The 47,596-nt window shown below is 52.7% G+C and carries 40 protein-coding genes (1 of these 40 cut by a window edge); 27 read left to right on the forward strand and 13 right to left on the reverse strand.

Features of this window, described 5'->3' with window-relative positions:
- The 5 genes in view from J4650_RS10450 to J4650_RS10470 are tightly spaced (at most 55 nt apart) and all read left to right on the forward strand, a layout consistent with a single transcriptional unit that may run on beyond the window.
- Nucleotides 1-161, forward strand: the 3' portion of a protein-coding gene (locus tag J4650_RS10450; RefSeq protein ID WP_000894170.1) for an IclR family transcriptional regulator. Its footprint begins 622 nt before the window's first position; the window shows 161 of its 783 coding nt (coding positions 623-783); its start codon lies off the left edge, out of view; the stop codon is at nucleotides 159-161.
- A gap of 13 nt (nucleotides 162-174) precedes the next feature.
- Nucleotides 175-1,380, forward strand: coding sequence for an L-rhamnonate dehydratase (gene rhmD / locus J4650_RS10455; RefSeq protein WP_023993404.1), 1,206 nt, complete (start codon nucleotides 175-177; stop codon nucleotides 1,378-1,380).
- A gap of 55 nt (nucleotides 1,381-1,435) precedes the next feature.
- Nucleotides 1,436-2,725: an MFS transporter gene (locus J4650_RS10460; RefSeq protein ID WP_000028931.1), complete on the forward strand. Its 1,290-nt coding sequence runs from the start codon at nucleotides 1,436-1,438 to the stop codon at nucleotides 2,723-2,725.
- A 25-nt stretch (nucleotides 2,726-2,750) separates the two neighbouring features.
- A complete protein-coding gene (gene yfaU / locus J4650_RS10465; RefSeq protein WP_000992941.1) occupies nucleotides 2,751-3,554 on the forward strand; it encodes a 2-keto-3-deoxy-L-rhamnonate aldolase in 804 nt (267 codons plus the stop codon).
- Nucleotides 3,555-3,559: 5 nt separating this feature from the next.
- Nucleotides 3,560-3,736: a competence damage-inducible protein A gene (locus J4650_RS10470; protein WP_023993403.1), complete on the forward strand. Its 177-nt coding sequence runs from the start codon at nucleotides 3,560-3,562 to the stop codon at nucleotides 3,734-3,736.
- An 86-nt stretch (nucleotides 3,737-3,822) separates the two neighbouring features.
- Here the strand turns inward: J4650_RS10470 and sseL are convergent, their stop codons facing one another.
- From sseL to glpA, 4 genes are all read right to left on the reverse strand, one after another.
- Nucleotides 3,823-4,845: an SPI-2 type III secretion system effector deubiquitinase SseL gene (gene sseL, locus J4650_RS10475; protein ID WP_023993402.1), complete on the reverse strand. Its 1,023-nt coding sequence runs from the start codon at nucleotides 4,843-4,845 to the stop codon at nucleotides 3,823-3,825.
- Between the two features lie 424 nt (nucleotides 4,846-5,269).
- Nucleotides 5,270-6,460, reverse strand: a complete 1,191-nt coding sequence (gene glpC / locus J4650_RS10480) for an anaerobic glycerol-3-phosphate dehydrogenase subunit GlpC (protein ID WP_001285726.1) — start codon at nucleotides 6,458-6,460, stop codon at nucleotides 5,270-5,272.
- Entirely contained in the window at nucleotides 6,457-7,716 is a 1,260-nt protein-coding gene (gene glpB, locus J4650_RS10485; RefSeq protein ID WP_000667152.1) for a glycerol-3-phosphate dehydrogenase subunit GlpB, read from the reverse strand. The genes glpC and glpB overlap by 4 nt, the downstream gene beginning before the upstream one ends.
- Nucleotides 7,706-9,334: an anaerobic glycerol-3-phosphate dehydrogenase subunit A gene (gene glpA / locus J4650_RS10490; RefSeq protein ID WP_000857207.1), complete on the reverse strand. Its 1,629-nt coding sequence runs from the start codon at nucleotides 9,332-9,334 to the stop codon at nucleotides 7,706-7,708. Before glpA ends, glpB begins: the two co-directional genes overlap by 11 nt.
- Before the next feature lie 272 nt (nucleotides 9,335-9,606).
- Here glpA and glpT point away from each other — a divergent pair, with 272 nt between their 5' ends.
- Both glpT and glpQ read left to right on the forward strand, forming a co-directional pair.
- Nucleotides 9,607-10,965 (forward strand): glycerol-3-phosphate transporter, encoded by a 1,359-nt coding sequence (gene glpT, locus J4650_RS10495; RefSeq protein WP_000948739.1) that lies wholly within the window; start codon nucleotides 9,607-9,609, stop codon nucleotides 10,963-10,965.
- Between the two features lie 4 nt (nucleotides 10,966-10,969).
- A complete protein-coding gene (glpQ, locus tag J4650_RS10500; RefSeq protein ID WP_000858952.1) occupies nucleotides 10,970-12,040 on the forward strand; it encodes a glycerophosphodiester phosphodiesterase in 1,071 nt (356 codons plus the stop codon).
- 115 nt (nucleotides 12,041-12,155) lie between these two features.
- On the opposite strand, the gene J4650_RS10505 is transcribed toward glpQ, so the two are convergent.
- A complete protein-coding gene (locus J4650_RS10505) occupies nucleotides 12,156-13,034 on the reverse strand; it encodes a LysR substrate-binding domain-containing protein (protein ID WP_000176719.1) in 879 nt (292 codons plus the stop codon).
- Nucleotides 13,035-13,195: 161 nt separating this feature from the next.
- On the opposite strand from J4650_RS10505, the gene J4650_RS10510 reads away from it, so the two are divergent.
- A complete protein-coding gene (locus J4650_RS10510) occupies nucleotides 13,196-14,386 on the forward strand; it encodes an MFS transporter (RefSeq protein WP_000660247.1) in 1,191 nt (396 codons plus the stop codon).
- A 1-nt stretch (nucleotide 14,387) separates the two neighbouring features.
- Here J4650_RS10510 and yfaE read toward each other — a convergent pair whose 3' ends face one another.
- From yfaE to J4650_RS10535, 5 genes are all read right to left on the reverse strand, one after another.
- The gene (gene yfaE / locus J4650_RS10515) at nucleotides 14,388-14,642 is read right to left on the reverse strand and encodes a ferredoxin-like diferric-tyrosyl radical cofactor maintenance protein YfaE (protein ID WP_000533921.1); all 255 of its coding nucleotides are present in this window, start codon (nucleotides 14,640-14,642) and stop codon (nucleotides 14,388-14,390) included.
- Nucleotides 14,642-15,772: a class Ia ribonucleoside-diphosphate reductase subunit beta gene (gene nrdB, locus J4650_RS10520; RefSeq protein ID WP_000332026.1), complete on the reverse strand. Its 1,131-nt coding sequence runs from the start codon at nucleotides 15,770-15,772 to the stop codon at nucleotides 14,642-14,644. The genes yfaE and nrdB overlap by 1 nt, the downstream gene beginning before the upstream one ends.
- Nucleotides 15,773-15,884: 112 nt before the next feature.
- Nucleotides 15,885-18,170, reverse strand: a complete 2,286-nt coding sequence (gene nrdA, locus J4650_RS10525) for a class 1a ribonucleoside-diphosphate reductase subunit alpha (protein WP_001076495.1) — start codon at nucleotides 18,168-18,170, stop codon at nucleotides 15,885-15,887.
- Between the two features lie 355 nt (nucleotides 18,171-18,525).
- Nucleotides 18,526-19,254, reverse strand: a complete 729-nt coding sequence (ubiG, locus tag J4650_RS10530) for a bifunctional 2-polyprenyl-6-hydroxyphenol methylase/3-demethylubiquinol 3-O-methyltransferase UbiG (RefSeq protein ID WP_001091009.1) — start codon at nucleotides 19,252-19,254, stop codon at nucleotides 18,526-18,528.
- Nucleotides 19,255-19,336: 82 nt separating this feature from the next.
- Nucleotides 19,337-20,221, reverse strand: coding sequence for a GntR family transcriptional regulator (locus J4650_RS10535; RefSeq protein ID WP_000944714.1), 885 nt, complete (start codon nucleotides 20,219-20,221; stop codon nucleotides 19,337-19,339).
- A 49-nt stretch (nucleotides 20,222-20,270) separates the two neighbouring features.
- Between J4650_RS10535 and J4650_RS10540 the strand changes: the two genes are divergently transcribed.
- The 4 genes from J4650_RS10540 to rcsC all read left to right on the forward strand — a co-directional run bounded on the left by J4650_RS10540 (nucleotide 20,271) and on the right by rcsC (nucleotide 28,823).
- Complete coding sequence (locus J4650_RS10540) at nucleotides 20,271-21,596, forward strand: MFS transporter (RefSeq protein WP_000098078.1); 1,326 nt, start codon at nucleotides 20,271-20,273, stop codon at nucleotides 21,594-21,596.
- A gap of 14 nt (nucleotides 21,597-21,610) precedes the next feature.
- Nucleotides 21,611-22,813, forward strand: a complete 1,203-nt coding sequence (locus tag J4650_RS10545; protein ID WP_124234974.1) for a mandelate racemase/muconate lactonizing enzyme family protein — start codon at nucleotides 21,611-21,613, stop codon at nucleotides 22,811-22,813.
- A 409-nt stretch (nucleotides 22,814-23,222) separates the two neighbouring features.
- The gene (gene gyrA, locus J4650_RS10550) at nucleotides 23,223-25,859 is read left to right on the forward strand and encodes a DNA topoisomerase (ATP-hydrolyzing) subunit A (protein ID WP_038993193.1); all 2,637 of its coding nucleotides are present in this window, start codon (nucleotides 23,223-23,225) and stop codon (nucleotides 25,857-25,859) included.
- A 117-nt stretch (nucleotides 25,860-25,976) separates the two neighbouring features.
- The gene (gene rcsC / locus J4650_RS10555; protein ID WP_000876084.1) at nucleotides 25,977-28,823 is read left to right on the forward strand and encodes a two-component system sensor histidine kinase RcsC; all 2,847 of its coding nucleotides are present in this window, start codon (nucleotides 25,977-25,979) and stop codon (nucleotides 28,821-28,823) included.
- Nucleotides 28,824-28,925: 102 nt separating this feature from the next.
- On the opposite strand, the gene rcsB is transcribed toward rcsC, so the two are convergent.
- Both rcsB and rcsD read right to left on the reverse strand, forming a co-directional pair.
- Nucleotides 28,926-29,576 carry a response regulator transcription factor RcsB gene (gene rcsB, locus J4650_RS10560; protein ID WP_001061919.1) on the reverse strand — a complete coding sequence of 217 codons (651 nt, stop codon included), beginning with the start codon at nucleotides 29,574-29,576 and terminating at the stop codon, nucleotides 28,926-28,928.
- Between the two features lie 16 nt (nucleotides 29,577-29,592).
- A complete protein-coding gene (rcsD, locus tag J4650_RS10565; protein ID WP_001749050.1) occupies nucleotides 29,593-32,262 on the reverse strand; it encodes a phosphotransferase RcsD in 2,670 nt (889 codons plus the stop codon).
- Nucleotides 32,263-32,990: 728 nt separating this feature from the next.
- Here rcsD and J4650_RS10570 point away from each other — a divergent pair.
- The 5 genes from J4650_RS10570 (at nucleotide 32,991) to J4650_RS10590 (ending at nucleotide 38,808) form a co-directional block, all read left to right on the forward strand.
- Nucleotides 32,991-34,127 (forward strand): porin OmpC, encoded by a 1,137-nt coding sequence (locus J4650_RS10570; RefSeq protein ID WP_000865526.1) that lies wholly within the window; start codon nucleotides 32,991-32,993, stop codon nucleotides 34,125-34,127.
- 114 nt (nucleotides 34,128-34,241) lie between these two features.
- A complete protein-coding gene (apbE, locus tag J4650_RS10575; protein ID WP_017466150.1) occupies nucleotides 34,242-35,294 on the forward strand; it encodes an FAD:protein FMN transferase ApbE in 1,053 nt (350 codons plus the stop codon).
- 80 nt (nucleotides 35,295-35,374) lie between these two features.
- Nucleotides 35,375-36,436 carry a bifunctional DNA-binding transcriptional regulator/O6-methylguanine-DNA methyltransferase Ada gene (ada, locus tag J4650_RS10580; RefSeq protein WP_023994399.1) on the forward strand — a complete coding sequence of 354 codons (1,062 nt, stop codon included), beginning with the start codon at nucleotides 35,375-35,377 and terminating at the stop codon, nucleotides 36,434-36,436.
- Between the two features lie 2 nt (nucleotides 36,437-36,438).
- The gene (gene alkB / locus J4650_RS10585) at nucleotides 36,439-37,089 is read left to right on the forward strand and encodes a DNA oxidative demethylase AlkB (RefSeq protein ID WP_000885002.1); all 651 of its coding nucleotides are present in this window, start codon (nucleotides 36,439-36,441) and stop codon (nucleotides 37,087-37,089) included.
- A gap of 75 nt (nucleotides 37,090-37,164) precedes the next feature.
- Nucleotides 37,165-38,808, forward strand: coding sequence for a multidrug ABC transporter permease/ATP-binding protein (locus tag J4650_RS10590; protein ID WP_000421589.1), 1,644 nt, complete (start codon nucleotides 37,165-37,167; stop codon nucleotides 38,806-38,808).
- A 208-nt stretch (nucleotides 38,809-39,016) separates the two neighbouring features.
- On the opposite strand, the gene eco is transcribed toward J4650_RS10590, so the two are convergent.
- Nucleotides 39,017-39,511, reverse strand: a complete 495-nt coding sequence (gene eco, locus J4650_RS10595) for a serine protease inhibitor ecotin (RefSeq protein WP_023193162.1) — start codon at nucleotides 39,509-39,511, stop codon at nucleotides 39,017-39,019.
- A 413-nt stretch (nucleotides 39,512-39,924) separates the two neighbouring features.
- Here eco and napF point away from each other — a divergent pair, with 413 nt between their 5' ends.
- The 10 genes from napF to ccsA form a co-directional block, all read left to right on the forward strand.
- A complete protein-coding gene (napF, locus tag J4650_RS10600) occupies nucleotides 39,925-40,416 on the forward strand; it encodes a ferredoxin-type protein NapF (RefSeq protein WP_023993399.1) in 492 nt (163 codons plus the stop codon).
- Nucleotides 40,406-40,669 carry a chaperone NapD gene (gene napD, locus J4650_RS10605; protein WP_001260058.1) on the forward strand — a complete coding sequence of 88 codons (264 nt, stop codon included), beginning with the start codon at nucleotides 40,406-40,408 and terminating at the stop codon, nucleotides 40,667-40,669. The genes napF and napD overlap by 11 nt, the downstream gene beginning before the upstream one ends.
- Complete coding sequence (gene napA / locus J4650_RS10610) at nucleotides 40,666-43,152, forward strand: nitrate reductase catalytic subunit NapA (protein ID WP_000778090.1); 2,487 nt, start codon at nucleotides 40,666-40,668, stop codon at nucleotides 43,150-43,152. The genes napD and napA overlap by 4 nt, the downstream gene beginning before the upstream one ends.
- Before the next feature lie 6 nt (nucleotides 43,153-43,158).
- On the forward strand, nucleotides 43,159-43,854 hold the full coding sequence (napG, locus tag J4650_RS10615; RefSeq protein ID WP_000091679.1) for a ferredoxin-type protein NapG: 696 nt from the start codon (nucleotides 43,159-43,161) through the stop codon (nucleotides 43,852-43,854).
- Nucleotides 43,841-44,710, forward strand: a complete 870-nt coding sequence (napH, locus tag J4650_RS10620; RefSeq protein ID WP_000013529.1) for a quinol dehydrogenase ferredoxin subunit NapH — start codon at nucleotides 43,841-43,843, stop codon at nucleotides 44,708-44,710. The genes napG and napH overlap by 14 nt, the downstream gene beginning before the upstream one ends.
- 115 nt (nucleotides 44,711-44,825) lie before the next feature.
- Nucleotides 44,826-45,275 carry a nitrate reductase cytochrome c-type subunit gene (gene napB / locus J4650_RS10625; RefSeq protein WP_000835182.1) on the forward strand — a complete coding sequence of 150 codons (450 nt, stop codon included), beginning with the start codon at nucleotides 44,826-44,828 and terminating at the stop codon, nucleotides 45,273-45,275.
- A gap of 9 nt (nucleotides 45,276-45,284) precedes the next feature.
- Nucleotides 45,285-45,887 (forward strand): cytochrome c-type protein NapC, encoded by a 603-nt coding sequence (napC, locus tag J4650_RS10630; RefSeq protein WP_000431778.1) that lies wholly within the window; start codon nucleotides 45,285-45,287, stop codon nucleotides 45,885-45,887.
- A gap of 20 nt (nucleotides 45,888-45,907) precedes the next feature.
- Entirely contained in the window at nucleotides 45,908-46,525 is a 618-nt protein-coding gene (ccmA, locus tag J4650_RS10635; protein WP_001535401.1) for a cytochrome c biogenesis heme-transporting ATPase CcmA, read from the forward strand.
- Nucleotides 46,522-47,181: a heme exporter protein CcmB gene (ccmB, locus tag J4650_RS10640; protein ID WP_000990033.1), complete on the forward strand. Its 660-nt coding sequence runs from the start codon at nucleotides 46,522-46,524 to the stop codon at nucleotides 47,179-47,181. The genes ccmA and ccmB overlap by 4 nt, the downstream gene beginning before the upstream one ends.
- A 51-nt stretch (nucleotides 47,182-47,232) precedes the next feature.
- A partial coding sequence (gene ccsA / locus J4650_RS10645; RefSeq protein ID WP_165418611.1) for a cytochrome c biogenesis protein CcsA occupies nucleotides 47,233-47,596 on the forward strand: 364 nt, incomplete at its 3' end.

Consider the following 47,596-nt stretch of genomic DNA (forward strand, 5'->3'; position numbering starts at 1 on the left):
ATGCCAGAAACGAACTGACCGCGGCAATTTCAGTGGTCGGCACGCGCCTGCAAATCAACGAAGAGAATCTAGATTATTTGGCCGGTAAAGCTATTGCCTGTGCCAAAGATATTTCACGCCTGTTGGGATGGAAAAGTCCCTTCGACTCACTCGCATCTTAAAATGGAGAATATTATGACTCTTCCTAAAATTAAACACGTTCGAGCCTGGTTTATTGGGGGCGCTACCGCAGAGAAAGGGGCTGGCGGCGGGGATTATCACGACCAGGGAGGAAATCACTGGATTGATGACCATATCGCCACTCCCATGAGCAAATATCGCGACTATGAGCAGTCTCGTCAGTCTTTTGGGATCAACGTGTTAGGGACGCTGATTGTCGAAGTAGAGGCGGAAAATGGGCAGACGGGGTTCGCCGTTTCGACAGCAGGGGAGATGGGCTGTTTTATCGTAGAAAAACATCTTAACCGGTTTATTGAAGGCAAATGCGTAAGCGATATCAAACTTATTCACGATCAGATGCTCGGCGCGACCATGTACTACTCCGGTTCCGGCGGTCTGGTGATGAACACGATTTCCTGTGTGGATCTGGCGTTGTGGGATTTGTTTGGCAAGGTGGTTGGGCTGCCGATTTATAAATTGCTGGGCGGAGCGGTGCGCGATGAAATTCAGTTTTACGCCACCGGCGCACGCCCGGATCTGGCTAAAGAAATGGGCTTTATCGGCGGTAAAATGCCGACTCACTGGGGACCGCACGATGGTGATGCGGGGATCCGTAAAGATGCCGCGATGGTGGCGGATATGCGTGAAAAGTGCGGGCCGGATTTCTGGCTGATGCTCGACTGCTGGATGAGTCAGGATGTGAACTATGCGACTAAACTGGCTCACGCCTGTGCGCCATTTAATCTCAAATGGATTGAAGAGTGTCTGCCGCCGCAGCAGTATGAAGGCTATCGCGAATTAAAACGCAACGCGCCTGCAGGGATGATGGTTACCAGCGGCGAACACCATGGTACGCTGCAATCCTTCCGCACTCTGGCAGAAACCGGCATTGATATTATGCAGCCGGATGTTGGCTGGTGCGGCGGATTAACCACGCTGGTTGAGATCGCCGCGCTTGCCAAATCGCGCGGGCAACTGGTGGTGCCGCACGGTTCGTCTGTCTATTCGCACCATGCAGTTATTACTTTCACTAATACCCCTTTCAGCGAGTTCCTGATGACCAGCCCGGACTGCTCCACCCTGCGTCCGCAATTTGACCCGATTCTCCTGGATGAGCCGGTGCCGGTGAATGGACGCATCCATAAATCAGTGCTGGATAAGCCGGGCTTCGGCGTCGAGCTTAACCGTGACTGTCACTTGAAACGCCCTTATAGCCACTAATAACTCGTGCGTTGCCTTTGTACGGCAACGCCCTCATCCTGTTGAGGATATTGCTATGAGCATCACTTTACTTGACGGCGTAGTGAAGAAAAACCGCGCACGTTTAATTCCTTTTATGTTGGCACTGTATGTACTGGCGTTTCTGGATCGTTCAAATATTGGTTTTGCCAAAGAGACCTATCAGATAGATACCGGGCTAAGTAATGAAGCCTACGCGCTAGGGGCCGGTATTTTCTTTGTGGTTTACGCTTTCCTTGGCGTACCGGCTAACCTGCTGATGCGCAAATTTGGCGCAAGAACCTGGATCGGCACGACTACCCTGCTGTGGGGCTTTCTCTCTGCTGCGATGGCCTGGGCGGATAGTGAAGCAAAATTTCTGATAATCCGCACGCTATTGGGCGCGGCGGAGGCTGGATTTTTCCCCGGCATGATCTATCTAACTTCACAATGGTTCCCGCAGCGTAACCGTGCCAGCATTATGGGGCTATTTTATATGGGCGCGCCGCTGGCGTTAACGTTGGGTTCGCCGCTCTCCGGCGCTCTGCTGGAGATGCATGGTTTTATGGGGCACCCGGGATGGTTCTGGATGTTCGTTATCGAAGGCCTACTGGCGATTGGCGCAGGGATATTCACCTTTTTCTGGCTTGATGACACTCCGCAGCAGGCGCGTTTTCTTAGCCTGGAAGAAAAGAACGCGCTTATCAGGCAACTGGCGAGCGAAGAAGAGAAAAAGGTCACGTCAAGGCTTGCGGATGCGCTGCGTAATGGACGCGTCTGGCAACTGGCTATTATTTATCTGACGATTCAGGTGGCGGTATACGGACTCATCTTTTTCCTGCCGACCCAGGTTGCCGCGCTATTGGGCACTAAAGTGGGCTTTACCGCTTCGGTGGTAACAGCGGTTCCCTGGGTGGCGGCTTTGCTTGGCACATGGCTTATTCCTCGCTACTCCGACCGTACCGGCGATCGCCGTAACGTTGCGGCAGTGACGTTACTGGCTGCGGGTATTGGCATTGGCCTGTCAGGTCTGGTTTCTCCGGTGCTCGCTATTCTGGCGCTCTGTGTTGCAGCAGTAGGATTTATTGCCGTTCAGCCCGTATTCTGGACCATGCCGACGCAGCTACTTTCCGGTACGGCTCTGGCGGCAGGAATTGGTTTCGTTAATCTGTTTGGCGCTGTGGGCGGTTTTATTGCCCCAATTCTGCGCGTAAAAGCGGAAACGTTGTTTGCCAGCGATGCGGCGGGCCTGCTGACGCTGGCCGGAGTCGCCATCATTGGCTCATTAATTATCTTCACGCTGAGCGTTAATCGTCCGGTGGCGCAATCCGGCGCTGCGCATCATTAATCTTATCTACGTTGTAAGGATCGCTATGAACGCATTGTTATCAAATCCTTTTAAAGAAGGATTACGTAAAGGGGATACGCAAATTGGTTTGTGGCTCAGTTCAACCACCTCTTATATGGCGGAGATTGCGGCGACGTCGGGTTATGACTGGTTGTTAATAGATGGCGAGCACGCGCCTAATACGGTGCAGGACTTGTATCATCAGTTACAGGCCATCGCCCCATACGCCAGCCAGCCGGTGATTCGCCCGATCGAGGGAAGTAAAGCGCTCATTAAACAGGTACTGGACATCGGGGCGCAAACGCTACTGATCCCGATGGTTGACACCGCAGAACAGGCGCGCCAGGTCGTTTCCGCTACCCGATACCCGCCGTTGGGGCAACGAGGCGTTGGCGCGAGCGTGGCGCGTGCGGCGCGCTGGGGGAGAATCGACAACTATATGGCACAGGCCAATGAGTCGCTCTGCCTGTTGGTGCAGGTTGAAAGCAAAGTGGCGCTGGAAAACCTTGACGCGATTCTGGAGGTTGAAGGCATTGATGGCGTCTTTATCGGTCCGGCAGATCTCTCTGCTTCATTGGGTTACCCCGATAATGCCGGACACCCGGAAGTGCAGCGGATCATTGAAGCGTGTATTTATCGTATTCGCGCCGCCGGAAAAGCGGCGGGTTTTTTGGCGGTCGATCCGGCAATGGCGCAGAAATGTCTGGCGTGGGGCGCGAATTTTGTCGCGGTCGGGGTAGATACGATGCTCTACACCGAGGCGCTGGACAGCAGGTTGGCGATGTTTAAATCTGTTCAGTCAGTAAGCACGGCAAAACGTAGTTATTGAGAAAAATGCCGGATGGCACGTATGCCTTACGCGTGCGTTTTAGCGCCAATCGGTATAGTCTGACAATACGTCAGGAGGTCTGCGCGATGATGGCGCTAAATATGCTGCGCCGCTGGCTTAATGGCGAGGACATTACCAGCGAGCATGGCTGGATAGACGTGGTTGAATCATTGACGGCATAGAACTTTTAGTGGGAAGGCCTGGCCTTCCCACCCTTATATACTTATAAATTCTTCGCAGGGCATCATTTCAGGATAAGTACTCACCATTACTGGAGACTGTATTCATATATTTGTCGCCGGGTTTGGGTGTTAAATAGTGTTTGTTCCTCTACTGAAAGCGTTAAGAACTTTTCCGCAAACTCTCGTAGTGTGGTAGCAGGATCGTTTTGCCCGGCATTCGATAAGAGTTGAATTGTATGGTAACAAAATAGACCACAGCCGTTGGGTACATTATTTTGTAAATTAGTTTCAATAAAATCAATATCTTCGTTTTCTGATATGCCTGCAATTTTTGCTGCTTCTATAATCTCTTGCTTAGTATTTTCATTTAAATCATAATAAGTATTAAATATAAAGCATTTTATTTTTTCTGCAAGTTTATAAAATAAACATATAAGCCAGTGATCTCCTGTATTTATCAGAAAGACTTCATTTTCAGATAATCCTGATTGAGCCATCTTTTCAAGTAGCTGAGTGCGTAATATATTTTCTTTGGTGGTAGGATGAATAAGCCCAATAGGATAGTTTACCGAGAGAAAAGGTGATTCTTGAACCAGACCTTGCGTTGCAGCTGCCAGCTCATCTGACGACAACATTCGCGCACTACACCAAAGATTTTCAACTCCTACCTGTTCTTGATCTGTCTGAGCGAACTGGTCGCCCATAATTTTATGTGCTATTCCTATTTTTTTAGAAAGGTCGGTTGTCGCGGAACCGGCCATATAAAGTAATCTGGAAGGGGCATGTAGCTTTTTCCACTCAGTGTTATTTTTTGTTATATCGTTATTGGCGATTTGATGTAATACAAGGCAAGCCTGATTGATTTTTTTGTCTATATCTGGTGATCCCGATCTTTTTCCGCTAAAGAGATCAAAAAGAAATTTCTCAACTCTATGTCCCAGGTCATCGTTGCGTAACGCAAGATTGCATAACAGATCAATACAATTCTGATCACCGTTCTCTACGGCGCTAAACAACAACGCAAGCGTCTCATCGCTCACCTCTTCTGCATATAAGCTGTGAAATTGCGGTATGCTCAATCGGTAAAGTGAATTTACACATATATTCATTTTGCTCTGTTTCCTGGTAGGTGAAAGTAGCGAATATGATGTAATTTATAATTATTTGTAAAAATATTATTGTTAGTGGGGGATATATTAAATCAGGCATAGACCTGATTTTATTATTATTCACATAACACTCAATTATTATGGAGATATTCAGTTATCCCCCTCTTTAAAGGAGGCTGGTAACGCGTCGGTACAAGAGATATTGCTCTATAAACAGTAACGTCGTTATCTGTCATGCCACCGTGGGTTAGCGGTCATGGTTAACCAAATAGGGCAGGTTATTGCAAAGAGACATCCGCGTTTATACCCAAAATAATCCGTAGCCAACACATAAGCAACTTGAAGTATGAAGGGTATATGTCTGATGGAAAATCGGTCCCGGTTAGTAGGGTAATGGCGCCGGAGGGGCTCCGGCGCTTTTTACTTAGCCGAGCGCCTGGGCGAGTAGCGTAATGGGGTGTTCGCAGCGCTTGCTTGTAGACATCTCAATTTGCCACTTACAGGTTTCACAATCGGTGACGACAATGTCGGCGCCGCTCTCTTCAATCTGGCGGAACAGCGGCGCGCCGATGGACTGTGATGTCGGATAGTTTTCCTTTTTAAATCCATACGTACCGGCAATGCCGCAGCACTGTGAATCAAGTACCGTCAATTCAAGCCCCGGAATTTGCCGCAATAATTCAAGCGTGTAAAGCGTCCAGCCCATTTTTTCCATATGACACGGCGTATGGTAGACCACTTTCAGCGGCAAAGGATTAAGCGGCAGCGTTTTCCCGGCATCCAGTTTGCGCCATAGCCAGCGGGTGGCCAGCTCGATATGTTCGCGCAGCCCGGCGTTGTCCACGTCCAGCACTTCAGGATATTCATCGCGCAACGCAAACGTACAGGTGGATGACGTGGCGATGACCGGAATACCTTTGACGGCAATCGCCTCGCGTAGCGACTCCACATTGCTGATAGCCTGTTTGCGAGCTTTATCCGTAAAACCGTTAGCGATCAGCGGTACGCCGCAACACTTCTCTTTACTCAGTAACTGTACGCCAGTACCCATTGCGTTCAGCACCTTAATCAGATCTTTTCCGAGCTGCGGATGGTTGTAATTCACAAAACAGCCATGGAAAAAGGCGACCTGATCTTTGTATTTAGCCTGCTGCGCCGCCACGCTACGATACCAGCGGCGGAAGGTGCCGAAAGAGTATTTTGGTAAGGTGCGGCGATGATCGATTTTGAGCGCGTAATCAAGCAACTGGCGCACTGGCTTTAATGCGGTGGCGGTATTGACCACCGGCGCGAACGGCGTTGAAACGCTGCCCATCAGATCGGTATGGCTGAGAATAAAATTACGCAATGACGGGCGCGTCGTATCGTATTTCGCGCGGGCGCGCTGGATGATATCGCCAATCTTCACGTCCGACGGACAGGCGACCTCACACCGTTTGCAGTTAATGCAATATTTCAGCGCCTCATCATACAGTGCGCCGTCTTTCAGACGCAGGCGCTCGCCATCCGGTCCGGCCTGTTTAGGGCCAGGGTAGCCAGGATTAACGCGGCTGACCGGGCACGCGGTGGTGCACACCGTACATTTAATACAACTTTCAAAACGTGTGTCGCTCATTGCTGTTCTCCTGCACGCTCAGCGATATGGTGCGCGGCCTGGAGGGCGCTGACTGCGCAGACACCGCCGCCGCATCCCTCAGCTATAGGATCGAATCCCGCCAGCACAGAACCTATTGCATACAGATTTTCTACCGTGTTGCCCGCAAGGGAGGGGCGGAAGGCGTCATCCGTCACGACGCCAAACTGCTGCCAGGGCTGTGGGTCGAAGAAATGTTGTTGATACCATTCGGCGCGGGTGGCCGTTTGCTGTACGTCGAGCCCTAAAATAGGTTCGCGGATCCCTTCGCGCTCGGCAACCAGACCGCTACTAAAGAAGCTACCGCTGGCAAGTACGGCAAAACGCGGGCGCAGTGGGATATCGGCATGGTTGCGGGTCCATATTTCGCTCACGGTACCGCGACGGCAGGTGACTTTCTTCACTTCATCGCCCGGCATCCAGATGCCGCCCTGACGGACAAACTGGCGCTGGAGCTGATTGTGCAGACGAATACCGAGCACCGATGGCGGCAGCGTCGGCAGCAGCGTGAGCGCGCAGGGCAGACGTTCGTTAAGCCAGCGCCACAGCGTATCGTTCGCCAGCCCGAAACAGGCGGGCATGATGATCATGTCGCAGTTTGTCGCTATTGGCGACAGCGCGTCGTACAGCAGTGGCCATTTTTCTTCGTTATCAAGCAGACGCGCAATATTGACCGCGCGAAATTCCGTCGGGTTATCACGCAGTACGTCCAGTTCCGGAAGGTCGATTTCTGCGGTTTCCACGTTGAGATCGCGTTGACGCAGCGACGCTGCCGCAAGGTGCGCCTGGAAATCCAGTAATCCGCTAACGCCGACGACGCAAATTCGCTGTGCGGATAACGGCCAGACCGGTACTTCCGGCGAGCTAAGCCAGGTTGAACGCAATGTGCCAAGCGGCGTGACACGCTGGTGCGCCTGCTGTACGTCGCCGTATAACTGCGCGCCGCTGGCGTTAAGTAGCGTTTGCGCCTGTTGCGCCAGCGTAAGGACTTTTTGCGCGCCTAACCGCGAATAAGGATGTTCAGGCGCCTGGCGGCGCAGCGCATCAAGCCCGGCGGTAATGTCGGTTACCGGTTGGCCGTCGGGCAGGGCGCTGAGTAGATCCAGCGAGCCGGAGGAAAAATGCAGCGCGCTTTGTCCGCGGGTGACGATGGCGCAGCGTAATCCATGCTGCTGGAGTTGCAGTCCGCATAGCAAACCGGCGAGACCTCCGCCCATAATAACCGTATCAAATTTCATCCTGGTGCTCCTTCTCCAGACCGCATAATCCCTGATAAACCCAGCGCGTGAATTCGCTTTCGCGCAGCGCGTCTCCCCAGGCGACAGGTTGTACGCCTTTCCAGCGCTCATTCAGAAATTCAGAGAGTTGCGTAATAGATTGCGCCGCGGTCGTCACATTAAAACGCTGCAATAGCCCGGCCGCGCGGCAGGCGCATAGCTCGCCCTGGCAAGTGCCCATCCCTACGCGGGTGCGACGGCGCAGATCCAGCAGGCTATTCACGGTTAAGTTTTCGACGGCATACTGCACTTCCCCCGCCGTGACGGCCTCGCATTCACAGACCAGGCTACGGTGTTGGCGGCCTTCACTCAGCCACCCCGGCGTGCGATCGCCATGCCGATAAACCGCCGATCCGCGTAGCGGCGCGGGAAGCGAGATAATGCGTTTCAGCGTATGTTCCGTAGACTCTTTTGAGCCAGGCAACGGCGTATCCGCCGTGATGCAGGGGCGAGTATTGCCCAACTTGCGGCACACGGCGTCGGTCGCCCATTCCGCCATCAGGCGGTAAGTCATTAGCTTCCCGCCGGTAATGGTAATGAAGCCTTCAAGCCCGTCGCGTTCGGCGTGGTCGAACAACACAATACCGCGGCTGACGTTACGACCGCTGGGATCGTCATCGCTGGCCACCAGCGGGCGGACGCCGGAATACGCGCGCAGAATACGCGTCTTCGCCATGACAGGGGCCAGTTTTTCCCCTTCACGCAGCAGGATATCGACTTCATCTGCGGTGACGCGGTTGCTGTCTATCTCATTGTAATCAATATGGGTAGAGGTGGTGCCGATCAGTGAAATCGTATCGCCAGGTACCAGAATGTCGGCATCCGATGGTTTCCGGCAGCGGTTAATGACATGCTGGTTGATCCGATGGTCCATGATCAACAGCGAGCCTTTCGCCGGGAACATGCGAATACTCAGGTCGGCGTATTCGGCGATCCGTTGCCCCCAGATACCTGCCGCATTGACCACCACCGGCGCGTGAAGCGTCTGGGTTTCGCCAGTGAGATGGTTGCGCACATGGACGCCGCAGACCGTTGCGCCTTCACGAATGAGCCCGGTCACTTCATGCGCCGTTAACACGATTGCGCCATGTTCTCTGGCATCCAGCATATTGGCGGCGGTAAGGCGGAAAGGGTCCACGGTGCCATCCGGCACTTTTACCGCACCGATGAGCGCAGGGTTAACGGAAGGTTCGATGATGCGAGCCTGCTGCGGATCGATGGCTTCAGCGCGAATGCCTGCCGCTTCACAGGCGCGAATAAAGGTGGCCTGAAACGCAAGATCATCTTCCGGCAACGTAATAAACAGACCATCCGTCGGTTCGACGCAATGGCGGGCGATCCGTTTTAAAATCTGGTTTTCACTAATGCACTCGCGCGCGGATTCCGCGTCGGTAACCGCATAACGAGCGCCGCTGTGCAGCAGCCCGTGGTTACGCCCGGTCGCGCCGGTCGCTATATCATGCCGTTCCACCAGAATGACACGTAAACCGCGCAGCGCGCAGTCGCGGGCGATCCCTGCGCCTGTTGCTCCACCGCCAATGATAATCACGTCACTTGCTTGCGAGTCGCGAGTTTTCATTGTTTTTCCTCACAGTTCGTTTTTTATCATTTAGCCATACAAATCATATGGAATGTTTGATTTCGCGCATAATCGCTCACTATTCGAAAATGAAACGTGATTTCGTGCGCCTTTCTGAACATTGGTCATAAAACTGTAACAATATGTGCTGTAATTCACATTAACGTGACGTATCTTTACTTAACATCGCGGCCACACTGGGAGCAGCGGGGTTGTTTGAACAAACTGCGGTGTTTACCTCTAAATAAAATACGGGCCACGGAGGCTACAATATGTTGAGTATTTTTAAACCAGCGCCGCATAAAGCGCGCTTGCCAGCGGCGGAGATTGATCCGACCTATCGCCGATTACGCTGGCAGATTTTCCTGGGGATATTCTTTGGCTATGCCGCGTATTATCTGGTGCGCAAGAACTTTGCCCTCGCGATGCCCTACCTGGTAGAACAGGGTTTTTCACGCGGCGATCTGGGCTTTGCGTTGTCCGGGATTTCCATCGCTTATGGTTTTTCGAAATTTATAATGGGTTCGGTGTCCGATCGCTCGAATCCGCGCGTTTTTCTGCCGGCAGGGTTGATTCTGGCCGCAGCAGTCATGTTGTTTATGGGCTTTGTACCGTGGGCGACATCCAGCATCGCCGTGATGTTTGTGCTGTTGTTCCTTTGCGGCTGGTTCCAGGGGATGGGGTGGCCGCCGTGCGGACGTACAATGGTTCACTGGTGGTCGCAGAAAGAGCGCGGCGGCATTGTGTCGGTCTGGAACTGTGCGCATAACGTCGGCGGCGGGATCCCGCCACTGCTGTTCCTGCTGGGGATGGCGTGGTTTAACGACTGGAAAGCGGCGCTCTATATGCCAGCCTTTGGCGCGATTGTGGTGGCGCTGTTCGCTTTCGCAATGATGCGCGATACGCCGCAATCCTGCGGTCTGCCGCCTATCGAAGAGTATAAAAACGACTATCCGGACGACTACAACGAAAAAGCGGAAGAAGAGCTGACTGCGAAGCAGATCTTCATGCAGTACGTACTGCCAAACAAACTGTTGTGGTACATCGCTATCGCCAACGTGTTTGTTTATCTGCTGCGCTACGGCATCCTCGACTGGTCGCCGACCTACCTGAAAGAAGTGAAGCATTTCGCACTGGATAAATCCTCCTGGGCCTACTTCCTGTATGAATACGCGGGTATTCCGGGCACGCTGCTGTGTGGCTGGATGTCGGATAAAGTCTTCCGCGGCAACCGTGGCGCGACCGGCGTGTTCTTTATGACCCTGGTGACTATCGCGACCATCGTTTACTGGATGAACCCGGCAGGAAACCCGAACGTTGATATGGCTTGTATGATTATCATCGGCTTCCTGATCTACGGCCCGGTAATGTTGATCGGTCTGCACGCGCTGGAACTGGCGCCGAAAAAAGCGGCGGGTACGGCGGCGGGCTTTACCGGTCTGTTTGGTTACCTGGGCGGTTCTGTCGCTGCAAGCGCCATTGTGGGTTATACCGTTGACTTCTTCGGTTGGGATGGCGGCTTTATGGTGATGATTGGCGGCAGCATTCTGGCGGTAATCCTGCTGGTGGTCGTGATGATTGGTGAAAAACGCCATCATGATGAGCTGCAGTTAAAACGCAACGGAGGCTAATAACATGAAAACCACACTGAAAAACCTTAGCGTGGCGTTAATGTTGGCAGGAATGACCATCGGAAGCGGCGCCGTGGCGGCTGAAAAAGTCGTTATCGCCCACCGTGGTGCCAGCGGTTATCTGCCGGAGCATACGCTACCGGCGAAAGCGATGGCGTATGCGCAAGGGGCAGATTATCTGGAACAGGATTTAGTGATGACAAAGGACGACCATCTGGTCGTCCTCCATGACCACTACCTTGACCGGGTGACTGACGTCGCTGATCGTTTTCCGGACCGGGCGCGTAAAGATGGGCGCTATTACGCTATCGATTTTACGCTGGATGAAATTAAATCCCTGAAGTTTACCGAAGGGTTTGATATTGAAAACGGCAAAAAAGTACAAACTTATCCGGGCCGTTTCCCGATGGGAAAATCTGATTTCCGCATTCATACCTTTGAAGAGGAAATTGAATTCGTTCAGGGATTAAATCACTCTACCGGTAAAAATATCGGTATTTATCCGGAAATTAAAGCGCCGTGGTTCCATCATCAGGAAGGGAAAGATATTGCCGCGAAAACGCTGGAAGTGCTGAAGAAGTATGGTTACACCGGCAAGCAGGACAATGTCTATTTGCAGTGTTTTGATGTCGCTGAGCTGAAACGTATTAAGAATGAACTGGAACCCAAAATGGGGATGGATCTCAATCTGGTTCAACTTATTGCGTATACCGACTGGAATGAAACACAGCAGAAACAGCCGGACGGTCGTTGGGTAAATTACAACTACGACTGGATGTTTAAGCCGGGCGCTATGAAGCAGGTGGCGGAATATGCGGACGGTATTGGTCCGGATTACCATATGCTGGTTGCGGAAGGCTCAACGAAAGGGAATATCAAGCTGACTGGAATGGTGCAAGACGCGCATCAGAATAAGATGGTAGTGCATCCTTACACTGTGCGTGCCGATCAATTGCCGGACTATGCCACAGACGTCAATCAGTTGTACGACATCCTGTATAACAAGGCGGGCGTCGACGGGCTGTTCACTGACTTCCCGGATAAGGCGGTTATGTTCCTGCAAAAAAATGACTAAAGGTTTGCCATAGTCGAAGTGACGCGCCGGATGAGGGCATAAACGCCTCATCCGGCCTGGCGCAACGTTTGCCAGCGTAAGTCTGGTAAACGCAATGCCATCAGGCGGGGTTGTTTTATAGCAACCCCTCATCGGTCAGTGTTTCCATACATTTTTGTAATAAAAATAACGGACTTCCTTCTACCGGCGGTTCTTTTGCTAACAGGGAAATTTGTCGATAAAAGGTGGGCTCCAGCGCCACGGAGCATAATTTTCCTGTCGTGGCTTTTAAGGTTAATTCTGGCAATAAGGCGATACCTAATCCCTGGCGAATAAAATTCAGCGCAGTATCGGGATGGTTAAATTCATATTTAAATATCGGCTCAATACCCTTTTCTTTAAACAACGCCATAATGCTTAATTCATAACGACCTTTACTGACAATAAGTGGTTCGTCCATCAGTTCTTCGACCGTTACCGTACTATTGGCCGCCAGGGGATGATTTTCAGGCACCACTACGGTGAATTTATCCCGGTAAATGGGGACGCAATACATACCGTTGACCGGAAAAGGAACGAAACCGGCATCAATACTTCCGTCCTGCAGCGAATCAATAATAGCCGTACTGTTCTCTTCATAAGGGATAATTTTTACATTTGGATGATGGCTTTCAAAATAGCGAATGACGCCGGGTAAAATGCAGGCGCAGGCGCTGGGAAAACAGCCAATCCGTAGCGTACGGGCCGGGTTCTTTTTTTCTTGTTCGGCAATCTCTTTTACCGCGTTGACGTCGCGCTGGATCGCGCGTAAGTGCCTGACGATGCGGCTACCGGCGGCGGTAAGCTCAATCTCTTTACGACGCTCACGAATCAATATATCAACGCCGAGCTCCTCCTCAAGCGCGGAGATGGCCTGGCTGACGGCGGATTGCGTCATGTATAGCCGTTTGCTGGCCTCGGTAAATCCGCCGTACTCCAGTACGGCAAGCAGGGCGTGGATTTGGGTTAGTGTCATTAGTAAAACCTAATTAATATAATTAAAACGATTAATTTTTCTAATAGAGTGCACTTGTTTATACTGCGATTCTATCGAATACATCACATTTTGACGCACCTGATAGGTGTTCAGTTGAGCTGAGCGTTGCCTGCGTGCGCCATCTGAACGGGTCGTTAAGAATGAAAGAAAAATTATGGACGAAGGATTTTTGGGCAATCACCATAGTCAGTTTTATTATCTTTTTTGTTTTTTATGTACTGCTAACTTTATTACCCATTTATATCGCTGACCGCCTGCATGCTTCTGCAGATAAGGCCGGGCTGTTAGTGACATGTTTCCTGGCCGCGGCAATTGTTATTCGGCCATTTGCCGGACAGTGGGTGGGAAAATATTCGAATAAAAAGATTCTGGTGCTCTCTTCTCTGGCTTTTTTGGTGATTACCGCGCTGTATCCGGTTTGCCATTCTATCGAGTCGCTGCTCTTTATCCGCGTACTTCATGGGATTACGTTTGGTGTTATTACCACGGTAAAAGGAACTATTTCAGCGCGGTTAATTCCGGCCTCCCGACGTGGAGAGGGCATCAGCTTTTTCTCTTTAGCGATGGGCCTTGCGATGGTCGTAGGACCGTGGATCGGTTTGAATATGGCCCGCTGGAACGCGTTCACTGCCGCATTCTGGCTTTGTTCCGCTGTAGCGGCGTTAGGGATTGTACTTTCCCTGATTGTGACGGTCCCTCCGGTAATTCGTCATGCCGATGGTTCGAAACCGAATCTGGGTTTTGCCGCGATGTTTGACCGCGCCGCCTTGCCTTTTGCGCTGGTCACCTTTTTTATGACTTTCTCCTATGCCGGCGTATCGGCTTTCCTGGCGCTGTATGCGCGTGAGCTGGATTTAATGGCGGCGGCCAGTAATTTCCTGCTGTGCTACGCGATTTTCCTGATGATATGCCGTACCTTCACCGGGAATATTTGTGATAAAAAAGGGCCGAAATATGTTGTTTTCCCATGCCTGTTGGCTTTTACCATCGGTCTGGTGGCGCTGGGCTACACCAATGGCAGCATCATGATGATTATTTCCGGCGGTCTCATCGGTATCGGCTACGGTTCGGTCACGCCGGTTTTCCAGACGCAAATTATCAGCTCGGTTGAACCGCATAAAATCGGCGTGGCGAATTCACTGTTCTTTAACGCGATGGATGCCGGAATGGCGATTGGCGCCTTTATCATGGGAATGATGGTTGAGTCGGTTGGCTATCGTATGATTTATGTCGCTGGCGCGGTGCTGGTGGTACTCGCTGGCGCACTGTATGCCGTGCAGATGAAAAAACGTGGCGTGATGCCTTTGGTTTCCACCAGCGAGTTGCACTGAGTTACATCTCGATTTCGATATCGCCTTTTGCCCTGCAGCAGCAGGGCAAAATCTCTCCCGGCTGGATAAACGCTAAAGGTTCCGTAATCCAGTCAACCTGACCGGCAACCAGTCGGGTACGGCAGGAGCCGCAATAACCTTCGCGGCACTGATACTCCACCTCAACGTTATGCGATTCCAGCGCGGCCAGCAGAGAAGGGTGTTCATCCTGGCACAGCAGCTGTGTGCCAGTGATACGCAGCGTGACGCGTCCCATCAGAGCTGGAAATTACTCAGATCGTCGGTATCGACTTCCGAATCGATTTGTCCGACCAGATAAGAGCTAACTTCCACTTCCTGTGGCGCGACCTGAACGTTATCGGACACCAGCCAGGTATTGATCCACGGGATTGGGTTGGAGCGGGTCTGGAACGGCAGATCCAGCCCTACCGCCTGCATACGAATATTAGTAATATATTCAACGTATTGACACAGGATGTCTTTATTCAGGCCGATCATCGAACCGTCGCGGAACAGATAGTCCGCCCACTCTTTTTCCTGCTGCGCCGCCTGCACGAACAGGTCATAACATTCCTGTTTACACTCTTCGGCGATTTCCGCCATCTCCGGGTCGTCCACGCCGCTACGCAACAGGTTCAGCATATGTTGCGTGCCGGTCAGATGCAGAGCTTCGTCACGGGCGATCAGACGGATAATTTTGGCGTTGCCTTCCATCAGTTCACGCTCGGCAAATGCGAAAGAGCAGGCGAAGCTGACGTAGAAGCGGATGGCTTCCAGCGCGTTCACGCTCATCAGGCACAGATACAGTTTTTTCTTCAGCTCACGCAGATTCACGACAACCGTTTTGCCATTAACGGTATGGGTGCCTTCACCGAGCAGATGCCAGTAGCTGGTCATCTCAATAAGTTCGTCGTAGTAGGCGGAGATCCCTTCGGCGCGCTTCTGAATTTGCTCATTGGTCACGATATCGTCAAACACGACCGCCGGATCGTTGACGATGTTACGAATAATGTGGGTGTAGGATCGTGAGTGAATCGTCTCAGAAAACGCCCAGGTCTCTACCCACGTCTCCAGCTCCGGGATGGAAATGAGCGGCAGCAGGGCGACGTTCGGGCTACGTCCCTGAATGGAATCCAGCAGCGTCTGGTATTTGAGGTTGCTGATGAAGATATGTTTTTCGTGCTCCGGCAACGCCTGATAATCGATACGATCGCGGGAGACGTCGACCTCTTCCGGACGCCAGAAGAAAGAGAGCTGTTTTTCGATCAGTTTTTCGAAGATGTCATATTTCTGCTGGTCATAGCGTGCAACGTTGACCGGCTGGCCAAAGAACATGGGTTCCTTGAGCTGATCGTTTTTCGTCTGTGAAAAAGTGGTGTATGCCATTGAAGTGAATCCTTTATGGGATGAGCGCCGGATGGCGGCGCAAGCGCCTTATCCGGCCTACAAACCGTACAATCGTAGGCCGGGTAAGCATAGCGCTACCCGGCACTATTCATCAGATCTTACAAGCGCCGCTTTCGCAGCCATCGTCCTGAATAGAAGGCGCCAAATCGTCCTGCGCATCTTCCGCGCCGTCGCGGGTATTTTGATAGTACAGAGTTTTCACGCCAAACTTATACGCGGTGAGCAAATCTTTCAGCAGTTGCTGCATCGGCACTTTTCCTGACGGGAAACGTGACGGATCGTAGTTGGTATTGGCGGAAATCGACTGATCGATAAACTTCTGCATGATACCCACCAGTTGCAGATAACCGTCGTTGTTCGGCATCTCCCACAACAGTTCGTAAGCGTCTTTCAGATGCTCATAATCCGGCACGACCTGACGCAAAATACCGTCTTTCGAGGCCTTGATGCTGACGTAGCCGCGCGGCGGCTCAATGCCGTTGGTGGCGTTGGAGATCTGGGACGACGTTTCCGACGGCATTAGCGCCGATAGCGTGGAGTTACGCAGACCGTGGGTTTTGATCGACTCACGCAGCTGTTGCCAGTCGTAGTGCAGCGGTTCGTTGACGATCGCATCCAGATCTTTTTTGTAGGTGTCGATCGGCAAAATGCCTTTTGCATAGGTGGTTTCGTTGAACCATGGGCAGGCGCCTTGCTCTTTCGCCAGTTCGTTGGACGCTTTAAGCAGATAGTACTGAATGGCTTCAAAGGTTTTATGCGTCAGATTATTGGCGCTGCCGTCGGAATAACGTTTACCGTTTTTCGCCAGCCAGTAGGCGAAGTTAATCACGCCAATGCCCAGCGTACGACGGCCCATTGCGCCGCGTTTGGCAGCCGGAATCGGGTAATCCTGATAATCGAGCAGAGCATCCAAAGCGCGTACTGCCAGAATAGCCAGTTCTTCCAGCTCGTCCAGAGTTTTAATGGCGCCCAGGTTGAATGCAGACAGCGTACACAACGCAATTTCGCCGTTTTCATCGTTGACATCGTTCAGCGGTTTGGTCGGCAGGGCAATCTCCAGACACAGGTTAGACTGGCGTACCGGGGCGACAACCGGATCGAACGGACTGTGAGTATTGCAGTGGTCAACGTTCTGGATATAGATACGACCGGTAGAGGCGCGTTCCTGCATCATCAGCGAGAACAGTTCGACCGCTTTCACACGCTGTTTGCGGATGCTGTCGTCGTTTTCATATTTCACGTACAGGCGTTCGAATTCGTCCTGGTCGGCGAAGAACGCATCGTATAGCCCGGGTACATCGGACGGACTGAACAGCGTAATGTCGCCGCCCTTCAGCAGGCGGGTGTACATCAGTTTGTTGATCTGTACGCCGTAGTCCATGTGACGTACGCGGTTACCTTCCACGCCACGGTTGTTTTTCAGTACCAGCAGGCTTTCCACTTCCAGGTGCCACATCGGATAGAACAGTGTCGCCGCGCCGCCGCGCACGCCGCCCTGCGAACAGGATTTCACCGCCGTCTGGAAGTGCTTGTAGAACGGAATACAGCCGGTGTGGAACGCTTCGCCGCCGCGAATCGGGCTGCCCAGCGCACGAATGCGTCCCGCGTTGATGCCGATACCGGCGCGCTGAGAAACGTATTTCACGATAGCGCTGGAGGTGGCGTTGATGGAATCCAGACTGTCGCCACACTCGATCAGTACGCAGGAGCTGAACTGACGGGTTGGGGTACGCACACCGGACATGATGGGCGTCGGCAGCGAGATTTTGAACGTAGAGACCGCATCGTAAAAACGTTTTACATAGTCAAGACGCGTTTCACGCGGGTAGTTCGAGAACAGGCAGGCCGCTACCAGAATGTAGAGGAACTGCGCGCTTTCATAGATTTCACCGGTCACGCGGTTTTGCACCAGATATTTCCCTTCCAGCTGCTTAACGGCAGCGTAGGAGAAGGTCATATCGCGATCGTGAACGATAAACGAATCCATCTGCTTGAACTCTTCTTCCGTGTAGTCTTCCAGCAGATGATTGTCGTATTTGCCAAGCTCAACCATTTTTACCACATGGTGGTAAAGTGCGGGCGGCTCAAACTGGCCGAAGGCTTTCTTACGCAGGTGGAAAATCGCCAGACGCGCAGCCAGGTATTGATAATCCGGCGCATCGCGAGAGATCAGGTCTGCGGCGGCCTTAATGATAGTTTCATGGATATCGGAGGTCTTAATCCCATCATAAAACTGAATATGCGAGCGTAGCTCGACCTGAGAAACCGATACGTTATTCAGTCCTTCTGCCGCCCAATCAAGCACGCGATGAATTTTGTCGAGATTGATGCGCTCAGTACGGCCGTCACGCTTTGTCACCAGCAGACTCTGATTCATGTGGTTTTCTACCTGTTTACCTGTCCGTGAAAGAAAAATATCCCCCCGCTTATCCACAACGCCACGTTGTGACTAACTCTGTGGATAAATACTATATATAGGGGGTAATCGATAAGTGAAACGCTATATGGTGAGTATTCTAGTAGGGATTCTTTTGAGTACAAGAGTTGATTTTGGCGTTAAATTGCGGTTGCAAAAGCGTAAGAATCGCTAAATGCGCGTCTGATAAGGCCTGGAGAGGATGTCAACAATTCATAAAAAAAAATCAAAATTTGATCGAATGCTGATTTCTTCATCGCAGAGAAAGGTTGCGCCCGATGATCTAACGCAACCCTTATAGGAAAATTCTTTGATGTCAGGCTTTTTTAGCGCGGGTATGCAACATGTAGTTAACGTCTACTCCGGGACCGAGTTTGAAAGTATTGGTTATCGGGTTGTAGTGCAGCCCGGTGATATGTTGCTCTTTCAGGACGGTTTCATCTACCCAGCTTAACAGTTCAGCAGGCTTAATGAATTTCTTCACGTCGTGCGTGCCTTTTGGCACCATGCGCAGAATATACTCAGCGCCGACGACCGCCATCAGCCAGGATTTCCCATTGCGGTTCAACGTTGAGAAGAACACCTCGCCGCCGGGTTTAACCAGTTGGGCGCAGGCGTGGACGACCGATTGCGGATCGGGAACATGCTCCAGCATTTCCATACAGGTGACGACGTCGTATTGCTGGGCGTGTTTTGCCGCATGTTCCTCAACCGTCTCCTGCACGTACTCTACCTCAATGCCGCTTTCCAGCGCATGCAGTTTGGCGACCTGCAAAGGCTCAAAGCCCATATCCAGCCCGGTAACGGTAGCGCCTTCGCGCGCCATGCTCTCCGCCAGAATACCGCCGCCACAGCCGACGTCGAGCACCTTTTTACCGAACAGGCCGCCTGAGCGCTCAGTAATGTAGCCAAGGCGTAGGGGGTTGATGCGATGCAATGGCTTGAATTCGCCCTCCAGATCCCACCAGCGCGACGCGACGGCTTCGAATTTGGCGATTTCATTATGGTCAACGTTGTGAGCTACCGACGGTTTTTCAGTGTTCATGAGTACATGAGATTCCGCTATTGATCTATCGGGGCAGTATAGCAGGTGCAAAGTCGCTGCGTTATATCTACTGCCGTCTTTATTACGCTTTCAGCGCAAGAAGTTTTCTTGCGCGTTCTGTAAAACCGCTACCGATGTGGTGCGTGATAAAATTACAGACGCCCTCGACGTTGTTGTTTTTTAACATATCCAAAATAGTGGCATGTCCACGGTTAGAGCTGGTGATATATTCAGCGGTAAAATCCAGTCTGTAGCGAATTGCCAATAAACGTGCAGAGATCAACAGGTGTGCTTGTGAAATGTATTTATTATCGGCATATTTCACAAAAACATAATGAAAATCATGATCCAGTTTGAGGTAAGCTTGCGTATCTCGCTCTGCATTAATTTTTGCTGACTTCGATAAAATATTGCTTAATTCGACTATGACATTGTTAGCATTTTTCTCCATCGCTTCACGAATTGCGCCCTGTTCAAGGATAACCCTCATTTTGATGAGATCATTGATATCCTCGTCGGTGACAGAAAAAACAAATGTCCCACTGCGGGGAATGATGTTGACCAGGTTTTCATTATAGCTCAGCCAAATAAAAGCTTCACGAATTGGTGTTTTACTTACCATCAGAATATTTGATAGTTCATTTTCACTGATCGCTTGCCCAAGATCGAAATCGCCATGGATAATCATCTCCCTTATTTTCTCTTTAATCACCTGGGTGATGGATTTGGGTATTTCAATTGATATGTGACTAAAGTCACGCTTTAATCTATTTTTCATTTTCTTCTCCTCCATGGTTAAACCCGGCTCCATTGTAATTAATTTATTCAAAATTAACGGATCTAATATATCAGATATAAGAAAATTTACATACTTTATTGTTGTTATTGTATATTTCATTAAGTTTGCTTGCTGATATATCAGATATGACACATTAGCTTTTGAATTGTATTGTTTTTTACGTAACATCGATTCCGGTCAATCCCCTTATTCATTGAATCATAAAAGGTGATGCAAAATGAGTAGTCCACAAGAAAATTTATACGATGCAATTCGTATTGTAAAAAGGAAAATCATTCCTTTGGCGTTTATTCTTTACTTTTTTAACTATATGGATCGTGTCAATATTGGGTTTGCTGCATTACGCATGAATGAATCTCTCGGTATTACGCCTGAGGATTTCGCTAATATTTCTTCTATATTCTTCATATCATATTTAATCTTTCAAATTCCGAGTAGCATTGGCTTGCAAAAGCTTGGCGCAAGAAAATGGATTAGTTCCATTATTATCGGCTGGGGAGCGGTAACTGGGCTGATTTTTTTTGCTAAAGATACTCAACATATTTTGCTGGCTCGCATTTTTTTGGGGGTATTTGAAGCTGGCTTTTTCCCGGGCATGGTTTATTATCTTGCATGTTGGTTTCCGGCTCGTGAACGCGGAAAAGTCAATAGTTTCTTCATGTTATCTATTGCTGTAGCATCGGTATTGGCTGCACCGATGTCTGGTTGGATCATCGAGCATTTGAATACCCCGGATTATGAAGGCTGGCGCTGGCTTTTTGCTATTGAAGGTATCCCAACCGTATTCCTTGGCATCCTGACATTTTATTTACTGCCTGACAGTCCAGAAAAGGCTAAATGGCTTACGCCACAGCAGATATCGGCCTTAGTTAATAAATTACGCACTGACAATGAAACCGCAGCTGCATTAAATAAAAATACCAACTCATCCTTTCTTTCCGTAATCAAAAATCCAGTTTTGCTTCAGCTTTCTTTCGCCTACATGTTGATTCAGGCGGCTGCTCTGGCGGCAAACTACTGGTTGCCGGGGTTGGTGAAGGGATTTTCAGCTGATTTTACGGATACTGACGTTGGTTTAATCATGAGTATTCCGTTTATTTTCGCTATGTTCAGCATGCCCTGGTGGGGCTGGCATTCCGATAAAAAGAATGAACGAAAATGGCATGCTGCATTACCCATGTTTCTGGCGGGCTGTGGTTTTCTGATGATTGCTCTTGTCCCCTCAATGTCGTTGAGAATGCTGGGGCTAACGTTCTATGGTGTTGGGATCCTCAGCTATTACGGACCTTACTGGGCGCTGCCTTCTGCATTATTGTCGCCGTCAGGGTTGGCTATCAGCATTGCGTTTATTAACTCATGTTCAAGTCTTGGCGGATTCCTGATTAATAAATCACTGGGATTCGTTTCTACTCATTATGGTGCGACAGGAATATTTATTGTAGAGGCAATACTTTGCTTCGCTGCGGTAGCCGTTCTGGCGTTAATGAAAATTGATGTGAAAAAAGAAAAAAGCCAACAAACAAATGTTGTATCACGAACCTGAAAAATGGAGAAATTATGAAAATTACGTCTATTGAAGTTTTTGACTGTGAATTAAAAAAAAGAGATCAAACGATGTCCTCCTATAATCCAGTACTTATTCGGGTGAATACCGACTCAGGATTAAGTGGTATTGGCGAAGTAGGACTGGCCTATGGCGCAGGCGCTAAAGCTGGCGTAGGGATCATCAGAGATCTGGCGCCATTGATTATGGGTGAAGATCCATTAAATATCGAAAAAATTTGGGAGTTCTTTTTCAGAAAGACTTTTTGGGGGATGGGGGGCGGGAACGTTTTTTATGCCGGAATGAGCGCTATTGATATTGCTCTTTGGGATATCAAAGGTAAATATTTAGGTGTACCTGTTTATCAGCTCCTTGGTGGGAAAACCAATGAAAAATTAAGAACCTATGCTAGTCAGTTACAATTTGGTTGGGGGGATAAACGCCAGATATTAGTGACACCTGATGAATATGCTGAGGCGGCGCGTGCGGCTCTTGACGATGGATATGATGCGATTAAAGTGGATCCACTCGAAATCGATCGTAATGGCGATGACTGTGTTTTTCAGAATAAAAATCGTAACTATTCAGGATTGTTACTGGCCGATCAATTAAAAATGGGGGAAGCGCGAATTGCCGCTATGCGTGAAGCAATGGGGGATGATGCTGATATTATCGTGGAAATCCATTCTCTTCTCGGTACCAACTCAGCTATTCAATTTGCGAAGGCGATAGAAAAGTATCGTATCTTTCTTTATGAAGAACCGATTCATCCATTAAATTCTGATAATATGCAGAAAGTTTCCCGTTCAACAACGATTCCAATCGCCACTGGCGAGCGTTCCTACACAAGATGGGGATACAGGGAATTACTGGAGAAGCAGTCTATTGCCGTAGCACAACCTGATTTGTGTCTCTGCGGCGGAATTACCGAAGGAAAGAAAATCTGTGACTATGCTAATATTTATGACACCACTGTACAGGTGCATGTTTGCGGCGGTCCTGTTTCCACGGTAGCCGCGCTGCATATGGAAACAGCAATTCCCAACTTTATTATTCATGAGCATCATACTAATGCGATGAAAGCATCTATTCGGGAACTTTGTACCCACGATTATCAGCCGGAAAATGGCTATTATGTCGCGCCGGAACAGCCCGGATTGGGTCAGGAATTAAACGATGAGGTAGTGAAAGAATATCTGGCCTATGTGATTAAATAGCATCTGGTGATACTGATTATTGTTTATGCCTCCCGGCATATTCCCTAAATAATTCGAGTTGCAGGATAAAATGGTTAACCGTCTTGAACAGCGCTTGCGCTAACCCCGACGGGGCGAGGCCCAGGGATGGGCCGAGTAACTCGCTGCCAACGCACATGAAACTTGAAGTATGACGGGTATACACGGGAGGTATTGATTTTCTAACCTCTTCCTGGCCAGGCCCCGATCTCCCCTGTGTCACCTCTGAAGCCGATCGCCAATAAACGCCGAGACCACGCTTATAAATGAAGAGAGCATGCGGCACCCGAATAAAGCATTGTCTGGCTGCATTCCGTTTACCAGTACGTGGGCGAATGTGTTATAATTTGCGACCTTTGAATCCGGGATACAGTAGAGGGATAGCGGTTAGATGAGCGACCTTGCGAGAGAAATTACACCGGTCAACATTGAGGAAGAGCTGAAGAGCTCCTATCTGGATTATGCGATGTCGGTCATTGTTGGCCGTGCGCTGCCGGATGTCCGAGATGGCCTGAAGCCGGTACACCGTCGCGTACTTTACGCCATGAACGTATTGGGCAATGACTGGAACAAAGCCTATAAAAAATCTGCCCGTGTCGTTGGTGACGTAATCGGTAAATACCATCCCCACGGCGATTACGCAGTGTATGACACCATCGTTCGTATGGCGCAGCCATTCTCGCTGCGTTACATGCTGGTGGATGGTCAGGGTAACTTCGGTTCTATTGACGGCGACTCCGCGGCGGCAATGCGTTATACGGAGATCCGTCTGGCGAAAATCGCCCACGAACTGATGGCCGATCTCGAAAAAGAGACGGTGGATTTCGTGGATAACTATGACGGTACGGAAAAAATTCCGGACGTCATGCCGACCAAAATTCCTAACCTGCTGGTTAACGGTTCTTCCGGTATCGCAGTAGGTATGGCGACGAATATCCCGCCGCACAACCTGACGGAAGTGATTAACGGCTGCCTGGCGTATATCGACAACGAAGACATCAGCATTGAAGGGCTGATGGAACATATTCCGGGGCCGGACTTCCCGACTGCCGCGATCATCAACGGTCGTCGTGGTATCGAAGAAGCCTACCGTACCGGTCGTGGCAAAGTGTACATTCGCGCCCGCGCGGAAGTTGAAGCTGACGCGAAAACGGGCCGTGAAACCATCATCGTCCATGAAATTCCCTATCAGGTGAACAAAGCGCGCCTGATCGAGAAAATCGCCGAGCTGGTGAAAGATAAACGCGTGGAAGGCATCAGCGCGCTGCGTGACGAATCCGACAAAGACGGGATGCGCATCGTGATTGAAGTGAAACGCGATGCGGTGGGCGAGGTGGTGCTTAATAATCTCTACTCCCAGACCCAGCTACAGGTTTCCTTCGGTATTAACATGGTGGCGCTGCATCACGGCCAGCCGAAGATCATGAACCTGAAAGACATCATTTCAGCGTTCGTGCGCCACCGCCGTGAAGTGGTGACGCGTCGTACTATTTTTGAACTGCGTAAAGCCCGTGACCGCGCGCATATCCTTGAAGCTCTGGCGATTGCGCTGGCTAACATCGACCCGATTATCGAACTGATTCGCCGCGCGCCAACGCCGGCAGAAGCAAAAGCGGCGCTGATTTCGCGTCCGTGGGATCTGGGCAACGTTGCTGCGATGCTGGAGCGCGCTGGTGATGACGCTGCGCGTCCGGAATGGCTGGAGCCAGAATTTGGCGTGCGTGACGGTCAGTATTACCTGACTGAGCAGCAGGCGCAGGCGATTCTGGATCTGCGTTTGCAGAAACTGACCGGCCTGGAGCATGAAAAACTGCTCGACGAATACAAAGAGTTGCTGGAGCAGATTGCTGAACTGCTGCACATTCTGGGCAGCGCCGATCGCCTGATGGAAGTGATCCGCGAAGAGATGGAGTTAATTCGCGATCAGTTCGGCGATGAGCGTCGTACCGAAATCACCGCCAACAGCGCCGATATTAATATCGAAGATCTGATTAGCCAGGAAGATGTTGTCGTGACGCTGTCTCACCAGGGTTACGTCAAATATCAACCGCTGACGGATTACGAAGCGCAACGTCGTGGTGGGAAAGGTAAATCTGCCGCGCGTATTAAAGAAGAAGACTTTATCGACCGCCTGCTGGTGGCTAACACCCATGACACCATCCTCTGCTTCTCCAGCCGGGGCCGTCTGTACTGGATGAAGGTCTATCAGCTGCCGGAAGCCAGCCGCGGCGCGCGCGGTCGTCCGATCGTCAACCTGCTGCCGCTGGAAGCCAACGAACGTATCACCGCGATTCTGCCGGTTCGTGAGTACGAAGAAGGCGTCAACGTCTTTATGGCGACCGCCAGCGGTACCGTGAAGAAAACGGCGCTGACCGAATTCAGCCGTCCGCGTTCCGCTGGTATTATCGCGGTGAACCTCAACGACGGCGACGAGCTGATTGGCGTTGACCTGACTTCTGGTTCTGACGAAGTCATGCTGTTCTCGGCCGCGGGTAAAGTGGTGCGCTTCAAAGAAGACGCCGTCCGTGCGATGGGGCGTACCGCGACCGGTGTGCGCGGTATTAAGCTGGCGGGAGACGATAAAGTAGTTTCTCTGATCATCCCACGCGGCGAAGGCGCTATTCTGACCGTAACGCAAAACGGCTACGGGAAGCGTACCGCAGCGGACGAGTACCCGACCAAGTCTCGTGCGACGCAGGGCGTTATCTCTATCAAAGTGACCGAGCGCAACGGTTCCGTTGTCGGTGCGGTACAGGTAGACGATTGCGACCAGATCATGATGATCACGGATGCCGGTACTCTGGTGCGTACCCGAGTGTCTGAGATCAGCGTAGTGGGACGTAATACCCAGGGCGTTATCCTTATCCGCACGGCGGAAGATGAAAACGTGGTGGGTCTGCAACGCGTTGCTGAACCGGTAGATGACGAAGAACTCGACGCTATCGACGGCAGCGTGGCGGAAGGGGATGAGGATATCGCCCCGGAAGCGGAAAGCGATGACGACGTTGCGGATGACGCTGACGAGTAATGTTATTGCTGTGCGAGGGCCGGATATCCGGCCCTTTTTCTTTGCCGTTGCGGGCTACGTCATTTACCGCTACCTTAGTCACACTCTATTTACATCCTGAGGCGGAGCTTCGCCCCTTTGAAATACCTTGCTTCCTTTCGAACTACGCTGAAAGTCTCGCGCTACTTATTCAGAGCGTTAGCGTTACTCATTTGGCTCTTAATCGCCTTTGTTTCGGTGTTTTACATCGTCAATGCCCTGCACCAGCGGGAATCTGAAATTCGTCAGGAGTTCAACCTTAGCTCCGATCAGGCGCAGCGTTTTATCCAGCGCACGTCGGATGTGATGAAAGAGCTCAAATATATCGCCGAGAACCGTTTAACGGCGGAAAACGGCGTCATGTCGTCGCGTGCGCGTGATGACAAAATGGTGGTGCCGGACTTTGAACCGCTATTCGCCGACTCAGACTGTGCGGCGATGGGCTCCGCCTGGCGCGGATCGCTGGAGTCGCTGGCCTGGTTTATGCGTTATTGGCGCGACAACTTTTCAGCGGCGTATGATCTTAACCGCGTTTTCCTGATTGGCAGCGATAACCTCTGTATGGCGAATTTCGGCCTGCGTGAAATGCCCGTGGAGCGCGATGATGCGTTAAAAGCGTTACATGAGCGGATTATGAAATACCGCAACGCGCCGCAGGAAGAAAGTGGGAATAACCTTTTCTGGATAAGCCAGGGCGCGCGTCAGGGCGTGGGCTACTTTTATGCGCTGACGCCGGTGTATCTGGCTAACCGTCTGCAGGCGCTGCTGGGCGTCGAGCAGTCCATCCGCATGGAAAATTTTTTCACGCCCGGCAGTTTGCCGATGGGCGTCACTATTATTGATGAGAACGGCCATTCGCTGATTTCGTTGACCGGTCCTGACGGCAATATTAAAGCGGAGCCGCGCTGGATGCAGGAGCGCTCCTGGTTTGGTTATACGCCAGGTTTTCGCGAACTGGTACTCAAAAAAAGCCTGCCGCCATCCTCGCTCAGTATTGTCTATTCTGTGCCTGTAGATTTAGTCCTGGAGCGTATTCGTATTCTTATCCTGAATGCTATCCTGCTAAACGTGCTGGTGGGCGCAGGGCTGTTTACGCTTGCGCGGATGTATGAGCGGCGAATTTTCATTCCGGCGGAGAGCGATGCCCAGCGTCTGGAAGAGCATGAACAGTTCAACCGTAAAATCGTTGCCTCCGCGCCGGTGGGGATCTGTATTCTGCGCACTATTGATGGTGTCAATATTCTGAGTAACGAACTGGCGCACACCTACCTGAACATGCTCACGCATGAAGACAGACAGCGCCTGACGCAAATCATTTGCGGCCAGCAGGTCAACTTTGTTGATGTATTGACCAGCAATAATACCAATTTGCAAATTAGCTTCGTCCATTCCCGCTATCGTAATGAAAACGTCGCGATTTGCGTGTTGGTAGATGTGAGTACGCGCGTCAAAATGGAAGAGTCGCTGCAAGAGATGGCGCAGGCAGCGGAGCAGGCAAGCCAGTCTAAATCCATGTTCCTTGCAACGGTCAGCCATGAATTGCGCACACCGCTGTACGGTATCATTGGCAATCTCGATCTGCTGCAAACCAAAGAGCTGCCAAAAGGTGTGGATCGTCTGGTCACGGCGATGAATAATTCCTCCAGTCTGTTGCTGAAAATTATCAGCGACATTCTCGACTTCTCGAAAATTGAGTCGGAACAGCTAAAGATTGAGCCGCGCGAATTTTCACCGCGAGAGGTGATGAACCATATCACCGCCAATTATCTGCCGCTGGTGGTGCGTAAGCAGCTCGGCCTGTATTGTTTTATTGAGCCTGACGTGCCGGTATCGCTGAACGGCGACCCGATGCGTTTACAGCAGGTCATTTCAAACCTGTTGAGCAACGCCATTAAGTTTACCGATATTGGCTGCATCGTGCTGCATGTGCGCTGTGATGGGGATTATCTCAGCATTCGCGTGCGGGATACCGGCGTTGGTATTCCGGCAAAAGAGGTGGTTCGCCTGTTCGATCCCTTCTTCCAGGTGGGAACCGGCGTACAGCGTAACTTTCAGGGGACCGGTCTGGGGCTGGCGATTTGCGAAAAATTGATCAGCATGATGGACGGCGATATTTCCGTCGATTCGGAGCCGGGCATGGGAAGCCAGTTTACGCTGCGCATCCCGCTTTATGGCGCGCAATACCCTGTGAAAAAGAGCGTGGAAGGACTCGCCGGAACCTGCTGTTGGCTGGCGGTGCGCAATACTTCTTTGTGCCAGTTTATTGAGACCAGTCTGGCGCGTAGCGGCGTTCATACGCAGCGTTATGAAGGGCAAGAACCCGCCGCGGACGATATTTTGATTGTCGATGACGCGCTGGAGCATACCTGGCAGGGGAGGGCTGCGGTCGTCTTTTGCCGCCGTCATATCGGGATTCCGTTGGAAAGAGCGCCGGGCGAGTGGGTGCATAGTGTGGCGTCGGTGCATGAGTTGCCCGCGCTGTTGGCGCGTATCTATAGTATTGAGCTGGATAGTGAAGCGCTTTCCAGCGCATTGCCGACGACGGATAAAACCGCAGATTCAAATGACGACATGATGATTCTGGTCGTTGACGATCATCCGATCAATCGCCGCTTGCTGGCCGATCAACTGGGATCGCTGGGGTATCAGTGTAAGACAGCCAATGATGGCGTGGACGCTCTGAATGTGCTGAGTAAAAATGCTATCGATATTGTTCTGAGCGATGTGAACATGCCGAACATGGACGGCTATCGCCTGACACAGCGTATCCGTCAGCTTGGGCTGACGCTGCCGGTCGTCGGCGTGACGGCGAACGCGCTGGCGGAAGAGAAACAACGTTGCCTGGAGTCCGGTATGGACAGCTGTTTGTCGAAGCCTGTGACGCTGGATGTGTTGAAACAGACGCTGGCGGTGTATGCCGAGCGGGTACGTAAAACGCGGGCATAAAAAATGCCGGATGGCGGCGTCGCCTGTCCGGCCTGCAAAAGATGAGTCGACTGGTAGGCCTGATAAGCGTAGCGCCATCAGGCTGGGTAACATAAAAGCGATTTATTCTTTGTCTGTCGGACTCAGGGTGACGGAAGAGAGATAGTTGAGCAGCGCGATATCATTCTCTACGCCCAGTTTCATCATCGCCGATTTCTTCTGGCTGCTGATGGTCTTAATGCTGCGGTTGAGCTTCTTGGCGATTTCGGTGACCAGGAAGCCCTCGGCGAACAGGCGTAATACTTCGCTCTCTTTTGGCGACAGGCGCTTATCGCCGTAACCGCCTGCGCTGATTTTCTCCAGCAGGCGAGAAACGCTTTCTGGGGTGAATTTTTTGCCTTTTTGCAGCGCGGCCAGCGCCTTAGGCAGATCGGTTGGCGCACCCTGTTTGAGTACGATCCCTTCAATATCAAGATCCAACACGGCGCTCAGGATCGCCGGATTGTTGTTCATGGTCAGAACGATAATAGACAGGCTCGGAAAATGACGCTTGATGTACTTGATCAAGGTGATCCCATCGCCGTATTTATCTCCCGGCATGGAGAGGTCAGTGATCAACACATGCGCATCTAATTTCGGCAGGTTGTTGATCAATGCTGTGGAATCTTCAAATTCGCCGACAACATTCACCCACTCGATTTGTTCAAGTGATTTGCGAATACCGAACAGTACAATCGGGTGGTCATCGGCAATAATTACGTTCATATTGTTCATGTATTGGGCTACCTTGCTACAGCAAGCTTTTGACGTAGGCGTCAATGTCGCTGATATATTTTTCTATACCTGGAGCATCTTTCTCACGAATCAGATGTTCCAGCGTTTCACATAACTGCTTGCCGGGTACCAGATTAAGCATGGCAAACACCCCTTTCAGGCGGTGGGCCGTTTGGGCCAGCGCAGCGAAATCGCTGGTTGCCGCCTCAGTATACAACCTCTTAACATCATCCGGTACTGTGTCTACAAATAGTGCATAATAGCCGCTGGCATGAAGCTCGGCATTTTCATCTCCGCCGAGCGGGGAGGCGGGAATCTCTTCCTGCGCCAGCTGCTCTTCGATAAGTTGTAGTACAGCTTCCTGCATAGCATTGCTCATATTAAAGTTGACGCGCAACTGACCCGGGCCAATTTTCCGCACGCCTGACTCATCATCGCTTAAAAGCAAGCCCGAGGCAGTAAGATTAGACGGATTATCCGTTAAAAAGAGATCATATTCTTGACTTATCTGCCTTTCATCCGGCGTGATGCAGGTGGCGCCCCAGTTTTCTAACTGACGCAGCACAATCGCGCGAACCTCGTTGGACGTCACATCGACCATCACGCTCACGTCGTCCAGCAGGCGCTCTTCGACCTGAGTATGCTGATCGTGAGGAAGCATTTTGACATGAACGGTATAGCGCGTGCCCAGCGTTTCTCGCGCTTTAATGTTGAGATGACCGCCCAGTTTGCGCGCCAGTTGATTGCACAGCCAGAAGGTGAGCGGATTCGCTTTGCCGTAACGATCGCCCTGCGTTTCATTCATATACGGGAAATGCAGATTATCAATCTCGTTTAACGTTACACCTTCGCCCGTATCCAGAATACGGAAAGTCAGACGCTCCGCGATAGATTCATCCTGCTCGACTTCAAGCGTAATTTTACCCATAGCGGTCGTCGTGACGGCATACTGAATCAACAGCAGCAAAATCCGGCGCAGGGCGTCGCGATCGCCCCAGCGTTCATCGTTGCCGCTAAGATGGTTATTAATCAGCAGTTGCAGCCCTTTACGCTTAATGGCGGGCAGCACTTCCGGCACGACTTCGTCAATAAGATCCTGAAGGGAGAACAGCGTTGCTTCGCTTTTCCATGCGTCATTTTCCAGCATATTCGCCAGTTGGATTTCATCGATCATACGTACTAATACATCCGCCTGATCCGCCAGTTTCAGGCTTTCCGGCGTGGTGACTGCTGCGGCGTTAACCGCCAGTTGGCGTATGGGCTCTTTAAGCGTGTTGCTGATATTTTGCATAAAGGCGGCGCGGCCCTGCTGATTCTTCTCATACAAACGCTGCGCCTGTTTAAGCTTCTTATTCACCAGCACTTCCCGGTCCTGATCGCGAATAATAAAGATCTGCGTGCGGGGAGCGATCTGGCTGCGAAACAGACGGATCTCATACAGTTCGTTATTAATTGTCGCCTGAATCACGCCCTGATGCTGCTCCGCCATGCTGGTAATATTTTGCAGGTTAAGATGCGGCAACAGATGATCGGCGATTTTATTGCTGATCACGGTGCGGTTGCCTTCCTGATCGTAGACCAGCAGACCCAGCGGCAGCAGAGAAACGATCTCTTCATTAATGGCGCGTAAGACGCGAAGCTCATTATTCGCCGCGTTGCCGGATGTCGATTCCGTCGACCGTCCCGGCTGATGACGGAACGTGGCGTAGCCAAATAACGCCAACGCCAGCAGCCCGATGTTCAGCAGTAAAGGCAGCAAAATATTTTGCAACGTATCAAGCAAAAGCGTACCGAACGGTACCTGCCAGATCAGGCGCATTCCGGTAGAGTTAAGCGCTGAGGAGATCTCAATTTTTGAACCGTTAAAGCTAATCGTGACGCTATCAGGCGCTTCCTTTTCACTGCTTCGCCCCGTCGCTTGGGTTGCGTCAGGCTCTATCCGAAAACTGTCCAGCGGCATTCCCGGCGGGATTAAATCATTAATGGGCAGATCAAACGCCACCACGGTTGCCAGATGTCCTGGCTGATTGAAGGTCGTGCGCAGCGTAAAATAGTGACCGTTTTGCCAGGCCAGTTTTCGCAATGAGGAGAAACTTTCGCGCTCATCCAGTGCATTCGCCTGCTGCAACATCTCTGCCCGGCGGGAATCGACGATATTGCCAATAGTGGACTCTTTAAAGCCGGAAGAGAGATCTTTCAACGGTAGGGTAGAGATAAGAATCAGGCTGTTATCCTGTCCGTTGAGGTAATACATTGACCACGGCACGTTTTCCGCGCCCCACAGCGTATCCAGATAAGTTGACATACGCTGCGTCATTTCCAGCGTGGCGCTGTCATGGGAACCGAAAATCAGCGCTTCAGTTTTACGTCGCGGCTTTTCAAGATAATACACATCCTGCTTCAGACGCGTTTCCTGAAGTCCTTCACCTGTCGATGGCGTAGTGGTCGCGGCGATGTTGTCATAAATTTGCCAGGTAACATACCGCCAGGTATCCACGCGTTTATGAATAGCGTGGGTGATATCGACAATTTGATAGCTTTTGTCTTTCAACCAGGCGTTGACGGCGCTCTGTACCATAACGCCCATCGTTACCAGCAGCACAATGATCAGCAATAAGAAGAAACGGGTAATGCTTCCCGGTAGAAGGGAGAATCGGGTAGAGACCGTTGTGTCAGACTGACTCATTTATGTTTACGACCTGTAAAAGCAACGCTGAAGGTGAAGGGCAGTATAAAGGGTAATGAATGAATTTCCAGACTCTTACGTCATGCCGGGCAACTTAACACGCGCTCCGTCGGCGGGACGGGAAAAGCGTACAACCTTCGCAGAACGGTACAAATATAAAGACTACTTATAAATGTTTAGCACTAAATATCAAGAAATTATTTGCTAATGTCTTACGAACGGTCGAGCAGGGGAGTGTAGTGAATAACCGTGATAGTTTTAGGCAGGTAGCATAAATCAGCCGGGTGTGTCTGAAAAAGGGTAAAAAAAACCGAATGCGAAGCATCCGGTTGAAATAGGGGTAAACAGACATTCAGAAGTGAATGACGGTAATAAATAAAGTTAATGATGATAGCGGTCACTATTTTAGTTGCGAATGAAGATTCTGTTTTATCATTCAGTGCTATGAATTTCATCAATTTAACCCGTTGATTTTAAAAGTTTCGTGAATATATTTTGTCTATTTGTGCTTATTTTTACTTGATTTTTGCTTTAAAAAAGTTCCGTAAAATTCATATTTTGAAACATCTATGTAGATAACTGTAACATCTTAAAAGTTTTAGTATCATATTCGTGTTGGATTATTCTGTATTTTTGCGGAGAATGGACTTGCCGACTGGTTAATGAGGGTTAACCAGTAAGCAGTGGCATAAAAAAGCAATAAAGGCATATAACAGAGGGTTAATAACATGAAAGTTAAAGTACTGTCCCTCCTGGTACCAGCTCTGCTGGTGGCGGGCGCAGCGAATGCGGCTGAAATTTATAATAAAGACGGCAACAAATTAGACCTGTTTGGTAAAGTTGATGGCCTGCACTACTTCTCTGACGACAAAGGCAGCGACGGCGACCAGACCTACATGCGTATCGGCTTCAAAGGCGAAACGCAGGTTAACGATCAGCTGACCGGTTATGGCCAGTGGGAATATCAGATTCAGGGCAACCAGACTGAAGGCAGCAACGACTCCTGGACGCGTGTGGCGTTTGCGGGTCTGAAATTCGCTGACGCAGGTTCCTTCGATTATGGTCGTAACTACGGCGTAACCTATGACGTGACCTCCTGGACCGACGTTCTGCCGGAGTTCGGCGGCGACACCTACGGCGCTGACAACTTTATGCAGCAGCGTGGTAACGGCTATGCCACTTACCGTAACACCGACTTCTTCGGCCTGGTGGATGGTCTGGACTTCGCGTTGCAGTATCAGGGCAAAAACGGCAGCGTGAGCGGTGAAAACACCAACGGTCGCAGCCTGCTGAACCAGAACGGCGACGGTTACGGCGGATCGCTGACTTATGCAATCGGCGAAGGCTTCTCTGTCGGTGGCGCTATCACCACGTCTAAACGTACTGCCGATCAGAACAACACCGCTAACGCTCGCCTGTATGGTAACGGCGATCGCGCCACGGTTTACACCGGCGGCCTGAAATACGATGCGAACAACATCTATCTGGCAGCGCAGTATTCTCAGACCTATAACGCAACCCGTTTTGGTACCTCTAACGGCAGTAACCCGTCCACCTCTTATGGTTTTGCCAACAAAGCGCAGAACTTTGAAGTGGTTGCTCAGTACCAGTTCGACTTTGGTCTGCGTCCGTCTGTGGCTTACCTGCAGTCTAAAGGTAAGGACATCAGCAACGGCTACGGCGCCAGCTATGGCGACCAGGACATCGTAAAATATGTTGATGTCGGCGCGACTTACTACTTCAACAAAAATATGTCCACCTATGTTGATTACAAAATCAACCTGCTGGATAAAAACGACTTTACCCGCGATGCGGGCATCAACACCGACGACATCGTAGCGCTGGGTCTGGTTTACCAGTTCTAATCAGCAAAAGATGTTGCTAAAGGGCCTGCGGGCCCTTTTTTCATGCCTTATTCCGGCGTACAAATACGACGTTTTGATATACGCTTGCGTCCATTCGAATGAGGATAAACAGCGATGAAAATGACTTTTGGCCGGGCCGTGTGTCTGGCGGCGGCTTTTTTACTTATGGGCTGCGATGAGGCTCCCGAAACGACAACAGCGTCACCTGCCGCTCAGGTGCTGGAAGGTAAAACGATGGGGACCCTCTGGCGGGTGAGCGTGGTTGGCATCGATGCGAAACGCGCCGCAGAGTTACAGACTAAAATCCAGACTCAGCTTGATGCTGATGATTGGTTGCTTTCTACCTATAAAAATGATTCCGCGCTGATGCGTTTTAACCATTCACGCAGCCTTGCGCCCTGGCCGGTCAGCGAAGCCATGGCGGATATCGTGACCTCGGCGCTACGTATTGGCGCGAAGACGGACGGCGCGATGGATATCACCGTGGGCCCGCTGGTCAATCTGTGGGGGTTTGGGCCGGATCGGCAGCCGCTGCATATCCCAACACCAGCACAAATCGATGCGGCAAAAGCGAAAACAGGCCTGCAACATTTGCAGGTTATCGACAGGGCTGGACATCAGTTTTTGCAAAAAGATCTGCCGGATCTTTATGTTGATCTCTCCACGGTCGGGGAGGGCTATGCGGCGGATCATCTGGCGCGTCTGATGGAGCAGGAGGGCATTGCGCGTTATCTGGTCTCGGTGGGCGGCGCATTAAGCAGTCGCGGGATGAATGCTCAGGGGCAGCCGTGGCGCGTCGCGATTCAGAAGCCGACCGACCGGGAAAACGCGGTGCAGGCGATTGTGGATATCAACGGGCATGGCATCAGCACCTCCGGCAGCTACCGCAACTATTATGAGCTGGATGGCAAGCGTGTCTCGCACGTTATCGATCCGCAAACGGGGCGCCCCATTGAACACAATCTGGTATCGGTTACGGTTATCGCGCCAACGGCGCTGGAAGCGGACGGCTGGGACACCGGCCTGATGGTGCTTGGTACGCAAAAGGCGCAAGAGGTCGTGCGGCGGGAAGGGCTGGCGGTCTTTATGATCATGAAAGAAGGTGAAGGCTTTAAAACCTGGATGTCGCCGCAGTTCAAAACGTTCCTGGTGAGCGATAAGAATTAAAACGCAAGATTACGGGTTTTTGTGGGCGGATTTACGGACACACTGCATGTAAGCAAGCACTATGCTTAATGAAGGAGTCTATGATGAAAAAAGCGTTACTTACCGATGATGAATGCTGGCTGCGGGTGCAGGCGCGCGATGCCAGCGCGGATGGGCGTTTCGTTTTTGCGGTGCGAACCACCGGCGTTTTTTGCCGCCCTTCTTGTCACTCGAAGCGGGCGTTACGTAAAAATGTTCGCTTTTTTGCCAACGCGCAGCAGGCGCTGGACGCCGGTTTTCGCCCGTGCAAGCGCTGTCAGCCGGATAATGCGCGCGCGCAGCAACGGCGGTTGGATAAGATTGCCTGCGCCTGCCGTTTACTTGAGCAGGAGACGCCGGTAACGCTGGCGTCTCTGGCGCAGGCGGTGGCGATGAGCCCGTTTCATCTGCACCGTCTGTTTAAAGCGAGCACCGGAATGACGCCGAAAGGGTGGCAGCAGGCGTGGCGCGCCCGGCGGCTGCGTGAGGCGTTGGCGAAAGGAGAGCCGATCACGGCGGCTATTTACCGCGCCGGCTTCCCGGATAGCAGTAGCTACTACCGTCATGCCGACCAGACGCTGGGCATGACGGCAAAACAGTTTCGCAAAGGCGGCGATAATGTCTCCGTTCGCTATGCGCTGACGGACTGGGTTTACGGACGGTGCCTGGTGGCGGAGAGCGAGCGGGGGATTTGCGCGATTCTCCCCGGTGATAGCGATGACGCGCTACTGGCTGAATTACACACCCTGTTCCCGGCGGCCTGCCACGAACCTGCTGACGCGCTTTTTCAGCAACGGGTGCGGCAGGTTGTCGCGGCTATCAACACACGCGATGTGCTGCTCTCGTTGCCGCTGGATATCCAGGGAACCGCGTTTCAACAGCAGGTCTGGCAGGCGTTATGCGCGATTCCCTGCGGCGAAACCGTAAGCTATCAACAGCTTGCCGCGACTATCGGCAAACCCACGGCAGTACGCGCGGTCGCCAGCGCGTGCGGCGCGAATAAACTGGCGATGGTGATCCCGTGTCATCGGGTCGTGCGTCGCGATGGCGCGCTCTCCGGTTATCGTTGGGGCGTGCGTCGAAAAGCGCAGCTATTAAAGCGAGAAGCACAAAAAGAGGAGTAGCAATGCTGGATCTGTTTGCTGATGAAGCGCCCTGGCAAGAGTCCCTGGCGCCTGGCGCGGTGGTGTTGCGCCGCTTTGCGTTTCGCGCGGCGCAGTCGCTATTAGACGATATCGGGTTTGTCGCCAGTCAGTCTCCGTTTCGTCAGATGGTGACGCCGGGCGGCTACACCATGTCGGTGGCGATGACCAACTGCGGCGCGTTAGGGTGGACCACCGATCGTCACGGTTATTGTTATGCCGTGCGCGATCCGTTGACCGATAAACCCTGGCCTGCGCTGCCGTTATCGTTTGCCAGCGTATGTCGTCAGGCGGCAATCGCGGCAGGGTATGCGAGCTTCCAACCGGACGCCTGCCTGATCAATCGCTACGCGCCCGGCGCAAAACTGTCGCTGCATCAGGATAAAGACGAGCCGGATCTGCGCGCGCCTATTGTCTCAGTTTCGTTGGGGGTGCCGGCGGTTTTTCAGTTTGGCGGCCTGCGTCGCAGCGATCCGCTCCAGCGGATCTTACTGGAGCATGGAGATATCGTGGTCTGGGGCGGCGAGTCCCGGCTGTTTTATCATGGTATCCAGCCGCTTAAAGCGGGCTTTCATCCCATGACCGGTGAATTTCGTTACAATCTCACCTTCCGTCAGGCAGCTGAAAAAGAATAAAAATAAGAATTATTATTGCTGTGCAGGTGGAGTTAGTTAAACTGCGGGCTGTTATTATCGGTCCGGGTTGTATGCATGGAACTTCTTATTCTTGTCTGGCGGCAGTACCGCTGGCCATTTATTAGCGTGATGGCACTGAGTCTCGCCAGCGCGGCGCTGGGGATTGGCCTGATCGCGTTTATCAATCAGCGCCTGATTGAAACGGTGGACACCACCGTCATGGTGCTGCCGGAATTTCTCGGCCTGCTCCTGTTGCTAATGGTCGTCACATTAGGTTCCCAACTGGCGCTTACCACTCTGGGACACCATTTCGTATACCGCCTGCGCAGCGAATTTATCAAGCGCATTCTGGATACGCACGTTGAACGCATTGAGCAACTGGGCAGCGCCTCTTTACTGGCCGGTCTGACCAGCGATATTCGCAATATTACTATCGCCTTTGTGCGTCTGCCTGAGCTGGTGCAGGGCATTATCCTCACCGTCGGCTCGGCGGCGTATCTGGCGATGCTATCGACAAAAATGCTGCTGGTTACGGCTATCTGGATGGCGGTCACTATCTGGGGCGGATTCGTGCTGGTGGCGCGGGTTTACCAGCATATGGCGACCCTGCGCGAGACCGAAGATAAGCTGTACAACGACTATCAGACGGTGCTGGAAGGACGCAAAGAGCTGACGCTAAACCGCGAGCGTGCGGAGCAGATTTTTCAGCAATGTTATACCCCGGATGCCAAAGAGTACCGTCATCACATTATCCGTGCCGATACTTTTCACCTGAGCGCCGTCAACTGGTCGAATATCATGATGCTGGGAGCGATAGGCCTGGTCTTCTGGATGGCGAATAGTCTCGGCTGGGCGGATACTAACGTCGCGGCGACCTATTCACTGACGTTGCTGTTCCTGCGCACGCCGCTGCTGTCTGCGGTGGGGGCGTTGCCAACCCTACTGACCGCCCAGGTGGCGTTTAATAAACTGAATAAATTCGCGCTCGCCCCGTATAAGCCTGATTTTCCACAGCCGAAAGCCTTTCCCGACTGGAAGACGCTGGAGCTGCGCAACGTGGTTTTCCACTATCAGGATAACGCGTTTTCCGTGGGGCCCATCAACCTGACGATTCACCGCGGCGAACTGCTGTTTTTAATTGGCGGCAACGGTAGCGGGAAATCGACGCTGGCCATGTTATTGACCGGTTTATACCAGCCGCAATCGGGAACGATTTTACTTGACGGTCAACCTATTGCCGCCGGGCAGCCGGAAGATTATCGCAAACTGTTTTCTGCGGTGTTCACCGATGTGTGGTTATTCGACCGCCTGCTGGGGCCGCAGGGGAAACCCGCCAATCCCGCTCTGGTCGAAAAGTGGCTTGAGCACCTGAAAATGACGCACAAGCTGGAGCTAAACGACGGGCGCATTTTGAATCTTAAACTGTCGAAAGGGCAAAAAAAGCGCATTGCGCTGCTGCTGGCGCTGGCGGAAGAGCGCGATATTATTTTGCTGGATGAGTGGGCCGCCGATCAGGACCCGCATTTCCGCCGGGAGTTTTATCAGGTACTGTTGCCGTTAATGCAGGAAATGGGCAAAACCATTTTCGCCATCAGCCATGATGATCACTATTTTATTCACGCCGATCGTCTGCTTGAAATGCGTAACGGACAGTTAACCGAACTCACCGGCGACGAACGTGACGCCGCTTCGCGTGATGCGGTTGCGCGTACTGCGTAATGGATTATGGCGCCGGATAAACCGCCTGATGGCAGCCCTACGTCCGCACGCGGGTAGGCCTGATAAGATGCCACGCGTCGCCACCAGGCATCGGGTTATTTCTTGCGGCGGGCGAGCGGATTTCCAGACGTGTTTTGAAAAGAACCCCGGAGCGCTGCGTGAGCCGGCGTGTTCAGATGCCCGGTAAGTGTGACCGGGCAGCGTAACGTTATCGCGTGACGGCGTTCTGTACGTTAGCGTCCGCTTTCCAGATGCGGTATTTCACGTCCACATTCGCCGGGGTATACACCACGATCGGCAGCTTGCTGTTGTAGCGCAGCATCCCGTCTTCACCCAGCCAGGCGGTGACGAATTTTTGCTCTTTCTTACCGTCAGGGCAGGCCATCATGGTTGATACCGGAGAGGTGACGTTATCAAAGATATAATAGTCATAGCCCCAGCCTTCCAGCGTTTTTGTTTCCAGCGTGCCGCCGAGGCGATGCTGGTTACAATCCACCTTCAGCGTTTGGCCAATCAACAGTTCCACTTTGAGGGTAGATTCATCCTGCTGAGGGGTAAGGGTTATCACTTGCCGCTTCATTCCTTTTTCCGCCTGCGGATAGGGGGCGATTTTTTCCAGCGGCTGGGCGGTATCGCCATTGTTAGCCCAGGCAGAGGCGCTGGCGAGGGCGGCGAAGACGACGGCAGGGACAAACATCTTCATTTGATTGTTCACAGTATTTCCTTTCTGCTGTTTTCGGTATGCACGGGCAACAGATTAACACATTCATATTATCTATTAATCTGTATTTACTCATATTTTCAAGATTATTAATAAAATAGCGTCTTTTTATATAGTGGAATATTCCGATATTGATAATGTAAATGAAATTATCAACTATTGGTGATTTTCGTTATATAAGCATCTATATAACTCATTGAAATGTGAGAAAAAGCACGTTTACGGGTCTTTACCTGGCACTCTTTTGATCCGGCAACAGCATTTACCTCTATCGGGGTATGCATCTCTTACATATCCTGAAATATCTTATTTACAAAAACAACTACTCATAAATTGTACGGTTTTTATTGGTATTCACTCCCTATGGAAGCGTGTCGTTATGGAAGGGCGATATCATGGTTGATTTATCCCGTCGAAGCATGTTGACCGGCAGTTGGCGCAACGCCAGCAATGGGATTCTTCCGCCGTGGGCCAGAGAAACAACCTATTTTCTCGCACATTGTCTGCGTTGCGACGCCTGCATCCAGGCGTGTGAGGCCGACATCCTGCAGCGAGGGGCGGGGGGATATCCGAGCGTAGATTTCAAACGGGGCGAGTGCAGCTTTTGTTATGCCTGTGCGCAGGCCTGTACTGAATCGCTTTTTCTTCCGCGCCACACCAGGGCCTGGGATCTGGTTTTTACGCTCACGGAAAACTGCCTCGCCAGGCAATCGGTTGAATGCCATCGTTGCCAGGACAGTTGTGAACCTATGGCCATTACCTTTCGTCCCACGCTATCCGGCATTTACCAGCCGCAGCTTGACCCGCAGGCCTGTAACGGATGCGGGGCGTGTGTGGCTATCTGTCCCGTGTCAGCCATCAAAGCGGAGAACCACCATGCGCACTAACTGGCAGGTCTGTAGCCTGGTCGTGCAGGCCAAAAGTCAGAACATCGCCGCCATTGGCACACAGTTGAACACGTTGCCGGGTTGCGAAGTCGCGTTAAGCGACGTTGAAAGCGGGCAGCTGATCGTGGTGGCGGAAGCAGACCAGAGTGAAACGCTGATGCAAACAATTGAGTCAGTACGCAATGTCGAGGGCGTACTGGCGGTGTCGCTGGTTTATCACCAGCAGGATGAGCAAGGTGAGGAAACACCATGAAACTCAGTCGTCGTAGCTTTATGAAAGCTAACGCCGTTGCGGCCGCTGCGGCGGCTGCCGGTCTGAGCGTGCCGGGCGTCGCCCGCGCCGTTGTCGGGCAGCAGGAAGCCATCAAATGGGATAAAGCGCCGTGCCGTTTTTGCGGAACGGGTTGCGGTGTGTTGGTGGGAACGCAGCAGGGCCGTGTGGTCGCCTGCCAGGGCGACCCCGACGCGCCGGTCAACCGTGGTCTGAACTGCATTAAAGGCTACTTCCTGCCCAAAATCATGTACGGTAAAGATCGTCTGACGCAGCCGATGCTGCGCATGAAAGACGGCAGCTATCACAAAGACGGCGAGTTTACGCCGGTGAGCTGGGAACAGGCCTTCGATGTGATGGAAGAGAAGTTTAAAACTGCCCTGAAAGAGAAAGGGCCAGAAGCGATCGGCATGTTTGGATCGGGTCAATGGACCATCTGGGAAGGCTATGCCGCCGCGAAACTGTTCAAGGCTGGTTTCCGCTCTAACAACATCGACCCGAATGCGCGTCACTGCATGGCCTCGGCGGTGGTGGGCTTTATGCGCACCTTTGGCATGGATGAACCGATGGGCTGCTACGACGATATTGAGCAGGCCGATGCGTTTGTGCTGTGGGGTTCCAACATGGCGGAGATGCACCCGATTTTATGGTCGCGCATCACTAACCGCCGTTTGTCCGACCCGAATGTGAAAGTCGCTGTCCTCTCCACCTTCCAGCACCGTAGCTTTGAGCTGGCGGACAACGGTATTGTCTTTACCCCGCAAAGCGATCTGGTGATCCTTAACTATATCGCGAATTACATTATTCAGAACAACGCGGTAAATCAGGATTTCTTCACAAAGCATGTGAACCTGCGTAAAGGGGCGACGGATATCGGCTACGGCTTACGCCCGACGCACCCGCTGGAAAAAGCGGCGAAGAATCCGGGCTCCGATGCTTCCGAGCCGATGAGCTTCGACGAGTATAAAGCCTTCGTGGCGGAATATACGCTGGACAAGACCGCTGAAATGACCGGCGTGCCGAAAGATCAACTGGAACAGTTGGCACAGCTCTACGCCGATCCGAATAAGCGCGTGATCTCTTACTGGACGATGGGTTTTAACCAGCATACCCGCGGCGTGTGGGCGAATAACCTGGTTTACAACCTCCATCTGCTGACCGGAAAAATCTCCCAGCCTGGCTGCGGTCCTTTCTCGCTGACCGGCCAGCCTTCCGCCTGCGGTACGGCGCGTGAAGTGGGAACCTTCTCACACCGTCTGCCCGCAGACATGGTCGTGACGAACGAAAAACACCGTGATATCTGCGAAAAACACTGGCAGATCCCCGCTGGCACTATTCCGGCAAAAGTGGGTTTACATGCGGTGGCGCAGGATCGCGCGTTGAAAGACGGCAAGCTGAACGTCTACTGGGTAATGTGTAATAACAATATGCAGGCCGGGCCGAACATCAATGAAGATCGGATGCCGGGCTGGCGCGATCCGCGTAACTTTATCATTGTCTCCGATCCTTACCCGACGGTGAGCGCGCTGTCTGCGGATCTGATCCTGCCGACCGCCATGTGGGTTGAGAAAGAAGGCGCTTACGGCAACGCCGAACGCCGCACGCAGTTCTGGCGTCAGCAAATTAAAGCGCCGGGCGAAGCTAAATCCGACCTCTGGCAACTGGTGCAGTTCTCCCGTCGTTTTAAAACCGAGGAGGTCTGGCCGGAGGCGTTGCTGGCCCAGAAGCCGGAGCTGCGCGGTAAAACGCTGTATGACGTTCTGTTCGCCACGCCGGCGGTCAGCAAATTCCCGCTGAGCGAGCTGAAAGAGGATCAGTTAAACGATGAGTCTCGTGAGCTGGGCTTCTATCTGCAAAAAGGGCTGTTTGAAGAATACGCCTGGTTTGGACGTGGCCACGGGCACGATCTGGCGCCGTTCGACGATTACCACAACGCGCGCGGTCTGCGCTGGCCGGTCGTCGAAGGCAAAGAGACGCAATGGCGTTACAGCGAAGGCAACGACCCGTATGTAAAAGCGGGGGAAGGGTACAAATTCTACGGTAAACCGGATGGCAAAGCGGTGATCTTCGCGCTGCCATTTGAACCCGCGGCGGAGTCGCCGGACAACGAGTACGATCTGTGGCTTTCCACCGGTCGCGTGCTGGAACACTGGCATACCGGCAGTATGACGCGCCGCGTGCCTGAATTGCATCGCGCCTTCCCGGAAGCAGTGGTCTTTATTCACCCGCTGGATGCGAAAGCGCGCGATCTGCGTCGTGGGGATAAGGTTAAAGTGTCGTCCCGCCGCGGCGAAGTGATTTCGATTGTCGAAACGCGTGGACGTAACCGTCCGCCGCAGGGACTGGTGTATATGCCGTTCTTCGATGCCGCTCAGCTAGTGAACAACCTGACGCTGGATGCGACGGACCCGCTCTCTAAAGAGACGGACTTCAAGAAGTGCGCCGTTAAGCTGGCGAAGGTGTAACGCGTTATGTCCCGTACAGCGAAACCCCAAAATGGCCGCCGCCGCTTCCTGCGTGATGTTGTGCGCACTGCGGGCGGGCTGGCGGCGGTTGGCGTGGCGCTGGGCTTGCAACAGCAAACCGCGCGCGCAACGGGCGTGCGGCTGCGTCCGCCTGGCGCGCTGAATGAAAATGTCTTCGCCAGCGCCTGTGTGCGCTGCGGGCAGTGCGTTCAGGCGTGTCCATACGACACGCTAAAACTGGCGACGCTGGCCTCCGGGCTATCGGCAGGTACGCCCTATTTCGTCGCTCGCGACATCCCCTGCGAAATGTGTGAAGACATTCCGTGCGCCAAAGTCTGCCCCAGCGGGGCGCTGAATAAAGATATCGCCTCCATTGATGACTCGCGCATGGGGCTGGCGGTGCTGCTGGATCAGGAAAACTGCCTCAACTTTCAGGGGCTGCGCTGCGACGTTTGTTACCGCGAATGCCCGAAAATCGATGAGGCCATCACGCTGGAACTGGATCGCAACATGCGCACCGGCAAACATGCGCGCTTTCTGCCCACCGTACACAGCGACGCCTGTACCGGCTGCGGCAAATGCGAAAAAGTCTGCGTACTGGAGCAACCAGCGATAAAAGTGTTGCCGTTGTCATTGGCGAAAGGGGAGTTAGGACACCATTACCGCTTCGGCTGGCTGGAGGGGAAAGATGGCAAATCGTAAACGCGACGCCGGGCGAGAAGCGCGGGCGAAAAAAGGCTGGTGGCGTAGCCACCGCTGGCTGGTGTTACGCCGTATCAGCCAGTTTATGGTGCTGGGGATGTTTCTCAGCGGCCCGTGGCTGGGCTTTTGGGTTTTGCATGGCAACTACAGCAGTAGTTTGCTGTTCGATACCCTCCCGTTGACCGATCCGCTGATTACTCTGGAAAGTCTCGCCAGTGGACATCTTCCCGCTACCGTGGCGCTGACGGGAGCAGTGATTATCGCTGTGCTGTATGCGCTGGCGGGAAAGCGATTATTTTGCAGTTGGGTTTGCCCGCTAAACCCCGTTACCGATTTGGCTAACTGGATGCGCAGGAAATTTGACCTGAACCAGTCTGCGACGATTCCACGCCATATACGGTACGTCCTTCTGGTGGTGGTGTTAATCGGTTCGGCGTTGACCGGCACGCTGCTGTGGGAATGGATTAATCCCGTGTCGCTGTTAGGTCGTAGTCTGATTATGGGATTTAGTAGCGGCGCGTTGCTGATTATTGCTTTGTTTTTATTTGATTTATTAGTCGTTGAGCACGGTTGGTGCGGTCATATTTGCCCGATGGGCGCGCTGTATGGCGTGTTGGGCAGTAAAGGCGTAGTGACCGTGACGGCCAAAAAACGTGAGAAATGTAATCGCTGTATGGATTGTTTTCATGTTTGCCCAGAACCGCATGTGCTACGTGCGCCGGTGCTGGATGAGCAAAGCCCGGCGCAGGTCACTCACCGCGACTGCATGACCTGCGGTCGCTGCGTGGATGTCTGTTCTGAGGATGTTTTTACAATAACGATACGCAACATCATTCGGGATGCATCGCGGCGGTAAGCGAGGAAATCCCCGGGAGCATAGATAACGATGTGACTGGGATTTTGGAGCGCAGCCAACAAAGAGGCAGCTCGAAGGATGAAGTGTAAATGCGATGGAGTTCGGGAGCGAAACAATGAAAAGCCATGACCTGATGAAAGCGCTGTGTCAATGGATGGCCACGCTTGCCCTGGTGGTAAGTGGTGCGGTTTGGGCGGCAAACGGAGTGGATCTGAGCCAGTCGCCGGAAGTATCCGGGACGCAGGAAGGGGCGATTCGTATGCCGAAAGAGCAGGAGCGTATGCCGCTAAATTACGTCAACCAGCCGCCGATGATCCCGCACAGCGTCGAGGGCTACCAGGTGACGACCAATACCAACCGCTGTCTGCAATGCCACGGCGTGGAAAGTTATCGTACGACGGGCGCGCCGCGTATCAGTCCGACGCACTTTATGGACAGCGACGGTAAAGTGTCGGGCAACGTCGCGCCGCGTCGTTATTTCTGCCTGCAGTGCCACGTACCGCAGTCTGATACCGCGCCGATTATCGACAATACCTTTACCCCCTCGCAAGGTTACGGGAAATAAGAGGTCATTATGGAAAATTCTAACCGTAAACCCGGCTGGATAAAGCGCGTCTGGCGATGGTGGCGCAGCCCCAGCCGCCTGGCGTTGGGGACGCTGTTGTTAATCGGTTTTATCGGCGGCATCATCTTCTGGGGCGGCTTCAATACCGGGATGGAAAAGGCTAACACCGAAGAGTTTTGTATTAGCTGCCATGAAATGCGCAACACGGTGTATGAGGAGTATATGGAAACCGTCCACTACAACAACCGTAGTGGCGTTCGCGCCACCTGTCCTGACTGCCATGTGCCGCATGAGTGGGGGCCGAAGATGATCCGTAAGATCAAAGCCAGTAAAGAGCTGTACGCGAAGGTATTTGGGCTGATAGATACACCGCAGAAATTTGAAGCTCATCGCCTGACAATGGCACAAAATGAGTGGCGGCGCATGAAAGACAACAACTCGCAGGAATGCCGTAACTGCCACAATTTCGACTTTATGGATCTGACCGCGCAAAAAGGCGTCGCGGCGAAAATGCACGATCAGGCGGTAAAAGACGGACAGACCTGTATCGATTGCCACAAAGGGATCGCGCATAAACTGCCGGATATGCGTGATGTTAAACCAGGTTTCTGACAGGACGTTGATGAGTGGGAATGCTTGAAGCCAGAGATCTGTACTGCGAGCGGGACGAGAGGACGCTGTTTCGCGGGCTGTCGTTCACCGTGGACGCCGGGGAGTGGGTGCAGGTCACCGGCGGCAACGGCGCCGGAAAAACCACCCTGCTGCGCCTGCTGACCGGGCTGGCGCGCCCGGATGGCGGGGAGGTGTACTGGCAGGGCGAGCCCCTGCGCCGCGTGCGCGACAGCTTCCATCGCAGCCTGCTGTGGATAGGGCACCAGCCGGGGATCAAAACCCGCCTGACGGCGCGGGAGAACCTGCACTTTTTCCACCCCGGCGACGGCGCGCGTCTCCCGGAGGCGCTGGCGCAGGCCGGGCTGGCGGGATTTGAGGACGTGCCGGTCGCTCAGCTCTCGGCCGGGCAGCAGCGCCGGGTGGCGCTGGCCCGCCTGTGGCTGACCCGCGCCGCGCTGTGGGTGCTCGACGAGCCGTTCACCGCCATTGACGTTAACGGCGTGGCGCGCCTCACCCGGCGGATGGCGGCGCACACGGCGCAGGGCGGGATGGTCATTCTCACCACCCACCAGCCGCTGCCGGGGGCCGCGGATACCGTCCGCCGCCTGGCGCTGACCGGCGGGGAGGCAGGGCTGTGATGTGGCGTGTCTTCTGTCTCGAACTGCGCGTGGCGTTCCGCCACGGCGCGGACATCGCCGGCCCGCTGTGGTTCTTCCTGATGGTCATCACCCTGTTTCCGTTAAGCGTCGGGCCGCAGCCGCAGTTGCTGGCGCGTATCGCGCCGGGCATCATCCAGGTGGCGGCGCTGCTGGCCTCGCTGCTGGCGCTGGAGCGGCTGTTTCGCGACGACCTGCAGGACGGTAGCCTGGAGCAGCTGATGCTGCTGCCGGTGCCGCTGCCGGCGGTGGTGCTGGCGAAGGTGCTGGCCCACTGGGCGGTGACCGGCCTGCCGCTGATTATGCTCTCCCCGCTGGTGGCGCTGCTGCTGGGGATGGACGTGTACGGCTGGAAAATCATGGCGCTGACGCTGCTGCTCGGCACGCCGGCGCTGGGGTTTCTCGCCGCGCCGGGCGTCGGGCTGACGGCCGGCCTGCGGCGCGGCGGCGTCCTGCTGGGCATTCTGGTGCTGCCGCTGAGTGTCCCGGTGCTGATTTTCGCCGCCGCGGCGATGGACGCGGCATCAATGCATTTACCCGCTGACGGTTATCTGGCGGTGCTGGGGGCGCTGCTGGCGGGCAGCGCGACGTTAAGCCCGTTCGCCACCGCGGCGGCGCTGCGCCTCAGCGTGCAGTAGCGCCCCGGCGCGACGGACATTTTACTGGTTTCAGGAGGTCAGGTGACGACTATGTGGAAAACCCTTCATCAGCTGGCGGCGCCGCCCCGGCTGTATCAGATTTGCGGCAGGCTCGTGCCGTGGCTGGCGGCGGCCGGCATCATCGCGCTGGCCACCGGCTGGGTCCGGGGCTTTGGTTTCGCCCCGGCGGACTACCAGCAGGGGGAGGGCTACCGCATTATGTACCTGCATGTCCCGGCGGCCATCTGGTCAATGGGTATCTATGCGGCGATGGCGGTGGCGGCGTTCACCGGGCTGGTCTGGCAGATGAAAATGGCCAGCCTTGCCGTCGCGGCGATGGCGCCGGTGGGGGCGGTGTACACCTTCATCGCGCTGGTCACCGGCGCGGCGTGGGGCAAACCGATGTGGGGCACCT

It is taken from the genome of Salmonella sp. 32120201201600049SM (genome assembly GCF_017572835.1).
In the GTDB taxonomy this organism is placed as follows: domain Bacteria; phylum Pseudomonadota; class Gammaproteobacteria; order Enterobacterales; family Enterobacteriaceae; genus Salmonella; species Salmonella enterica.

Excerpts from the sequence above, each read along its gene's own strand:
- rhmD (WP_023993404.1), top strand. The coding sequence starts at position 175 with ATGACTCTTCCTAAAATTAAACACGTTCGAGCCTGGTTTATTGGGGGC.
- J4650_RS10460 (WP_000028931.1), top strand. The coding sequence starts at position 1,436 with ATGAGCATCACTTTACTTGACGGCGTAGTGAAGAAAAACCGCGCACGT.
- yfaU (WP_000992941.1), top strand. The coding sequence starts at position 2,751 with ATGAACGCATTGTTATCAAATCCTTTTAAAGAAGGATTACGTAAAGGG.
- J4650_RS10470 (WP_023993403.1), top strand. The coding sequence starts at position 3,560 with ATGCCGGATGGCACGTATGCCTTACGCGTGCGTTTTAGCGCCAATCGG.
- sseL (WP_023993402.1), bottom strand. The coding sequence starts at position 4,845 with ATGAATATATGTGTAAATTCACTTTACCGATTGAGCATACCGCAATTT.
- glpC (WP_001285726.1), bottom strand. The coding sequence starts at position 6,460 with ATGAGCGACACACGTTTTGAAAGTTGTATTAAATGTACGGTGTGCACC.
- glpB (WP_000667152.1), bottom strand. The coding sequence starts at position 7,716 with ATGAAATTTGATACGGTTATTATGGGCGGAGGTCTCGCCGGTTTGCTA.
- glpA (WP_000857207.1), bottom strand. The coding sequence starts at position 9,334 with ATGAAAACTCGCGACTCGCAAGCAAGTGACGTGATTATCATTGGCGGT.
- glpT (WP_000948739.1), top strand. The coding sequence starts at position 9,607 with ATGTTGAGTATTTTTAAACCAGCGCCGCATAAAGCGCGCTTGCCAGCG.
- glpQ (WP_000858952.1), top strand. The coding sequence starts at position 10,970 with ATGAAAACCACACTGAAAAACCTTAGCGTGGCGTTAATGTTGGCAGGA.
- J4650_RS10505 (WP_000176719.1), bottom strand. The coding sequence starts at position 13,034 with ATGACACTAACCCAAATCCACGCCCTGCTTGCCGTACTGGAGTACGGC.
- J4650_RS10510 (WP_000660247.1), top strand. The coding sequence starts at position 13,196 with ATGAAAGAAAAATTATGGACGAAGGATTTTTGGGCAATCACCATAGTC.
- yfaE (WP_000533921.1), bottom strand. The coding sequence starts at position 14,642 with ATGGGACGCGTCACGCTGCGTATCACTGGCACACAGCTGCTGTGCCAG.
- nrdB (WP_000332026.1), bottom strand. The coding sequence starts at position 15,772 with ATGGCATACACCACTTTTTCACAGACGAAAAACGATCAGCTCAAGGAA.
- nrdA (WP_001076495.1), bottom strand. The coding sequence starts at position 18,170 with ATGAATCAGAGTCTGCTGGTGACAAAGCGTGACGGCCGTACTGAGCGC.
- ubiG (WP_001091009.1), bottom strand. The coding sequence starts at position 19,254 with ATGAACACTGAAAAACCGTCGGTAGCTCACAACGTTGACCATAATGAA.
- J4650_RS10535 (WP_000944714.1), bottom strand. The coding sequence starts at position 20,221 with ATGTTACGTAAAAAACAATACAATTCAAAAGCTAATGTGTCATATCTG.
- J4650_RS10540 (WP_000098078.1), top strand. The coding sequence starts at position 20,271 with ATGAGTAGTCCACAAGAAAATTTATACGATGCAATTCGTATTGTAAAA.
- J4650_RS10545 (WP_124234974.1), top strand. The coding sequence starts at position 21,611 with ATGAAAATTACGTCTATTGAAGTTTTTGACTGTGAATTAAAAAAAAGA.
- gyrA (WP_038993193.1), top strand. The coding sequence starts at position 23,223 with ATGAGCGACCTTGCGAGAGAAATTACACCGGTCAACATTGAGGAAGAG.
- rcsB (WP_001061919.1), bottom strand. The coding sequence starts at position 29,576 with ATGAACAATATGAACGTAATTATTGCCGATGACCACCCGATTGTACTG.
- rcsD (WP_001749050.1), bottom strand. The coding sequence starts at position 32,262 with ATGAGTCAGTCTGACACAACGGTCTCTACCCGATTCTCCCTTCTACCG.
- J4650_RS10570 (WP_000865526.1), top strand. The coding sequence starts at position 32,991 with ATGAAAGTTAAAGTACTGTCCCTCCTGGTACCAGCTCTGCTGGTGGCG.
- apbE (WP_017466150.1), top strand. The coding sequence starts at position 34,242 with ATGAAAATGACTTTTGGCCGGGCCGTGTGTCTGGCGGCGGCTTTTTTA.
- ada (WP_023994399.1), top strand. The coding sequence starts at position 35,375 with ATGATGAAAAAAGCGTTACTTACCGATGATGAATGCTGGCTGCGGGTG.
- alkB (WP_000885002.1), top strand. The coding sequence starts at position 36,439 with ATGCTGGATCTGTTTGCTGATGAAGCGCCCTGGCAAGAGTCCCTGGCG.
- J4650_RS10590 (WP_000421589.1), top strand. The coding sequence starts at position 37,165 with ATGGAACTTCTTATTCTTGTCTGGCGGCAGTACCGCTGGCCATTTATT.
- eco (WP_023193162.1), bottom strand. The coding sequence starts at position 39,511 with ATGAAGATGTTTGTCCCTGCCGTCGTCTTCGCCGCCCTCGCCAGCGCC.
- napF (WP_023993399.1), top strand. The coding sequence starts at position 39,925 with ATGGTTGATTTATCCCGTCGAAGCATGTTGACCGGCAGTTGGCGCAAC.
- napD (WP_001260058.1), top strand. The coding sequence starts at position 40,406 with ATGCGCACTAACTGGCAGGTCTGTAGCCTGGTCGTGCAGGCCAAAAGT.
- napA (WP_000778090.1), top strand. The coding sequence starts at position 40,666 with ATGAAACTCAGTCGTCGTAGCTTTATGAAAGCTAACGCCGTTGCGGCC.
- napG (WP_000091679.1), top strand. The coding sequence starts at position 43,159 with ATGTCCCGTACAGCGAAACCCCAAAATGGCCGCCGCCGCTTCCTGCGT.
- napH (WP_000013529.1), top strand. The coding sequence starts at position 43,841 with ATGGCAAATCGTAAACGCGACGCCGGGCGAGAAGCGCGGGCGAAAAAA.
- napB (WP_000835182.1), top strand. The coding sequence starts at position 44,826 with ATGAAAAGCCATGACCTGATGAAAGCGCTGTGTCAATGGATGGCCACG.
- napC (WP_000431778.1), top strand. The coding sequence starts at position 45,285 with ATGGAAAATTCTAACCGTAAACCCGGCTGGATAAAGCGCGTCTGGCGA.
- ccmA (WP_001535401.1), top strand. The coding sequence starts at position 45,908 with ATGCTTGAAGCCAGAGATCTGTACTGCGAGCGGGACGAGAGGACGCTG.